Genomic DNA, 54422 nt, shown 5'->3' with positions numbered 1-54422 from the left:
GGAGGGGGAATGGCTCTCCAGTCGTACGACGATGCTCTTGGACGTCGGCGTGTTGGAGGTGTCGGCCACCGAGTCGAGCGGCACGAGCACATTGGCCTCCGGGAAGTACGCCGCGCAGCAGCCGCGGGGTGTGTCGTAGGCGACGGCGCGGAAAGCCTCCGCCCGCCGCTCCGGGCCGTCCGGCCATTCGCTGACGAGGTCCACCAGCCGCCCGTCGGCGATTCCGCGCTCCGCCAGGTCGTCGGGGTGGACGAAGACGATCCGGCGGCCCGTGCGGATGCCGCGGTAGCGGTCGTCGAGGCCGTAGATCGTGGTGTTGTACTGGTCATGGCTGCGCAGCGTCTGCAGCAGCAGCCGGCCGGGCGGGACGCGCAGCACCTCCACCGGGTTGACCGTGAAGTGTGCCTTGCCCGTGCGGGTGGGGAAGCGCCGTTCGTCGCGCGGGGCGTGCGGCAGGGTGAAGCCGCCTGGGCGCCGCACCCGGGCGTTGAAGTCCGCGAAGCCGGGCACGACCCGGGCGATGCTGTCGCGGACGGCGTCGTAGTCGGCCTCGAAGTCCGCCCAGGGCACGTGGACGCCGGCGGCGCCTGAGCTCTCGGCGCCGAAGAGGCTGCGTGCCAGCCGGCAGACGATGGCCGGTTCGGAGAGCAGGTGCGGGGAGGCGGGTGGCAGCCCGCCCCGGGAGGCGTGCACCATCCCCATCGAGTCCTCGACGGTGACGAACCGGTCCACACCGTCCGGTCCTCGGTCCCGCTCGGTGCGGCCGAGGGCGGGGAGGATGAGGGCTTCGCGGCCGCAGACGGCGTGGGAGCGGTTGAGCTTGGTGGAGACCTGGACGGTGAGCCGGCACGTGCGCAGGGCCCGCTCGGTGGCGGCCGTGTCCGGTGCGGCGGAGACGAAGTTGCCGCCCATGGCGAAGAACACCTTCACCTCGCCAGCACCCATCGCCCGGATCGTGTCCACCGCGTCGAATCCGTGATGGCGGGGCGGGTCGAATCCGAATGCGTCGCGCAGCGCGTCGAGGAACTCCGGCGCCGGCTTCTCGTAGATGCCCATGGTCCGGTCGCCCTGCACGTTGGAGTGACCGCGCACGGGGCACACTCCTGCGCCGGGGCGCCCGATGTTGCCGCGCAGCAGCAGGAAGTTGACCACCTCGCGGATGGTGGGCACGGAGTGCTTGTGCTGGGTCAGGCCCATGGCCCAGCAGACGACGACCGACCGGGCGGACATGACATCGCGGGCGGTGGCCTCGATGGCGTCGCGGGCGAGCCCGGTCGCCTCGGCGACGTCGTCCCGGTCGAGTCTGCGCAGCTGGTCGGCGTAGTCTTCGAAGCCGTCGGTGTGCGACGTGATGAAGTCGTGGTCGAGGACCGTGCCGGGCGCGGTGTCCTCGGCGTCGAGCAGCAGCCGGGACAGCGCCTGGAAGAGCGCCAGGTCGCCGCCGAGCCGTATCTGCAGGAACCGGTCCGCGAGAGGCGTGCCGCCGCCTGCGACACCGCGGGCGTTCTGCGGGTTCTTGAAGCGCAGCAGCCCGGCCTCGGGCAGTGGGTTCACCGCGACGATGCGCGCGCCGCGCCGCTTGGCCTTCTCCAGCGCGGACAGCATGCGCGGGTGGTTGGTCCCGGGGTTCTGCCCGACGACGAAGATCAGGTCGGCGCAGTACAGATCGTCGAGGCGGACGCTGCCCTTGCCGATGCCGATCGTCTCGGTGAGCGCCGAACCGCTCGACTCGTGGCACATGTTGGAGCAGTCGGGCAGGTTGTTGGTGCCGAACTGCCGGACGAGGAGCTGGTAGAGATAGGCGGCCTCGTTGGAGGTCCGCCCCGAGGTGTAGAAGGCGGCCTGGTCGGGGCTGCGCAGCGCCTTCAGTGCCCGGGAGACGATGTCGAACGCCGTCGCCCAGGTGACCGGCACATACGTCTGCGAGTCGGCCGGCTTGTACATCGGCTCGGTGAGACGGCCTTGTTGGCCCAGCCAGTAGTCGCTGCGGCCCGCGAGCTCCTCCACCGGGTGCGCGGCGAAGAACGCGGGCGTCACCCGGCGTACGGTGGCCTCCTCGGCGACGGCCTTGGCGCCGTTCTCGCAGAACTCCGCCGTGCTGCGGTGATCGCCCTCCGGCCAGGCGCAGCCGGGGCAGTCGAAGCCGTCCTTCTGGTTGACCTTGAGCAGTGTCAGTGCGGTGCGCCGCACGCCCATCTGGTCGTATCCCATGCGCAGCGCATGGGTCACCGCGGGGATCCCTGCGGCCCAGTTCTTGGGCGGGGTCACCTCCGGTGCGTCCTCGCCGGGGTCCTCGCGCGGGGCCTTGCGTGCCATGGATGCTTTCTCCTGATCGATATGTAGCGATATGTCGACAGGGCTGCTGCTGTGCGCCATGCCGGCCGCGCCCGGCCGCCACCGACCTTCAGTGCAGGGGCGCCTGAGCCGGGGCCGCCGCCTCGGCTGCCCAGCGGGCAGTCACCCGTAGCGCGTCGAACACCGACCTTGATGCATCGATGCGTATTACGAAACAGATTCCATGAAGCGCAACGAAAGTCTGGGGTCGCCTCTGTCCCTTGTCAAGGAGTCGGCCTTGGCCGGCCGGACCACAGGGCGAGTGTGGAGTGGCCACCGCGGATCGAATGGAGGGAGGCTGGAGGGGGCCGGTCCAAGGGCCCCCCTCCAGCGGACTCGATCTGGGAGGAAGCCATGAAGGTCGGAGTGCTGACCGGCGGCGGTGACTGTCCCGGCCTGAATGCGGTGATCCGCAGCGTCGTCCGCAAGGGCGTCCAGCAGTACGGCTTCGAGTTCGTGGGGCTGAGGGACGGCTGGCTCGGCGCGCTCCAGGGCAATGTCGTACCGCTGGACATCTCCAGCGTGCGCGGGATCCTGCCCCGCGGCGGAACCATCCTCGGCTCCTCCCGCACCAACCCGCTCAAGCACGAGGACGGGCTGCGGCGCATCCAGGAGACGCTTGCGGCGCACGAGGTGGACGCGCTCGTCGTGATCGGGGGCGAGGACACGCTCGGTGTGGCCACCGAACTGAGCCGCCAGGGGATCAATCTGGTGGGCGTGCCGAAGACCATCGACAACGACGTGTCCGGCACCGATGTCACCTTCGGTTTCAACACGGCCGTCGGTATCGCGACCGAGGCCATCGATCGCCTCCACACCACGGCCGAGTCACATATGCGCACCCTGGTGGTGGAGGTGATGGGGCGGCACTCCGGCTGGATCGCCCTGCACGCCGGTGTCGCGGGCGGCGCCAACGTGATCCTCATCCCGGAGCGGCCCTTCGACATCGATCAGGTCTGTGAGCAGGTGAAGAGCAGATTCAAGATCAACTATGCGCCGATCGTCGTGGTCGCCGAAGGGGCCGTCCCCCAGGAAGGACAGATGATCCTCAAGGACCAGACGCTGGACGAGTTCGGTCATGTGCGTCTGTCCGGCATCGGCGAGTGGCTGGCCCAGGAGATCGCGCAGCGCACGGGCAAGGACGCCCGCACCACGGTCCTGGGTCACATCCAGCGCGGCGGCACGCCGAGCCCCTTCGACCGCTGGCTGGCCACACGTTTCGGACTGCACGCCGTCGACGCGGTCAAGGACGGTGACTACGGCGTGATGGTCGCCCTGCAGGCCACACAGATCGTCCGCCTCCCCCTCGCCGAGGCCACGGCGACCACCAAGAAGGTCGATCCGTCGCTGTACGACGAGTTCGAGGTGTTCTTCGGCTGATCTGCGAGCGGGTCGGACGTCGGTCATCGGTCGGCGTGCGGTACGACCGCCACCGGGCAGCGGGTGTGGTGCAGTACGGCGTGAGCGACCGGGCCCAGCCGGCCCTCCGCCGCCCGCGGATCGATCCGCCGGCCCACGACGAGCAGTTCCGCTCCCTCCGAGGTGTTCAGGAGCGCTTCCGCGGGATGCAGCAGCCTGACATCGGTGCGGACGGTCACCTGCGGATACTTCTCCTGCCATGCGCGCAGGTCGTCGGAGAGCCGCAGGACCTCCTGGTCCTCCCACGTGGCGCGGTCCTCCTCGGTCACCACGAGGGTGCCGGCAGACACCGACTCGGCGGGAAGCGCCCATGCGCGCACCGCCAGCAGATCCGCTCCGCGTGCCTCAGCGGCCGAGAACGCGACAGCCGCCGCCTCGCCGGACGGGTGAGGCGCCGCGCACCCCACCACCACCGGGGCGGCGCCGCGTGCCCCAAGCGTTCCGTCCCCGAAGGTCCCGGCGGGGCGTTGGGGCACCAGGACCACGGGACACGGGGCTGCCGCCGCCATCCGCAGGGCGACCGAACCGACCGCGAGACCCTCGAAGCCGCCCGTCCCCCGGGCGCCGACGACAAGGACCCCGGCGGACCGTGCCGCGGCGAGAAGTGCCGCGGCCGGGGCCTCGTCGGCCTGCTCGCCCCGCACTTCGAGGTCCGGGTAGCGGTCGCTGAGCTCGGCCACCGCCCGCAGAAGCATCCGCTCCCCCATGTCATGCAGCCTGTCCACGGCCGGAACCGCCCCGGCCGTGCCCGGCAGCAGCGGGGAAGCATGGACCAGGCGCAGCGGAACGCCTCGCAGAACCGCCTCCCGCGCCGCCCAGTCCGCGGCGGCCGCACTGTCCGTGGACCCGTCGACGCCCGCCAGCACAGGGTGATTCATCGCGTGTCCTCCTTCACCCGCGTGCACCCTCCGCAGGCGCCACACGGCCCGTGCCCTCGCCGTCCACTGTTCCACGGCCCGCCTGGCCCGGCCCCCGCAGTGCATGGTCAGCGCGGCCGGCGCAGTCCTGCGACGAGGAGTTCGACCAGTCGGCGTGCGTCGTAGCGGGGATCGCTCTCCTCGCCGATGCAGAGGTTCCCGACCCCGCGCATGAGCTCGTAGGCCTCCAGGTCGGAGCGGATCTCTCCGGCGGCGGCTGCGGCTTCGAGCAACTGGGTGCAGACGGGCACGAGGCGGTCGATGAAGTAGGCGTGCAGGGTGTCGAAGCCGACGTTGTGGGACTGCAGCACGGCGGCGAGTCCGTGCTTGGTGACCAGGAAATCGACGAAGCGGTTGATCCATTGCTCCAGTGCCGCGTACGGGGTCGGGCTCGTCGCCAGCAGGGCCGGACCCGCCTCGGCGCAGGCGTCCACCTGGTGCCGGTAGACGGCGATGATCAGGTCCGCCCGTGTCGGGAAGTGGCGGTAGATCGTGCCCAGCCCGACGCCGGCCGCGGCCGCGATGTCGCGCACCGGCGCTTCCACGCCCGACGCGACGAAGACCGCGGCGGCCGCGTCGAGCAGCGCCTCCTTGTTGCGCCGGGCGTCCTTCCTTTGGGACGGGGCCGCGCGCCCCGCGCCGTCGTCGCCGTCGTTCACCGCGCCACTCCTCCTGCTGTCGTACTTGATAAACGGAACAGGGTTCCGTATCGTTCCGGAACGAGGTTCCGCTTGCTCATGATGGCAGAGCGGGGGCCCGCCAACCACTCGCGCACGCTCACCCCGTTTCACTCGCAATGGAGGAACAGGTCATGCAGTACCGCACCCTGGGCCGCACCGGAGTACAGGTCAGCTCCCTCGCGCTCGGCGCGATGAACTTCGGCAGGATCGGGCGCACCACCCAGGACGAGGCCACCGCCCTCGTCGGCGCCGCCCTCGAGGGCGGGATCAACCTCATCGACACCGCCGACATGTACAGCGACGGCGAGTCGGAAGAGATGGTCGGCAAGGCCATCGCCGGGCGCCGCGAGGACATCGTGCTGGCCACGAAGGCGAACATGCCGATGGGCGACGAGCGCAACCACCGGGGCAGTTCACGCCGCTGGCTGGTCACCGCGCTGGACAACAGCCTGCGCCGCCTCGGTGTCGATCACATCGACCTCTACCAGATCCACCGGTGGGACCCGAGCACCGGCGACGAGGAGACGCTGTCGGCGCTGACCGACCTGCAGCGCGCCGGAAAGATCCGTTACTTCGGCTCGTCGACCTTCCCGGCCCACCGCATCGTGCAGGCACAGTGGGCCGCCCGTGAGCACCGCCTGAGCCGGTACGTCACCGAACAGCCCTGCTACTCGATCCTTCAGCGCGGCATCGAGACCCACGTCCTGCCCGTGACCGAGGAGTACGGGCTCGGGGTGCTGGTGTGGAGCCCGCTGGCCTCGGGCTGGCTGTCGGGGGCGATCCGCGCGGGCCGGGACATCACCACCAGCCGCTCCACGTTCATGCCGGAACGCTTCGACACCGCCCTCCCCGTCAACCGGGCCAGGCTCGATACAGTCGAGCGGCTGGCCGGGGTCGCCGACGGAGCCGGCCTGACGCTGATCCAGCTCGCCCTCGGTTTCGTGACCGCGCATCCCGCCGTGACCAGCGCCCTCATAGGTCCCCGCACGCTGGACCATCTGCACGCGCAGCTCGCCGCCGCCGACACGGTGCTCCCGGGCGACGTGCTCGACGCGATCGACGCGATCGTCGCCCCCGGTGTCGATCTCGCCGCGCACGAGAAGTACGACACTCCGCCCTCGCTGCTCGACCCGTCACTGCGGCGCCGCTGATCACCCTCTTGCGCCCCCGGGCCCGGGGAACGTCACCGTCCGCGCAACGCGCTCGTCGTCTCTCCGGTGCGCTTGCGGAGCAGAACGCGCAGGGTGTTGGCGTGCTCGTAGCCGACCTTGCGGGCGATGACCTCCAAGGGCAAATCGGTGGTCCGCAGCAGATGGGCGGCGCGCTCGACGCGCAGGTCCTGGAGGAAGCCGACCGGTGACGTGCCGAGGGTGCGGCGCACGGCCCGCTGGAGCGTGCGCTCGCTGACGCCGACGGCCCGTGCGCCGTCGGCGATCGAGACCGGCTCGTCCAGATGCACCCGGGCCCAGCGCTCGAAGGCCGCGAGCGTCGGGTCGCTCTGGGCGAGGGCCGCGGAGATGGTGTACGCCGCCTGGGAGGGGCGCTCGTCGACGACCAGATAGCGGGCGACCAGGTCGGCCAGGACGGGACTGCTCATCCGTACGATCGCGAGCGCCAGATCGACATGTCCGAACGCCGCTCCGGCTGTGGTGACACCGTCGGACGTGGTGACCATGCGTGTCTCGTCGACCGTGACCGCCGGGTAGCGCTTGCGGAAGTACGGTGCGAGCCACCAGCTCGTCGTGGCGCTGCGCCCGTCGAGGACGCCCGACTCGGCCAGCAGGAAGGTGCCCGTGCAGGCGGACGCGACGGGCGTCCGCCGTTCACGGGTCGCGGCCACCAGCCGGCGGACGGGCGTGGATTCCGCACCCGAGACATGGGCGATCAGGGCGTCGGGCCGCCGCTCCGCCAGAGCGGGCACCAGCAGCAGATCCGCCTCCCGCGCCGCGCCGACGGGGACGGTGTCGACCAGATGCCCCGCTCCCGTGCGGATCCGCCGGCGAAAGCCGATCTTGGTGATGGTCCAGGCGGGCGGCGGCTCCGGGAGCTCGTCGCGCATCGCGTTCGCCCCGTCGAGCACATCGAGGAGGGCGGCGAGCCCGGAGTCGAAGACACCGTCGTATGCCAGCACAGCCACATGCATGTCGGAAACGATATCGGACACGTCGTTTCCGACGCTGGGTGAGGCGATCGCCGCGGCCTAGATTCGTAGACGTCCGGACGAGATCCGGTGCCCGGTACCGGCACCGCACCTTCCACGACCACCACACATCGGGAGTGCACCATGAACAAGCTCGGACTGCTGGTACGGATCGAGGCCAAGCCCGAGTACGCGGACCGGGTCGAGGCTCTGCTGCGCGACGCGCTCCAGCTCGCGCAGCAGGAGGACCGCACCGTCGCCTGGTTCGCGTTCCGGCAGAGCGCCACCACCTTCGGGATCTTCGACTCCTTCGACGACGAGGAGGGACGCCAGGGACACCTCAAGGGCAGGATCGCCGCCGCGCTGATGGAGGCCGCCCCGACCATGCTCAGCGAGGCGCCGGACATCCGGCCGGTCGACCTCCTGGCGGTCAAGCTTCCCTGACCGTCCCGCACTGCCGGGCGGCAGCGCGCGGACCGTGCCGCCGCCCGGCGTCCCGCACCACCATCGACCGCGGACCCCGGCACCGGGGCCGCCGGAAGGACGGACCGCACCATGGCGCAGCCTGCCACGCACGACCGCACCACCACCGGTACCGCACCGGCCGGCCCGGCCCTCCCCGCCGGGACCCGTTCGCACACACACGTGGGAACCCCCGAAGGGCTACGCGGCCGCCGGTGCCCGTACGGGCCTCCAGCTGGCCCGGACGAGTCTCGACGGAAGCCTGCCGGAAGCCCCCATCTGCGGCACGCTCGGCTTCCGGCTGACCGCGACCGAGGAGGGGCTGGCCGTCTTCGAGGGCGAACCCGGGGAGCACCTCTTCAACCCCATGGGCACGGTCCACGGCGGCTATATGGCCGCGCTTCTCGACTCCGCGCTCGGGACGGCTGTCCTGACGGCCCTGCCGGCCGGTCGCGCGTACACCACTGTCCAGCTCGGCGTGCACCTGGTCAGGCCGGTGTTGGCCGACACACCCACGCTGCGCTGCGAGGGCCGGGCCGTCCATGTCGGCCGGACGACGGCCACCGCGCAGGCCCGGATCGTCGGAGCGACGGACGGCAGGCTGTATGCGCACGGGACGGCCACGTGCGCCGTCTTCGCACTGCCCGGCGCGGCCTGAGAGGCGGCTCAGCCCCGGGTGTCCTGCGGGTAGCCGAAGCGATGCTGCAGCCGGGCCGCCAGTACGGCGACGTCGTCCTCGGCGTGGCGTGCGTCCAGACGCGCGAGCACGGTGTCGAGGACCTCCTGGACGTCCGATCCGGCCTTGAAACCGACGCCGGCCAGCCGGTCCAGGGACTGGTCGATGTCCTCGCTCCGGTGCTCGACGAGCCCGTCGGTGAACAGCAGCAGCGTCTGGGCGGGGTCCAGCCGGAACGTGGCCGGTTCATAGCCGCCCAGCCCGGTGCCCAGCGGGGGGCCGACCGGCACCGGCAGCAGGGAGGTACGGCCCTCCGCGTCGATCACGGCCGGCGGCAGGTGCCCGGCGCTGGCCATCGTCACCTGGCTGCGGTTGGGGTCGATCTGTGCGATGAGACAGGTGGCGGGCCTGCGGTCCGACTCCTCGGAGGCCATGGTGTCCAGCTGGCGCAGCACCCGGTGCGGTGGCAGGTCCGCGGAGGCGATGTACCGCAGGGCCGAGCGGTACGCGCTCATGTCGACGGCGGCTTCCAGGCCGTGCCCCATGACGTCACCGACGACCAGCAGCGTACGGCCGAAGTGCAGCCGGATGGTCTCGCACCAGTCGCCGCCGACCAGAGCGCTGTCCCCGACGGGCAGATAGCGGATGGCGACGTCCAGGTTGGGGTGCGGTCGGCCCGGCTCGGCGAGCAGGGCCCGCTGCAGCTTGCCGATGATGCTGCTCACCGCGTCGTGTTCCCGGGCGTGCCGGATGTGGGAGGCCGCGTGTTCGGCGAGGAACGTCATGAACTCCGCCTCGGCACGGGTGTACGCCGCCTCGGCACGGGCGCACACCAGCACCCCGTAGTGATGCCCGGCGGTGGTCAGGGGCACCCACAGTGCGGTCCGGGGGCCGCCGGACTTCTGGTGGACGGCCTTGTTCTCCCCCAGGTCCGCGGCCTCTCGTGCCGCCGCCGCGACCTGCTGGGCGTCGGGAAGCAGCTCCTGGTTTCCGCTGACGGCCCGGTACTCCGTCTGGGCCTCCCGGCTGACGCTCAGCACCGCCGCCGCACCGCCGGCCTGCGCCACGGCCACCCGGGTCAGCTCGGCGCAGGTGGTGTTCTCGTCGAGCGTCGTGCCGATCCCGCCCACCGCTGAGCGCAGCGCGGCCGACACCGCGGGCGGCCGGGTCTCCCGGGCAGACGCGGCGCCGCCGACGGCATCCACCGTCGGCGGTCTGAACGGCTGTGACCAGTCCACCACACTGCCACCCTAACGGGGAGCCCCATGAAAGCCATGCCATGGCCACGTCAAGCATGCCTGGGCTCGGTGAATGCGCCTTGACCTGCAAGAGAAGCAAACGGGTGCAGCCGCGGTTCACCTCTCTTCGTAGTGGCTCGGCCTGCCGCCCCGTTCGACCAGGTGCCCCATACACCGTGCGGTATGACGGGGCATGAGGGACCAGCTCAGGTCTCTGCGGCGCAGGGCGACCGAATGCCAGGGGGTCGTCCAGGCGTCGGGGGCATTGAGGAGGCGGATGCCGAACTTGGGGGCTCCGACGGGCTGGGGGTGGATGGACAGGCGTACGGCGTGCGGATGCTGCTCGGCGATCAGGTCGCCCCACGCGCGGCTGCGCTGGATGACGCCGTACGCGCGCTGCCGGCATACGCGTTGCAGGGCCGAGCGGGTGCCGGTCCAGTCGGCCGTGTCCTCGACGAGGAAGCGGGTGATGCCGCGGTAGAGGGCGAGGGCCTGGGCGTCGGCACGGATCTCGGCGCGCAGGGCGTTCAGGGCGGGGGCGTGGCGGGCGTGGACGTGGGCGCGTTTGATGGCGTGCGGCAGGTCGCCGAGGACGTCGCGCAGGTCGAAGACCGACAGTCTGGAGAGGCTCAATCGGCCGATCTGGATTCGTAGTTCGTCGGCGTAGGCGTCTATGTGCGCGTCGGACACGTGGATGAGGTCACCGAAGACATGCCCGTCGGAGCAGATGATCACCTGGGCGCCGGGCGGGTAGAGGCGTTCGATGTCGCCGCACAGGGCGTTCAGGAAGCTGAGCGAGAGGCGTTCGCCCCGGTCGGGGAGGTGACCGAGGACCTTGGCGGGGTTGGGTGACTTGCAGGGGAATCCGGGCAGGGTGAAGACCACCGGGGCGCCCTGCCGTACGAAGTCGGCGATGCGGCGCAGCTGGTGGGGGAACTCCTGCGCGGTGGCGGGGGCCCGGTCGGTCGTACGGTGCCACGGCAGGAGCAGGTTCAGGATCGCGGCGCTGATGCTCGTGGTGCGCGTGGGGGACGTGGTCGTCAGCGGCATGGCAGGTCTCCGGCAGGCGGTTGTCAGAGGCGTCGGTCGTAGCCGACGGGCAGATGGTCGGTGCCGCGGCCCAGGACGGCCGGGATCCACTCGATGTCCGCGTCGTCGATGGCGAGGTGCAGGCCGGGCAGGCGGGCGAGCAGGGTGCCCAGGGCGATCCGGAGTTCGGCGCGGGCGAGGGCGGCGCCGGGGCAGAAGTGGATGCCGTGACCGAAGGCGAGGTGCGGGTTGGGGGTGCGGTCGAGGTCGAGGGTGTCGGGGTCGGGAAAGCGGCGTGGGTCGCGGTTGGCGGCGCACAGGGAGACGATCACGGAGTCCCCGGCCGGTACCCCGGTGCCGTGCAGAGCGTTGTCCTGGTCGAAGAAGCGCCAGGTGGTCAGCTCGAAGGCGCTGTCGTAGCGGAGGAGTTCCTCGACCGCGCGGGGCAGGAGGTCCGGGTCGTCGCGCAGGCGGGCGAGCTGGTCGGGGTTGCGGAAGAGAGCGATCAGGGCGGTCGCGATCTGGTTGGTGACCGGTTCCTGGCCCGCCACGAGAAGCTGGAAGATCATCGAGTCCAGCTGTGCCCGGGTCAGTTCGCGGCGGTCGCGGGCGGCCACGAGTCGGCCGAGCAGGTCGTCGCCGCCGTGTTCGCGTTGGTGGGTGACGACGTCCGCGATATAGCTCTGCAGGCCGTGCAGGCGGGCCTCGTACAGCGGACGTCCGGGATCGGTGGGGCCGACCGGCTGGACGACCTTGCCCCAGTCGCGGTCGAAGCGTGCCGACAGCTCCGGCGGAAGGCCGATGACCTCGGCGAGGACCTGGAAGGGGAAGTGGGCGGCGAAGCCGGTGACCAGGTCCGCGGGACCGGCCTCGGGCAGCGCGTCGACCAAGGCGTCGGCCAGCTCCTGGAAGCGGGGGCGGAGCTCCTCGATGCGGCGCGGAGTGAACGCGTCGGTGACGAAGCGCCGCATGCGGGTGTGCACCGGCGGGTCCTGGTGCAGGAGGTGGACCTGGAGCTGGGAGTGCTGCGGCTCGGGCATGATCGAGGCGCGGGCGCGCCAGCGGTCGTTCCCGCGGTCGTGGTTCTTGCCGAGGCGGTCGTCGTTGAGCGCCAAGTGCGCGGCGTCGTAGCCGGTGACGAGCCAGGCCTGGACGCCGCTGGGGAACAGGACGCGGTGGACCGGCCCGGCCTCGCGCATCCGCGCGTACAGGGGGTAGGGGTCGGCCTTGTAGGGGCAGCCCATCAGCGGGACGGGGTCCGGCAGGGGTTCCGCGTCGGTCGCGGGCATCGGTTCGTGGAGGGTCATGGGCGGGCTCCTCACAGAGCGAGTTCGGGTCGGTGGTGGTCCAGCCACAGGGAGAGGTCGACGACGCGTTCGAGGCGCAGGCGGTGGCCCCACTCCAGCCGGTCGGGCGGGGTGTCCAGGCAGGGCTTGATCAGGGTTTCGTCGGCGAGAGCGCGGACCTGTTCCATGGCCAGGGCCTCGCGGGCCATGTCCTGAAGGCCGCGGGTGTAGTCGGGGTGGTGGGTGGCCGGGTAGTGGTTCTTGGGGCGGTACAGCACCGAGTCGGGGGCCAGACCGGCGCCCATGGCGCGCAGCAGGCTCTTCTCCCGGCCGTCGAAGCTCTTCAGCGCCCAGGGGGTGGTGAAGGCGTACTCGACGAGGCGGTGATCGCAGTAGGGGACGCGGACCTCCAGACCCTGCGCCATGCTCAAGCGGTCCTTGCGGTGCAGGAGTTGGCGCAGCCAGCGGGTCAGGGACAGGTGCTGCATCTCGCGTTGGCGGTGCTCGGCGGGGGTCTCGCCGTCCAGGTGCGGTACAGCGGCCAGCGCGGTGCGGTAGGTGTCGTCGCGGAACTCGCCGATGCGCAGGTCGAGTTCGGGGTTGAGTGGCATGGCGGCCTCGTCGCCGGTGACCAGCAGCCACGGGAAGGTCTGTGCGTCGAGCGCCTTCGGACGGTGGAACCATGGGTAGCCGCCGAAGACCTCGTCCGCCGCCTCGCCGGACAGCGCGACGGTCGAGTGCCGTCGTATCTCCCCGAACAGCAGATACAGCGAGGTGTCCATGTCCCCGACACCGATGGGCGAGTCCCGCGCCACGACGACCGCCCTGCGGTGCTCGGGGTCGAGCAGGGTTCGCGGGTCCAGTACGACGGTGCTGTGGTCGGTGCCGATGAAGGTGCCGGCTTCGATGGCGTACGGAGTGTCGTGGCCGGTGCGCAGCACATCGCCGGTGAACTGTCCAGCCTGGTCGCTGTAGTCGACGGCGTAGGAACGGATCCGGGTGTCCGGGCCCTCGCGCAGCCGGAGTTCGTCGGCGAGCAGGGCGGTCAGGACGGTGGAGTCGAGGCCGCCGGACAGCAGGCTGCACAGCGGCACGTCGGCCTCCAACCGGCTGCGGGCCGCCGCCCCGACCAGCTCACCGACCCGCTCGACCGTCGCATCCCGGTCGCCCTCGTGGGCACTGGCCTCCAGTTGCCAGTAGCGGCGTTCACGCATGCCGTCGCGGTCCAGGACGAGCAGATGGCCGGGCTCGACCTCGCGCACTCCGGACCAGATCGTCGGGCCGGTGTTGAACAGCAGGCTGTACGCCTCCCGCAGTCCGTCCGCGTCCACGCGGGGCCGTATCTCCGGGTGGGCGAACAGGGCCTTGGGTTCGGAGGCGAAGGCCAGGCCGCCGTCGACGGCGGCCCAGAAGAGGGGCTTCACACCGAGGCGGTCGCGGACCAGCAGCAGGCGCTGCTCTCGTTCGTCCCAGACGGCGAAGGCGAACATGCCGTCCAAGTGCTCGGCGGCCCTCTCACCCCACTCGATGTAGGCGCGCAGCACCACCTCGGTGTCGCTGCGGGTGCGGAAGTGATGGCCGTGGGCGCGGAGTTGGGAGCGGAGTGCGTGGTGGTTGTAGACCTCGCCGCTGTAGCCGAGCACGACCGTCGGCTCGTCGGGCCGGTCGGTCATCGGCTGGGTGCCGCCTGCGATGTCGATGACGGCCAGGCGGCGGTGACCGATCGCGGCTCGCTCACCGAGCCAGACGCCGCCCGCGTCGGGGCCGCGCCGAGCGAGGGTGGCGGTCATGGCCTCGATGACCGGGGCCTGCGGACGGGCGTCGTGAGGGAAGGACGCCCAGCCGGTGATTCCGCACATGGGGGTGTCTCCTGGGTCAGATGTGGGCGGCGTCGGTGGGCTGCTCGGACACGGGAGCCCGTGACCGGCCGGGCACTGCGATGAGGGGTACGGCGAGACAGGCAGCGGCGGCCGCCAGCGCAATGCCGGCGTGCACGCCGTTGTCAGGACCGGCGAGGCCCCACACGGCGGTGGCGAGGGCGGGGCCGAGGGTGAAGCCGAGGCTGCGGGCGAGCTGCACGGTCGAGCCGACGGTGGCAAGGCGGTCCACCGGGGCCGCGCTCATGACCAGGGCCTGGGTGGGGCCGCCGTTGAGGCCCATGCCGACGCCGGCGAGGGCCAGCCGCCAGGCCACCTCCCCTGGTGCCCAGCCCTCCCCCAGCGGGACGAGCAGCAGCAGGCCGGCCGCGGTGAGGGCGGCGCCGGCGCCGGCCACAGGGCGGGCGCCGTACCGGTCGGCGAGACGTCCGCCCAGTGGCCCGGCAAGGCCCATACCGAGCGGGAAGGCAAGGACGGTCAGCCCGGTCGTCGTGGCACTGACGCCGTGGTCGCGCTGGAGGTGCAGGGCGACGACGTAGTGCAGGGCGGCGAAACCGGCCCCGAGCGACAGCACTGCCCCGTGCGCCCGGAACAGCCCCGAGACGCGCAGCACGCCGGTCACCGGACGCCCACCCGGGCCGCGCAGCCACCACCAAAGCGGTGGGATCGCGGCGAGCACCAGCCCCAGCCACCACGGTTCGTGCGAGGCGAGGGTCAGCGCCAGCAGCAGGGCGGCCACGCCGGCGGCCACCAGCAGGGCGTCCGCCAGTGATCGGCCATCGGGCCGCCGCAGTCGGCCGTCCCCCGGCATCGCGTGCCACGCCACGGCGAGGGCGAGCAGACAGAAGGGGATCTTGACGAGGAAGACCGCGTGCCAGCCGAAGTGGTCCAGCAGCAGCCCGCCCACCGCCGGTCCGGTCACCGCGCCCAGCGGACCCAGGGTCGCGGGCACGCTCATCGCCCGCCCCCGCAGCTCCGGACGCACCGAGCGCATCGCGAGCACCGGCATCAGCACGAACAGGGCGGCCCCGAAGGCGCCCTGCACGAGCCGGGCGGCGATCAGCCAGGCCGCCCAGGGCGCGGCGGCCGCCAGCGCGCTGAACAGGCCGAAGCCGACGATGGACAGCATCACCGCGGAACGCGTGCCGACGCCGTCCAGCCATTGCCCGACGGGCAACAGCAGGGCGACGACGGGAAGTTGATACCCCAGGACCGCCCACTGGGCGGTCGCGGCGGACACCTGCAGTCCGTCGGCGATGTCCGCCAGGGCCACATTGACGATGTTCATGTCGAGCATCGCCACGAAGGCCAGCACGCCCGACACGGCCACCAGCAGCCGGCGGTCCTCACGAACCAGTGGGTGACCGGGCTGTTCCGGGCCGGAATCGTGAGGGGTCACCGATCCGCCCTCGCCTTCGAGGGCGGGCTGCCTCGTTCCACACGTCCGGCTTCTTCGTCGTCGGCCGGGGCACGATGGTCGAAGGCGATCAGCGGGTCCCCTGTCAACGGGTGGTCGACGACGGCCGCCCGTACACCGAACACCTCGGCCATCAACCCTGGTGTGAGGACGTCACGCGGCCGGCCCGAGGCGACCACGGTTCCGGCGTGCAGCACATGCAGCCGGTCGCACACCGAGGCGGCCGCGTTGAGGTCGTGCAGCGACACGAGGGTCGTACGGCGCTGGGTGCGCAGCAGGGCGAGCAGCTCCACCTGGTGGCGGACGTCGAGGTGGTTGGTCGGCTCGTCCAGGACGAGGACGTCCGGGTCCTGGGCGAACGCCCTTGCCAGCAGGACCCGTTGGCGCTCGCCTCCGGACAGGGCCGTGAAGCGGCGTCCGGCGTGCCCGTCCATGCCCACGTCCGCCAGGGCGCGGGCCACGATGTCCCGGTCGGCGGCGTCCTCTGCGGCGAAGGCCCGCTTGTAGGGCGTACGGCCCATGGAGACGACCTCGCGCACGGTCAGCTCGAAGTCGGCGCCGCGTTCCTGCGGGAGCGCGGCCACATGCCGGGCCGAGCGGACCGGGGTCATCTCCCGGATGTCCGCGCCGTCGAGGAGCACCCGGCCCGCCACGGGCTTCAGATGCCGGTAGACCGTGCGCAGGAGGGTGGACTTGCCGCTGCCGTTGGGCCCGACCAGGCCGGTGATCTCGCCCTCGGCCGCCACCAGATGGGCGCCCGTGACGACCGTACGGCCTGCGTAGGCGATCTGAAGGTCCTCGATGTCGATCCTCAACTGCCGCTCCCCGGGCGCCGGTCCAGCAGATACAGCAGGGCCGGAGCCCCCAGCAGCGCCGTCACCACACCCACCGGCAGCTCCTGTGTGTCCATCGCGGTACGGCAGACGATGTCGACCACGACCAGCAGCAGGGCGCCGAACAGCGCGGAGACGGGCAGGAGCCGTCGGTGGTCGCCGCCGACGACCGGACGGCAGGCGTGCGGCACCATCAGCGCGACGAAGCCGATCGCGCCGGAGACGGCCACGAGGACGCCGGTCAGCACACTGGTCACCGCGAACAGCTCGCGGCGCAGCCGCGTCACGTCGATCCCGACGCCGGCCGCCGTCTCGTCGCCCATCAGCAGGGCGTTCAGACCGCGGGCGCGGGCCTGGAGCCACAGCCCGGCGAGGGGAACCGCCACCGCGGGGACCGCCAGCAGCTCCCAGTCGGCTCCGCTGAGGCTGCCCATGAGCCAGAACAGCACGCTGTGCGTCTGCTGTTCGTCCCCGGCCCGGAGCACCAGATAGCTGGTGAAGCCGGACAGGAACTGGCCGATCGCGACCCCGGCCAGCACCAGCCGGAGCGGGGCGAAGCCCCCGCCGCGCCGGGCCACCGCCCACACGAGCGCGAAGGTGGCCAGGGCTCCGGCGAAGGCGGCACCGGACAGGCCCAGGCCCAGGGTCCCGCCCGCCCCTAGGCCGAGCACGATGGCGGCGACCGCCCCGAGGGAGGCGCCGTTGGAGATGCCCAGGAGGTAGGGGTCGGCGAGCGGGTTGCGCACCAGCGCCTGCACCGCCGTACCGACGAGGCCGAGTCCCGCGCCGACGAGAGCGGCCAACAGGGCGCGCGGGACGCGGAGTTGCCACACGATCAGGTCGTTCGTTCCGGGGCGTGCCGGCTCGCCGGACAGCCGCCGCCACACCACGCTCCACACCTCAGCGGGCGGGACGGCCGTCGATCCCCATGCCACGGCGGCCGTCAGCGCGGCCAGTAACGCCACACCCAGGACGGCCGCCGGCGGCCCGGCGGGCAGAGTGCGCGTCTGAGAGGCCTCGGGGTCCGCGGCCTTCCGGCGCACCGGTGTGAAGGCCACGGTCAGCCGACCTTGCCCGGGTAGAGGGTCTTGGCGATGGTCTCGACGGTGTCGGCGTTCCCGACGCCGGCGATGGTGGTCCGCTCGGAGCCGATGCGCAGGAAGTGGCCTTCCTTCACCGCCTTGAGGCCCTTGGTGGCCGCGTTGGACTTCAGCCACTTCTCGGCCTCGTCGTACGCCGTGTCGTTCGCCGCCTCGCTGCCGCGGTTGCGGACCGCGAGCTGGATCCAGTCCGGGTTCTTGGCGATGACGTCCTCCCAGCCGACCTGCTGGTGGTCGCCGTCGCAGCCGGCGAAGACGTTGCGTGCGCCGGCCAGGGTGATCACGGCGTTGGCGATCTGGCGGTTGCAGACGACGGTGGGCTGCTTGGTGCCGGCGTCGTAGTCGAAGAAGAAGTACGTCGGCCGCGCGCTCTGTGCCGTGCCGCGGACCGCCTTCTGGACGGAGTCCACCGTCTGCTGCATCCCGGCGACGAGTTCCTTCGCCTTCGCACCGGTGCCGGTGACCGCGCCGAGGGAGATGATGTCGGCCTCGACGGCGGACAGATCGGTGAGCGCGCCCTTGCCGGTGGCGGCGCAGGCGGTGGACTTCAGAGACATGTGCTTGATCCCGGCGGCCTTGAACTCCTCCTCGGTCGGGGCATCGCCCATGCCGCCGCCCATGGTCATCGAGGCGAAGGTGTCGAGGTACAGATCGGCACCCGAGCCGAGCAGCTTTTCCTTCGGGATGACGGTGTCGCTGAGCACCTTCACCTTCTGCGCCTCGGCGTCGAGTTCGCCGGGCAGGGTGCCCTTGCCGGGCGGGAAGCCGGTGCCGATCACCCGGTCGCCGGCGCCGAGGCGGAGCAGCAGTTCAAGGCTGGAGGCGTTGCTGGTGACGATCCTCTCGGGCGCTTTGGAGAAGGTGGTCCTGACGCCCCTGCAGTCGGTGACGGAGACCGGGTGGGCACCGGAGACGGACTTCCCGGCACTCTCGTCCGTCGCCTCCTTCTCTCCGCCGCCGCAGCCGGCCGCCAGCAGCCCGGTCAGTACGACGGCAGCGGCACCGCCCCATGCACGAGAACGCATCGAACAACTCCCCGATCCCCTAGGTACGCGGGCGAACTTCCGTCACCCGGTCCAGTAGTCGGGACGAACCCCGCCTGAGTTCCCGCCAGTTGGGGACTGCTGCCAGTGCGGGCTCGTCCGCCTCGTCCAGGAGGTCCATCAGGGTCGCCCGGGCCCGCGCCACGCGGGAGCGGACCGTGCCGACCGGGCAGCGGCTGACCTCGGCGGCCTCCGCGTAGGGCAGGCCGATCAGTTGAGTGAGGACGAACGCCTCCCGGCGCTCGTCGGGCAGGGAAGCCAGCAGATCCAGCAGGGCGACGCCGTCGTCGAAGCCGGGGATGTTCTGCGGCTGGGTCCGCTCGACGGCCACCTGCCAGTCCGCCACGTCGGACAGCCGGGGCCGGGTGGCGGCGTAGCGGTAGTTGTCGATGACGGCACGGCGGGCGATGGACAGCAGCCAGGCACGCGCCGAGGAACGGCCCTCGAAGCGGTGCAGGCTGCCGAGTGCCCGCAGGAACGTGTCCTGCGCGAGGTCGTCGACCGCCTGCGGGTCGGCGCACAGATGGGCGACGTAGCGCTGGACGTCGCGGTGCAGGGCCCGTACGAACTGATCCACGGCAGCCGCGTCACCGCCTCGGGCGGCGAGCGCCCATGCGGTGATCGATTCGTCGGCCGATGCCGTCGGGTCGGGTGTGCGGCGCGAGGTGGGCAGGGCAGAGGTGATCACCAGGTGTCCTTCTCGGGATCCGTGATCCGGACGCGGACGCGCGAAGGCGCGGGTGGTCCGGTGAGTGGGGGGGACGGCCCTACGTCGCGGCGCCGCGGCGCGATGGCGCTACGACGCGTGTGTGCGGGCGTACGACCGGGGCCCGAGGCACGCAGGGGCGGCCTCGGGTGACCAGCTGTCGTCAGACGACAGCCGTCCCCGCCGGAGGACCCCGAGAGGTGATGGCGTGGACGAGAAGGAGCAGAGCCGGCGCCCGGTCCGAGCGCGGACGGCGCAGCCGAAGGCGCGGACGGCCCGGTGTGACCGGCAGGCAGAGCAGCACCCGCAGGGGCGCCGCCAGCCGTCCGGCCACCGCCCGCAGGATGCGGAACGCGGCCTTCTCCCCGTATGCCAGCCACAGACCGCACAGCAGCGCGGCCAGCAGGTGCGCGGCGAGCATGCCGAACGACGACGAACCACCGTCGCCCACCGTTTGCCCCGGGTGACCCATGTGGCCGATGCCCGTGTGGCTCATGCCCAGGTGGCCCCCGTCCATGGAGCCCCTCGGCATGGAGTCCATCGGTAGGGAGCCCATGTCCATGAGGTCCGGACCGCCGGACGCCGACTGTGCCGACGAGAACGCCTCGTGCAGCACCGTCTGGGCGGCGACCACGACCGCCACGATCAACGGCAGCCCGCGCTCACGACCCGCCAGACACCAGCCCGCGACAGCGGTCAGGGCCCCGCCGCCGGCCAGTGTCCGGGCCGGCACGTCACTCCCGGACATCAGGACGTGACCCAGGGCGGCGAGCAGCACACACACGGCCGCGAACACCGCGGCCCGTACCGTGCGAGAACACCACCCTGCTGTCATGGCGTCCTCATCCTCGCATCCGGACGCGGCCGTTGTGCGGGGGTACGGAAACACACCGGGGACCACACGCGATCCACCGCGTGTGATCCGCAGGGTGCTCAAGAGGCCCGGTCGCTCGGGCTGACCACGATCGCGAGGGCCTTGACGGGCCCGCTGTGCTCGAAGTGCAGCGTGAACGACACGAGGTCCCCCGCCCGCCACCCCGATGCGGGCCGCAGCGTGACGTCCAGTCCTCGGGGCGACATGGACAGCTCGCCGCCCGCGGGCACGGTGGCCGAGGCCACGCTGTCCCGGTAGGCCGCTCCGCTGCCGATCATGCGATGGCGGCTGAGCCCGATCTCTCCTCCGGTCTCTCCTCCTCCGGTCTCCGAGGACGTCACCGCGACCAACCGGTCGTCCGCGCCACCGGTGTTGGTGATGTCGAAGAAGGCCGCCGTCTGTGTGCTGTCGCCGTACGGCAGGAAGACCCGCCCGGACGTGACAGCGATCCGGGCCGGGCTGCCCGCCTTCCCGGCGTCGGCCCAGATGGTCAGTCCACCGAGGGCGAGGCTGAAGGCGAGGATCGGGGCGAGCGCGGCGAGCAGGGTGTCTTCCAGTCGGCGGCGAATGGGCCGGCGATGCTGTCCGGTCATCGCGTACGCCTCCGGGCGGGCGCGGGCTGCCATCCGCGCAGCCGCAGGCTGTTGGCGACCACCAGCACCGAGCTGGCGGACATCGCGGCGGCGGCGAGCATGGGGTTCAGCAGGCCGACCATGGCGAGCGGGACGGTGACGGCGTTGTATCCGAAGGCCCAGAAAAGGTTGACGCGGATCGTGCCCAGCGTGCGCCGGGCCAGCCGGACGGCGTCCGCCAGCGCCTCGATGTCTCCGCGTACGAGCGTGACGTCCGCGGCTCCGATGGCCACGTCCGTGCCGCTGCCCATGGCGATACCGAGGTCGGCGCGGGCCAGGGCGGCAGCGTCGTTCACGCCGTCGCCGATGACCGCGACCCGGTGGCCCCGCTTCTGAAGGCCCCGTACGAGGTCTGCCTTGTCCTCGGGGGTGCAGCGGGCGTGCGCCTCGTCGATGCCCAGGTCCATGGCCACCGCCTGGGCGGGGGCTTCCCGGTCACCGGTGGCGAGCACCGGGCGTACGCCGAGCCGCCGCAGCCGGTCGACGGCCCGGTAGCTGCCGGGCCGTACGACGTCCCCGACCTCCACGAGGGCCTCCGCCACCCCGTCCACGCGGACCAGGACGGGGGTGTGCGCGGCCGCTTCGGCGACCGCCATCGCGTCCCTGAGCGGGGCGGGCAACTCGTCGTCCGGGGCGAGGACTTCGACCGACCGTCCGTCGACCCGGCCGCGTACACCCCGCCCCGGCAGTGCCCCGAACTCGCCCACCTGGGGCAGCTGTTCACCCAGTTCCCGCCGGGCACACGCGGAGATGGCGCGGCCCAGCGGGTGCTCCGAGCCCTGCTCGACGGCCCCCGCCAGCCGCAGGACCGTGTCACGGCCGAGCCCGTCCGGTACGGCGGTGATCCGGGCGACGCTCATATGGCCGGAGGTGACGGTCCCGGTCTTGTCGAGGACGACCGCGTCGAGGTGCTGGAGTCCCTCCAGTGCCTGCGGACCGGTGACGAGCACGCCCAGCTGGGCCCCGCGCCCGGTCGCGGCCATCAGGGCGGTCGGGGTCGCCAGGCCGAGCGCGCACGGGCAGGCCACGACCAGGACGGCCACGCAGGCGGTGATCGCCGCCTGCGGATCGGCCCCGGCACCGAGCCAGAATCCCAGCGTCGTGACGGCCAGTGCCAGCACGACGGGCACGAAGACACCGGCCACCGAGTCGGCCAGCCGCTGCGCCCGCGCCTTGCCCGCCTGGGCCTCTGTCACCAGCCGGGTGATCCGGGCGAGTTGTGTGTCCGCGCCTACCGCGGTGGCCCGTACGAGCAGCAGCCCGCCCGCGTTGAGGGCACCACCGACCACGGCCGAGCCCGGCCCGACCTCCAGCGGCTCGGTCTCCCCGGTGACGAGGGACAGGTCGACAGCGGAACCGCCCTCGACCACCCGCCCATCGGTGGCGACCCGCTCGCCGGGCCGCACGAGGAAGTCCTGACCTGCGCCCAACTCCTCGATGGAGATGAGCCGTTCGACGCCTCGTTCCCGTACGGAGACTTCCTTGGCGGCGAGTTGGGCGAGCGACCGCAGCGCCGCCCCCGTCCCGCGCCGGGCGCGCGCCTCCAGGAAGCGGCCCGCCAGCACGAACAGAGGTACGCCGACGGCCGCTTCGAGGTAGAGGTGCGCGACGCCGTCCGAGGCGGACGGCACGAGGCTGAACGGCATCCGCATACCGGGATCGCCGGCGCCCCCGAAGAAGAGCGCGTACACGGACCACGAGAAGGACGCCGCCACGCCCAGTGAGACCAGCGTGTCCATGGTGGCCGCCGAGTGCCGCAGCCCGCGCAGCGCCCGTGTGTGGAACGGCCAGGCACCCCATACCGCGACGGGGGCGGCGAGCACGAAGCACAGCCACTGCCAGTTGCGGAACTGCAGGCCGGGGAGCATCGACAGCACGAGCACGGGAAGCGCGAGCAAGGCGGTGATCAGCAGCCGGTCGCGGTCCCGCCGGGCCTCCTGGGGCTCCTGGGCCTTGTCGCTGTCCGCACACCGCGGCTTCCTGGGCGGCTCGGGGAGCGCGGCGCTGTAGCCGGCCTTCTCCACGGCCGCGACAAGATCCTTCGAGCTGATCTCCACCGGATGACTCACCCGGGCGCGCCCGGTGGCGAGATTGACGGTCGCCGTGACGCCGTCCAGCCTGCCGAGCTTCTTCTCGACACGCTTCACGCAGGCAGCGCAGGTCATGCCGCCGACGATCAGATCTGTTGTCGCGAGGGCGGTCACGGATTCCGTGCCCATCAGTGGCCTGCCCCGAGCGGGCCGCCCGTGTCGCCCGCGTCCATGTCGTCCGCGTCCATGGTGCCCATGTCGTCGCTGTCCGCCCCGCCACTCCCGCCGCTGTCGCCAATGTCGCCGTGCATGCCGGGCGCCACCGGACCGGCGGCGGCGCCGACGACGTACGACACCGTGAACATCAGTGCCAGCAGCAGGAGGAAGCCACAGAGCGCAGGCGGAGGCACAAGCCTCCGGAAGCCCGCACCCGCTCCGGGGGAAGATTGCCGGGGCTCGTCCATCAACCGCGTCTCCAGGTCACAGGGCACGACCTCGGCCGATCCGAGCCGTGCTGCTTCAGGAGTCGGGTGAGGCTGGAGGGGAGTTCCAGGGCGGGCATGTGGCGCGCATCACATCACGGCTTCCCCTTGTCCGGCGCCTCGGATCGCTGGGGGTCCTCGCAGGTGATCTCGTCACGCGGCGTGTAGTGGGTACGGAACGGCTCCCGCTTCACTTCCTTCCCGTCGTCGTAGAAGACTCGCTCGACCGTGACGTCGAAGCCCTCCAGCGGGGTCTGCGGTACACACTTCTCGTCGGTGCTGACCTTCTCCTCCGGCTGTTTCACTTGGGTCCGGGGCCCCTTGACCGACTTGATCTCGTCGTACTTCCGGGTGCCGAGGAAGGTGACGGTCACCGATGTGTCGGTGGACTCGGCCTGGATGTAGATCGCGTTGCCGGAGTCGTTGGTGAACCGGAGATCGAGGCTGCCCCAGGCGACCGTGGCCTCACGGCCCTCCGGGTAGCGCTCGATGTAGAAGGAATGGGCGCCGTGCTCAACGGGCTGGACCCCGGCGAAGAACAGCGCGTTGAACACGGTCGTGGCCACGGCCGAGACACCACCGCCGGACGCCTTGGTGAACTGGTCGTCGAGGATCATGATGCCCTCGACGAAGCCATTGGCCTCGGTGCGCTCACCCACGGTCCGGTTGAAGCTCCATGTCTCGTCGGGCCTGACGAGGGAGCCGTTGATGAGCTGCACGGCCCGCCCGATGTTGTGCGTGCGGTACGCGGCCGGTTCGAAGTGGACGGTGAAGGAGGACATCCGCTCCGTCAGCCCCAGTTGCGCCGCGTTCTCGGCGGTCACCTCCGGCAGGATCCGTCGCGCGGCCACTTCCCCGGTGCGGGCGGCGCCCGCTTTGGTGAGCAGCGGCAGTACGGCCCGGCCCAGCGCCTTGTCGGTGATCTGTACGCCGGTCCGGGCGTCGTCGGCGACGACGACCTTCTCGCCGTCCAGTCCCAGTCCGGCGTTCTGCGCCGTGGTGGTGATGCCGGCAAGGGGGCGGGCCACCTCGGGGGCGGTGCGCAGACCCTTGGCGTCCAGCTTCGGTGTCAGCCTGCCGGTGGAGGCGTCCGGCCCCAGCGTCAGGTGCCGGCCCACAACGGCAGGGCTGATCGTGAACCGACTGCCGTCGACGGTGAGCGTGACGGGCGCCGACATGGCCGGCTGCGCGAAGTCGCGCACCGCTCGGCGCACCTCCTCCGCCGTGACCTTCGGCTCGGTCTCGCGGGCGGGCAGGGCCGTGACCTTGTCCGCCGCGCCCCGCAGGAAGGACGTCCGCAGGGTGCCGACCGCGGTGTCCACGTCCAGTGCGTGGCCGGTGCGCGGCGCGACCTGCTCGACCCGGCCGTTGACGAAAGTGACAGCGCCGTCACGGACCGTGTTGTCGAGCGACTTCGCCAGCTTCCCGAGAGCGGTGCGGGCCTTGCCCTCGTCGAGGCGTACGACCGGCTCGATATCACCCCCTGAGCGGAAGACCCCGCCGATCACGCTGAACGGATCGGAGGCGGTGCGCGCCGCCCGGTCGACGGTCTCCTCGGCGTCGAAGGTGAGTCCGGCCTGCCGCGGGTCGACGGTGCCGGTGCGGTCGCCGACCTTCACGGCCAGCTGCCGCGCGCCGGCCGCCGCCAGGTGACGGTCCAGCTTGCGGATGGCCTCCGCACGGCTGAGGCCCCCGATGTCCACCCCGCGCACCGTCGTACCCGCCTCGATGTCACCACCCGTGAGCAGGAGCGCGGCCAGATAGAAGCCGCCGAGGCCGACGGTCAGCGCACCGCCCGTCAGAGCGAGGGGCGGCACGGAGGCTATTCGGGGGCGCATGGGTCTCCCGGACGGGGATCAGTAGGCGATGCATCGAACGGCACAACGCCACGTACAGGGCAAGCACCCCAAGCTACTCAAACCCGATGTTAAGCACGTATGACCCAGATCACGCCCGGGGTCGGCCGCCGGCCAGAGCCCCGTGGACCCGTGGACCCGTGGCCCCGACGGAGGATCCTGGACTCGGGATGCGCATCGTCGTTGTCGTTTTCGTCCTGGTCGCCGCGAACCTGCTCAACAACTGGCTCGCGCGCGGCCCCTACGCGTACGTGCTGACGTGTGCGACCGCGACGGCCGTACTGCTGCTGATCGCCCGCTGGGACGGTCTCACCTCGGCCGATCTGGGGCTGGACGCGGCGGCCGTGCGCCGGGGACTGCGGTGGGCGCCGTTCCTGGCCGGCGCCGTCCTCATCGTCTTCCTGCTCCTTCTCGCCGTTCCGGCCGGCCGAGAGGCGTTCCGGGATGCCCGGGCCGTCGACCTGTCCGCGGGGCAGCTGATGTGGCGGGTGTTCGTGCGGGTCCCGTTCGGCACGGTGCTGCTGGAGGAGGTCGCCTTCCGCGGTGTTCTGTGGGCCATGCTCCGGCGCCGGTACGGAACGGCATGGGCCACCGCGGTGTCGTCACTGCTCTTCGGCCTCTGGCATCTGCTGCCGTCCCGCGGACTCAACCGCTCCAACACCGCCGTCGCAACGGCTTTCGGAAGCGGCTCGGCAGATGCGGCAGCGACCGTCGCGGCGGCCGTCGTGGCGATGGTCGCCGCCGGGGTGATCCTGTGCGAGCTGCGACGCCGCTCCGACAGCCTGCCGGCCCCGGCGGCACTGCACTGGTCGGTCAACGGCTTCGGCTACGCGCTGGCATGGGCGGCCCCCGGGTAGCGGCGTGCGGCGTGAACGCACAGGATCAAGCGCTGCTGCGACGTGCCTCGAACTCCCTCTTCGACGAGGGGCGTTCCGTCTGCCGCCCACCAGACGTTACCGTTCAGTAGACAATCGCTTCCGGAGGTGTCCGCATGACGCTCGACCGTTCCGCAGGCCTGGTGGAAACCGCCCGAGCACTGTCCGACGGGGAGGTGTCGTCCCGGGCTCTGGTGGAGCAGGCCCTGACACGGATCGAGGCCACACAGGCGACGGTGAACGCCTTCCGGGTCGTCCGTGCCGAGGCCGCGCTCGCCGAGGCCGAGGCCGCGGACAGGGAGCTGTCCGCCGGAGTGCGTCGGCCGCTGCTCGGGGTGCCGGTGGCCGTGAAGGACGACATGGACGTGGCCGGTGAGCCGACCGCGTTCGGCTGCCGGGGCGAGTTCCCTCCGGTCTCCGCCGACGGCGAGGCGGTACGTCGGCTGCGCGCGGCCGGAGCCGTGATCGTCGGCAAGACCAACACCTGCGAACTCGGGCAGTGGCCTTTCACCGAGGGACCCGCCTTCGGCGCCACCCGCAATCCATGGAACACGGGGCACACCCCGGGCGGCTCGTCGGGCGGTTCGGCCGCCGCCGTCGCCGCCGGGCTGGTACCGGCCGCGCTCGGTTCGGACGGTGCCGGTTCGGTGCGGATCCCGGCCTCCTGGACCCATCTGATCGGCATCAAGCCGCAGCGCGGCCGCATCTCCACCTGGCCGCGCGGCGAAGCCTTCCAGGGCATCACGGTCAACGGCACGCTCGCCCGTACGGTCGCCGACGCGGCTCTGCTGCTCGACGCGGCCAGCGGAAACCACGACCTCGACCCGCACCGGCCGGCCGCCCTCGACGTGTCCGCTGCCGTCGGCCGCGACCCCGGACGGCTGCGTATCGCGCTCTCCCTGAAGCCGCCGTTCACCGCGCTGCCCGCCCGGCTCCAGCCGGAGGTCTGCGCCCGGATCCTCGAACTCGCCGAGAAACTCACCTCGTTGGGACACACCGTCGAGGAGGCGGACCCACCGTACGGGCAGATCGGCCTCACCTTCATCCCCCGCGCCACGGTCGGCATCGCCGAGTACGTCCACGAGGCCCCCTTCCCCGCGCTCCTCGACCGCCGCACCCGCGACGCCGCCCGGCTGGGCAGGCTGCTGGACGGGGCCCCGCTGCGGGCGGCGCGGCGCGCGGAGGCGGTCCTGCATCGTCGTATCGGCGGATTCTTCACCTCGTACGACGTGATCCTCGCGCCGACGACCGCCGCACCCCCGCCGCGCATCGGCTCGATGCTGGAGCTGACCGGCCTGGCCACCGACCGCGCGATGATCGCGGCCTGCCCCTACGCCTGGCCGTGGAACGTGCTGGGCTGGCCCGGCGTCAATGTCCCCGCCGGTTTCGCCGGCGGCTCCTCCCTGCCGGTCGGCGCGCAGCTGCTGGGACCGGCGAACAGCGAGCTCCTGCTGGTCTCGCTCGCCGCGCAACTGGAGGCGGAGCTGCGCTGGCACGAGGTGTGGCCGCCCGAGCCGGTCGCCTCCGACGCCCCTGCGGCGTAGGTGCGTTCGGCAGGCTGGGGCGGCCGCGGCCCAGGCCAGGGGCCTCGCCGCGGCCGAGGCGAACGGCGCCGACTGCAGGGCCGACATGTTCGCCAAGGCACTCACCATGGGCGGCACGGGGCTGGGGCCGGCCCGTCAGCGCCGCCCTCGATGAACCAGAACGGGCAGGGCACGAAGGGGACTTCACCGCTGAACGGGGTCGTGCCGCCGTCCTCTCAGAAGGTGCCCGTGGAGAAGGACGAGGGGTGAGTCGGGCGGTCCGGGAGCGAGGCTCTACCGTGGCCCCGTGACTGCGTCTACCGAAGAGAACGTGCCCGGCCGCCACGGTGCCTTCGCCACCACCGAGGCCGACCCTCGCAAGGTGGGCCGGGTGCGCACGGAGTACTCGCCCGAACACGACGGGGACCCGGATCCGGGCGAGATCGTCTGGACCTGGGTCCCCTTCGAGGAGAACGACGGACGCGGCAAGGACCGGCCCGTGCTCGTCGTCGCCCGTGAGGCCGGCGGGACCTTCCTCGCCGTGCAGCTGTCCAGCAAGCGGCACGACGCGGACCGGGACTGGGTGCCGATCGGAAGCGGGCCGTGGGACCGGTCGGGGCGGGACTCGTGGGTGGACGTGGACCGGGTGCTGCGGCTGCACGAGGAGGGCATGCGCCGCGAGGCCTGCGCCCTCGACCGGATGCGGTTCAACCTGGTGCGGCACCGGCTGCGGGAGCGCTACGGCTGGAGCTGAGGCTCCACGTCGGGCAGGCGGCTCAGGGTCCGGCCGGCAGCTCACGCCCGGGAAACGCCCGTACGAACGCCTCCCGGGTCACGGCCCCCGGTGTGCGGTCGAGGATCCCGAACACCACCTGCTCGAACGTCCCGGCGAACCGTCCGCCGGGCCCGAGCAGCGCCCGGAAGGCGCCGGCCACCTGCGCCGGGTCGTTCCGGAACACCCCGCAGCCCCAGGCGCCCAGCACCAGGCGCCGGTAGCCGTGGGCCACGGCCGTCTCCAGGACCCGCTCGGCCCGTACGGCGAGGGCCTGCGGCAGCTCGCCCGCGCGTTCCGGAGCCCTCCGCTGGACGACGCCCGCGTTGGGCGCCGCAGCGGTCAGGAATCCGGCGGTGTACGGCTCGTCGAGGAGCCGGCCGCGGTCGTCCCGGAAGACCGGCACGGCGGGTGAATGGATGACACGGTCCGTGTAGAACGGGTCGCGGTGGGCCCGGTGGTGGTCGTAGAACTCCCGGACACCGACCAGGCACGTGTACAGCGCGGAGGCCCGGCACAGGGCCTCCTCCTGGGCCTGGGCGCCGTTGAGGTACCCGCCGCCCGGGTTGCGGGCCGAGGCGAAGTTCAGGACGGCCACCGGACCGGCGGCGACGAGCCGGCGGGCCGCCTCCAGGCTGCTCTCCCCCGTGACCTCGAACAGCGTGTCCACCGGAGGGACCGGTGGGGCCTCCACCGGTCCCGGCCCGTGCATCCGCGTACCGGAGCGGGCCGCCTCGGTCTCCGCCGAGATCGGCACCTCGTGCCCGTCCGGCGCGCGATAGGCCCCCGCCGCGACGATCTGCTCCGTCTGCTGTGCGATATCCCGCAGTCGCGCGCTCATGGCGCCACCCCCGTGTGCGCCATGACCGCGCGCCGCGCGATCTCCCCCGTCGTGCTCATGAACGCATCGTGAGCGATGCTGGTCATGCGGTGCAACAGAGTTTCTTTGTGCTGTGCACGTCCCGAGAACGCCACGGAAACGGAGATCATCGGCCCCGGTTGCGGTGATTTGCCCCCTTGTGCCGAGCGGCACGAGAGGCTTGGGTGGAACGAGTGCCTTGGAACGGGTCCACCCGGACCCGGCCCGGAGGCACGGTGGACCCCTAGGAAGGTTTCCGGCATGTCCGACTCATTGAGCGACTGTACGGAGCCCCGCACCGCCCTCACCGCAGCCGAGGTGGAGGCGCTCGTCCGGGGCATCTGTTTCAAGACCGGCCCGCCCCGCATGGTCGGGGTGGAAGTGGAATGGCTCGTTCATGAGCTGCGCACACCGCAGCTCCCCGTGACACCCGAACGACTCGAAGCGGTCTACACCGCACTGCGGACCGTGCACCTGAGGTCGGCGCTCACCGTCGAACCCGGCGGTCAGCTGGAGCTTAGCTCGCCGCCCGCCGCCTCGCTGATGGAGTGCATCGGTACCGTCTCCGCCGACCTCACCGCCGTCCGAGCGGTCCTCGCCGAGCACGATCTCGGTCTCGTCGGCATCGGCAACGATCCCTGGCACTCGCCCCGCCGGTATCTGCGTGAACCGCGCTACGACGCCATGGAGACCTGCCTCGACCGCACCGGCCCCGCCGGCCGCGCCATGATGTGCACCTCCGCCTCCGTCCAGGTGTGTCTGGACGCCGGGTACGAGGAACCGGGGCCGCTCGGCCACGGGCGACGCTGGTGGCTGGCCCACCAGCTGGGCGCGGTCCTGGTCGCCGCGTTCGCCAACTCGCCCCTCGCCGGGAACGAGCCCACCGGATGGCGCTCCACCCGCCAGCTGCTGTGGACGGAGATCGGCGCCGGCCGGGCGGGCGCTCCCCCGCTCCACGCGGAACCACGCACCGGATGGGCCCGGCATGTGCTGGACGCGCCGGTGATGTGCGTACGGCAGAACGGCGGGCCCTGGGACGTCCCCGACGGGCTGACCTTCCGGGAGTGGACCAGCTCGGGAGGACCGAGACCCCCGACCCGCGAGGATCTCGACTACCACATGACGACCCTGTTCCCGCCGGTCAGGCCGCGCGGCCATCTGGAACTGCGCATGATCGACGCGCAGCCCGGAGACGACGGGTGGATCGTGCCGCTCGCCGTGACCACGGCGCTGTTCGACGATCCGGAGGCCGCCGAGACCGCCTACCGGGCGGTGAAGCCGCTGGCCGAGCGTTCCCTGTCGCTGCCGGCGCCGCACAACCCGCTGTGGCTGGACGCGGCACGGCACGGCATGGCCGACCCCGAGCTCCAGGAGGTGGCCGTCATCTGCTTCACGGCGGCCGTCGAGGCCCTGCCCCGGCTCGGTGCCACCACCGAGGTCACGGACGCCGTCAGGACCTATCTGGACCGCTATGTGAGCCGGGGCCGCTGCCCCGCCGACGATCTGCTGGACGAGCTGCGCGGCGCGAGCCGCGATCCGCACGGGAAGGACATCCGCACATGACCGACCCCGCCCTCGACGTCGAGGCGTTCCGGAAACGGGCGCTGAGCACGCTCGTGACGGCCCGGGACCGTACGACCCTGCTCACCTCCTGCGTGGAGGAGCCCGACCTGACCGCGCAGCACTCGCCGCTGATGTCCCCGCTGGTGTGGGACCTGGCGCACATCGGCAACCAGGAGGAGCTGTGGCTGCTGCGGGCCGTCGCCGGCCAGGAGGCGATACGCCCGGAGATCGACAGTCTCTACGACGCCTTCGAGCACCCGCGCTCCGAACGCCCCACCCTGCCCCTGCTGGCACCGGCCGAGGCGCGCCGGTACGCGGCGGAGGTGCGCGGACGGGCCCTGGACGTGCTGGAGCGCACGGCGTTCCACGGGACGCGGCTGACCGAGGCGGGCTTCGCCTTCGGGATGATCGCGCAGCACGAACAGCAGCACGACGAAACGATGCTGATCACCCATCAGCTCCGCAAGGGCCCCCAGGTCCTGACCGCCCCGGACCCGGAGCCCGCGCCGCTGTTCACCGGTCCGGCGGAAGTCCTCGTTCCGGGCGGCCCGTTCACCATGGGCACCTCGGCCGAGCCGTGGTCCCTGGACAACGAACGCCCGGCGCACCGGCGGGAGGTGGCGCCGTTCCACATCGACACGACTCCGGTGACGAACGCCGCGTACCAGGCGTTCATCGAGGACGGCGGCTACGACGACGAGCGCTGGTGGACCGCGGACGGCTGGGCCCACATCCGCCGCAGCTCCATCGGCGCGCCGCTCTTCTGGCGCCGTGACGGCCGCCAGTGGCTGCGGCGCCGCTTCGGCGTGACCGAGGTGGTGCCGCCCGACGAGCCGGTGCTGCATGTGTGCTGGTACGAGGCCGACGCCTACGCCCGCTGGGCCGGACGCCGGCTGCCCACCGAGGCCGAGTGGGAGAAGGCGGCCCGCCACGACCCGGCGGGCGACCGCTCGATGCGCTACCCGTGGGGCGACGCCGATCCGGCGCCCGAGCACGCCAACCTGGGCCAGCGGCATCTGCGCCCGGCCCCGGCGGGCAGCTACCCGGAGGGCGAATCGCCGCTCGGAGTACGGCAGTTGATCGGCGACGTCTGGGAGTGGACGGCGAGCGACTTCCTGCCGTACCCGGGCTTCCGGGCGTTCCCGTACAAGGAGTACTCGGAGGTGTTCTTCGGACCGGAGTACAAGGTGCTGCGCGGCGGATCGTTCGCCGTGGACCCGGTGGCCTGCCGGGGCACGTTCCGCAACTGGGACTATCCGATCCGGCGGCAGATCTTCTCCGGGTTCCGCACGGCACGCTCGGCGGACGTCTGATGTGCCGTCACCTTGCCTATCTGGGCCCGGAGGAGCCGATCGGGTCGATCCTGGTCCGGCCGCCGCACAGCCTGTACCGGCAGTCGTGGGCACCACGGCGGCAGCGGTACGGGACGGTCAACGCCGACGGATTCGGCGTCGGCTGGTACGCGGAGGGCGACCCGGTTCCGGCGCGGTACCGCCGGGCCGGGCCCATCTGGGCGGACCAGTCCCTGGCCGACCTGGCGCGGGTCGTGCGCTCGGAGGCCGTGCTCGCCGCGGTGCGCGACGCGACCCTCTCGGGCGCCGACGCCGAGGCCGCGGCGGCGCCGTACACCGCCGGGCCCTGGCTGTTCAGCCACAACGGTGCCGTCAAGGGCTGGCCCGGTTCGCTCGGGCCGCTCGTCCAGACGCTGCCGGCGGTGGACCTGCTCTCGCTGGAGGCCCGCAACGACTCGGCCTTCGTGTGGGCGCTGCTCCTCGCCCGGTTGCGGGGCGGCGACCAGGAGGGCCAGGCGCTCGCCGACACCGTCCTGGAGGTCGCCGAGGCGGCTCCCGGCTCCCGGCTCAACCTCCTGCTCACCAACGGCGAGGCCATCGCCGCGACCGCCTGGGGCGACACCCTCTGGTATCTGTCCCGGCCCGGCGGCGGCACCGTCGTGGCCTCCGAGCCCTACGACGACGACCCGCACTGGCAGGAGGTCCCCGACCGCACCCTGCTCGCGGCGAGCCGCACGGACGTGCTGCTCACGCCGCTCAAGGACCCGAGCGACCCCCTGGCACCCGCACCGTCCGCACCCTCGAAGGAGCCCCGTACGTGAGTCTGTTCCTTCTCACCCGCACCCTGCCCGAGGACGCCACGGAGGCCGCCCTGCGCGCCGACGTGCAGCAGGGCCTCGGCCGAAACCCCAAGACACTGCCGCCGAAGTGGTTCTACGACGCTCACGGCAGCGAGCTGTTCGAGCAGATCACCGAGCTGCCCGAGTACTACCCCACCCGCGCCGAACGGGAGATCCTGATCGACCGGGCCGACGAGATCGCCGCCGCGACCGGCGCCCGTACCCTGGTCGAACTGGGCTCCGGTTCCTCGGAGAAGACACGCCATCTGATCGACGCGCTCGCCGGGCTGCACACCTATGTCCCGGTCGACGTCAGCGAGAGCGCGCTCACCCAGGCGGGACACGCGCTCGTCGCCGAGCGGCCCGGACTGAACGTGCATGCGCTGATCGCCGACTTCACCGCCCGGCTCGCACTGCCGGACACGCCGGGGCCCCGGCTGGTGGCGTTCCTCGGCGGCACCATCGGCAACCTGCTGCCGGCCGAACGCGCCGAGTTCCTGGCCTCGGTGCGTGCCCTGCTCTCCCCGGGCGACGCCCTGCTGCTCGGCACGGACCTCGTCAAGGACGAGAAGGTCCTGGTCAGGGCGTACGACGACGCGGCGGGGGTGACGGCAGCGTTCAACAAGAACGTGCTGAGCGTCGTCAACCGTGAGCTGGGCGCCGATTTCGACCCCGGCGCCTTCGACCATGTCGCGCTGTGGGACACCGGGAACGAATGGATCGAGATGCGGCTGCGCTCCCGTACCCAGCAGACCGTGAAGATCCCCGCGCTCGATCTCGCCGTCGACTTCGCCGCCGGCGAGGACCTGCACACGGAGATATCGGCGAAGTTCCGAAAGGGGGGCGTGCGTGCCGAACTGGCCGCGGCGGGGATGGAGTTGACCCACTGGTGGACGGACGGCGAAGGGCGTTTCGCGCTGTCGCTGAGCGTGGCGCGGTGACGGTGGGCGACGGGTCGTCTCGCGCTACGCCGCGGTGTGGGGCACCGTGGAATCACGCGTGACGCTCATGTCTCGGCGGAGAGGAGCACCCTGATGACGGACCACACCTACCGGGTCACGGAGATCGTCGGCAGCTCTCACGAGGGGGTCGACCAGGCCATCCGCAACGGCATCGCCCGTGCCTCGCAGACCCTGCGCAATCTGGACTGGTTCGAGGTGACCCAGGTCAGGGGCCAGATCGAGAACGGGCAGATCGAGCACTTCCAGGTCGGCCTCAAGGTCGGTTTCCGCATCGAGGACACGAGCTGACGGATGTGGATAGCGGGAAAGTCCACATCCCGTCCACAACGCCGCATCCGTCGGTGAATCCTTCGATGGGGTGACGGATCGGCAAAGCCGTTCCGGTGCAGGCCGCACTCATTTAGCGTAGCGATCACCTGGGGAGGTGCTCCGTTCAGGCGGGCCCCTCGATGCACCCCCATCCGTATACCGGTGGGGAACAGGTGAGCAGGGCCTCTGGCCCTGCCGGTGGAGCCTCGACTCCACTGGAGGCGCCCCCTGCCGGAAGATTCGGCAGGGGGCGCTCTGGCGCACACAGTAGACCGCCCCGGGCCGCACATGGCCCGGGGCGGTCATCCTTGACGCCCTCTTTGATGCGAGCGGCGGCCGGCGGATGCACCTACGTCCGGCCGCCGCTCGTGCCCGTCGCGCCGGGGGGTGGCGTGTGTCGCGGCGGACTCATGGTCGACGCCTGAACTGGGTGTCGACCAAGCTCGTCAAGATCATAAAAAGCATGTCTGCGTAGGCTGACTCATGATCACTGGGGCCCGAGCGTTTGTCGAGTGCCACGAGAACCCGACCCCGACTGGATCATTCAGAGACGCAGGGCAATCGGTAACCGGGTCCGAGTAGGGCGGGAGTACGCCAACCTCACCCAGGAGGAGCTCAGCTACCGGACGGGAGTCACCCGGCTAACCGTGCAGCGCATCGAGTCCGGGGCCACCGATGCGCGCATCGGATGGCTGCTGCGGATCGCCCACGAGCTTCGCGTTCCACTGAACGACCTCCTCGGCGGCTGACCCGGCCGCCCTGCGTTCCACCGCGCCTGGCGACCGGGGGCTCAGTTGTTGAATGTCGAGTCAACAGTACGAGTGCCCTGGTAAACACCACTCCTGACGCCTGTCTGCGTGCGGATCGTGTACGTGGGGTGTGAAAATGTAACCGCTCGCTCACGCTCTGGCCAGGGGCGTTCGCTAGTTCGCTTCGCGGGCTATCCGGTCCAGGGCGCCGTGGCTGACGTCGATCCATGCCCGGTGCAGCCGTTCGGATTCCCCGCAGGTTCCTTGGTCGATGTCGCGGCAGGCGTCGCATCGGAGGCGGTGGGTGACGTAGCTGCTCCACGCCTCCTGCACGGGGCTGAGGCGGGCGCCGGCGGAGGCTATGGGCGGGTGCGCGCCTCTGTCGGGTGCTGGCTGCTCGCCTCTACGCTCGTCCACGTCGACGCTCCTGGTGGTGTCGGCCATGCCCCCGGGCCGTGTCCGCGGCTGCGGGGGTCCTGCAATTGCACGGTACCGCTCTACACTGCTTTATGCCGCTGTATGGAGCATGACGCCGCTACCTGCCCCCTTAGGTGGTGGTGGGCCGCTCTAGGTTGACCGCCATGTCTGATCATGAGCCGGTGGTGGATCCGTCGCGGCCGGTGTACGTGTACGTGCAGGTCGCCGACCACATCGCCGGGCTGATCGCCTCCGGGAAACTCGCGCCGGGCGCCAGGCTGGAGGGCGAGCGGGAACTCGCCGAGCAGCTCGGCGTGGCGATCGGGACGGTGCGGCGGGCCGTCGAGGAACTGCGGGAGCGGGGCTTGGTGACCACCCTCCCCGGCAAGGGCACCTACGTAGTCGAGCCGCCCGCCGCGGAGTGACCGCTGTCAGACCGGGGCCATAGACTCGCCTGCATGCCCCCCTCTCCCCCGACCCCGGGTTCCGTGCGGCCTGCTGCCGTGGTGGATGCGGAGATTCGTGCCCTGATGGAGGAGACGGGCGGCTGGCTGTGGGGGCCGACCCGGGTGCGGTACGAGCAACTGCGGGACGAGTGGGTGGCCGCCGTCAGGGCCGAGGTCGTCGAGGCGGCGTGACGAAGCCCCGCACGATGGCGGGGCTCATGGTCAGGCTTCTCGCTTGGCGGCCCATTCGACAACCAGGTTCAGCGGGAGGACGCGGAACATCTCGCGTGAGAACTCTGCCTTCGGGGTGAGTTCGACGAGCAGCTTGTGCAGGTGGTAGGCGCAGGCGTAGTTCGCCTGGATCTCGTCGGCCTCCGGGTCGCCCCAATACACGACCCACAAGGCGGGGTCATTACAGCGGCCCTTGTAGCTGCTTCGGGTGCTGTCGCAGTACGCGCCGTGGGGGCCTGGCTTCCGGGGCATCAGGGGAGCTCCTTGAGGATGTCGCGGATGTCGCCGAGGAGGGTCCGCTGGACGGTCGCGTGCTCGCCCTGCCGGTCTTTGAGGATCCAGTACGAGGGTCGATGCGTGCGCCCACCCAGCGAGGTGCAGGAAGGGGTGTACGCAGGGATGACCTCGTACCGGCCGTCACTCGTCTCGTACCCGTAGCCGATGCTGTCGCGGCGCAGGGTGCGCGGCTTGGCCTTCTTGGGCTCGTCGATCTCCAGGAACCAGCGGACGCCCTTCATGGTGCGGAACTTCGGCCAGCGGCGCCGGTGGATACCGAGCTGCACGTCAAAGGCACGCTTGAAGCGGTCGCCTTCAAAGACGATGGTCATGTCGACGACGCCGTGGCGAGTGACCTTGGAAGCGCTCAGGTACGCCACGCCCGGGAGGCTGCGGTCGATCTGGACGGTACATCCGCCCGCGCGGAGCTGGGTGGCGAACTGATCGGCGGTCATGGCATTCATCGGCCCAGGGCCTCCTTGTTGATGCGGGCAGCCCATTCGAGCTGGGGGCGCTGCTTCCAGACGCCTCGGTAGCCGTGGGAGGTCTCGACCCAGACGGTCTTCCACTCGACGGTGATCAGGCCGAGGCGCTCCAGGACGCGGATGGTGGCGCGGGAGATGCCGTCGTAGGCGTAGTACGTTCCGGCGCGGCGGATGGCCTTGACGGCTCGCACCTGAGCCGCGGTGAGGCTGACGAGCCGGCCGTCGGCCAGCTGAACCTTCGCCTGGCGGAGCGGGTGGTCTTCCTGGTCCATCTCGTGCCCGGTCTCCAGTTGGTGGGCGTCGAGCGCGGCGGTCGTGGTGAACGTGTCGCCGCACTCCATACAGAAGCCGGGTCCGAGTTCTTTGGTCATGGAGTTCTCCTTAACGGCGAGTGGTGCGGGCGGGGTCGGGCTACTTCGCTTCGCGCGCCAGCCGCGCCGCGCGCCGCTGCTGGATGCCCCCGCACTCCCGGCAGGTGAGGGGCCCGGTGATCGCGCGGTACTTGGTCGCCGTGTTGCGCGACCCGGATCCGCAGAGCGGGAAGGGCACCGGGCTCTGACTGTTCGCCAGGTGGACCTTGCCGCCGAGGATGCTCGTGACGTTCTTCTCGTTGGCCAGGACCTCGGCCGTCACGTTCTCCTCGCGGGCGGTGCGCTCCTGGCCGTCGTCGCAGGTGACGGAGACGACGGTGTCGCGCCCGGAGCGGTAGATGTCGGTGACGGTGCCGGTGAAGTCGACGCGGCCCAGGTCGCGGTTCTCGATGTAGCCGGTGACTCGCTGACCCTGGTCCATTTCCGTCTCCCCTGCCGTCGCTCTCTGACTCTCTAAATGTAAGGGCACCCCTTACGTCATGTCAACCCTCCCCCTACACTGAATCCATGACCACACCGCCGAGCCCCTTCGAGAACCTCAAACACCTCGCCGAGCAAGGCGATCCCACCCAGCGCGCCAAGACAGTCGGGGCCGCCCTCCAGGCCATCCCCGAGCTACAGCACTGGCTACGCGAGATCCGGCAAGGCGCCGTACAGGAGATGCGCGACGAGGGCATGAGCCACGCCGACGTCGGCAAGGAACTCGGACTCAGCCGGGCCCGCGCTCAGCAGATCTCGGAAGGGCGCACGACCGGCAAGCGGGCAGCGACTGAATCCGCGGAAGCCTGACAGCAGCACGCCCTGCCCCTGGGTTCCGGTCCAGAGCAGGGCGCACCATTCGAGTAGCTGCACGCACCAAAGCGCGGACAACGATGCGGTCAATGCTACGGGCCGCCACCGACAACACGGGGCCGCCGGCTGACAGCAGAACGCCCGCCACGCCGACGGGGGGCGGCGAGACGGGCGCACAAGCAGTGTGGCACGCTGACACGGCGACGCCCCCGCCACTTGTCCTGGCGGGGGCGTCGTGCTGCTGGCAGCGTCAGACGGTGTCATAGGTACACCAACCGAGGCGATCGGCCTCAGTCCGCAGGGTCTCGCGCCAGTTGGGCGGCGGAACGAACTCGGGGTCCTCGCCGTCGCCCTTGTAGTAGAGCAGCGGCGATCGGCCGTCCCAGAGCCTGAAGTCGATCCCGAGCCGCTCGGCGTCGGTGATGAGGTTGTCGACGGCCACGGTCAGGCCGCTGACGTTCTCGCTGTCGCGGATGTAGTAGCGGGTGCGCAGTGTCCCTTGCGTGGACGCCTCGCCGTGCTCGGCCCTGTCGCTGACGAAGCCGGCGTCGTAGAAGTCGAGCAACGCGCTCCAACCCGAGTGCGGCACTCCGTTGATGGTGTGGGCGCGCGAGCTCCAGGTGACGGTGATGCCGGTGGACCAGTAGCGGCCACCCGTCTTGCTGATCATGCGATCTCCTTCTTCTCCAGGTATCGGTAGATGGTGGTGCGGGCGACGCCGAGTTCGTTGGCGATGCCTTGCACGGTGTGCTTGCGCTTGCCGTCGGCGCCGAGCTCGTCGTACATCTGCTGGGCGAGTTGGACCTGTCGAGGCTTGAGGGCCTGCTTGCGTCCGCCGACACGGCCGCGGGCGCGGGCAGCGGCGAGGCCGTCGTGGGTGCGCTCGACCATCATGGCGTGCTCGAACTCGCCGAACGCGCCGATCATGATGAAGAAGAGGCGCCCTGCCGGGCTGCTGGTGTCGATGCCCTGATCCAGCACGACGAGATCAACGCCGCTGTCTCGCAGGTGCTCTGACAGTTCGATCAGGTTCTTCGTGGAGCGCCCGAGGCGGTCCAGCTTCGTGATGACGAACTGGTCACCCTCACGTGCGGCGATGAGTGCCTTGTCCAGCTCGGGCCTTGACGCCAGCTTGCCGGACGCCTTGTCGACGAAGATGCGGTCGCAGTTGGCGGCCTTGAGTGCATCCTCCTGCGCTTCTGGGTTCTGGTCGCGGGTGGAGACCCGGCCGTATCCGATCCTCATGGATGGAGCGTACCGCAATAGAGGCTTTGTGCGACATAGTTAAGGACACGGGTTTTCGTCAACTTCGACTTGCGAGAACGCCGTTGATCGTTGACTGTCCATCATTCGTTCGTTTGCGGACACGCAAGTTGACTGCGTTTGGCAGTTCGAACCACGCGCCGACGCTAGGCTCGCCCGCCATGACTATGCACCGAGGGACTGCGGTCCTTCTCCTGGAAGACGGCCGCGAGTTGGCGGCACAAGTGGCTCTCAGCAAGGACGGCTCGGGGTCTTGGACCGGCAGGCTCACCGTCCCGCCCGAAGCGCGGACCCCGGAGATCCTGAACCTCCAGGAGGGGCGACTCCGCATCAACAGCCGCGAGGCAACGTTCGTGAAGACCTACGCGCAGATGGACGCCCCCTCTCTGCGCTATTGGATGGAGATCGAGGGCACGGGCGACGCCCCGTTCTGACACAGCGAAACGCCCCCTCCCGCACGAGGCAGGTGGGGGCGCGGTCATTCCGGCTCGTCGGCCGCCGGTGGCAGGTCGGGTTCGAGGAACGGGCGCGGGCTCAGCCAGAACGGCGGCGGGGGCGGGGGCTCGTCCATTCGCACTCCAGTTCTCACACGTCGATGTGGTCGAGATACGGTCTCGCCCGCTCCGGGATCGTGCGCGGTGCGGGGGGCTTCAGCCCGGCGTTGCGGATCGTGCTGACCAAGCTCCGGCGATCAGTGACGAGCCATGCGATCGCCGCGCCCTGCCCGGTGATCTGCTCCTGCTGCACTGCCAGATCCTGCTTCATCCCGTCGATCCGCTCGTTCAACGCATCCTTGATCGCGGCGAAATCGTCCCGGTTCTCCTGCCGCCTCGTCCTGCGCGCAGAACGTGCGCCCCATGCGGCGAACCCACCCGACAGAACGGTCGCACCGACCGTGATGAACGCATCAGGACTCATAGGGAGGCTCCGCTCTCTTCGGCCGCGGAGGCTCCCGCCAGCCAGCCACAACAAGAATCCCTATGGCGAGCGCGCCGTACAGAGCAGCTGCAATCCACCCCCTAGGGAAGACACCGAGCGGCCACCACGCGATCAGATACGCGAAGAACCACGGCATCACCATCAGCGGCAGAGCGAGGAAGCCGGGCCAGTCCCAGCCCTGGCGCATCCACGCCGACACGATCGCCACCAGCCCGGCCGTGAGCCAGCACCAGCCCCAAGCGTCCAACGGCATGATGTCCAGCAGCAGCTTCAGGCCTCGCTGGTCGGGCTGCGGCGCGGTGATCTGCCCGTAGCCGATCAGCGCCCACACCGTGCCGAAGCACAGCAGGAACGCCCCCCGCCGGCCGAGTGCCCGACCCAGCCGCCGGGCTACACGGCGCGGCACTCAGGCCCCAGTCTTCGGCCTGTTGGGGACGGCGTAGACGATGCCCCAGGCGCCGAGGACGGCGAGCGCGATCGTGACGCCCTCGCCCGTAGTGATGACGTTGTCCTGTACCGCGGTCACGGCGGCTGCGGACCCTGCGGCGAGCCCGGACAGGATGGACTTGACTATGCCGCTGATCTTCATGGTGATCTCGTTTCTCAGACGGGCTGCGCCAGTTGGCGGCAGCCGATGACAGTCCCAGCCGAGTTCCGCACCTCGCGGTAAGGGACGAGCAGGTCGTCACGGCCGCGCGTCACGAGCGACAGTGCAACGACGAGGGAGACGACGAGCCGCACGTCCTGGCGCATGGGAGGTAGGTCGTGGGCGTGCCCGTACTCGACGAGCTCGATCCCGTCGGCCTGGGTGCCGAGCTCGATCGTGGCCAGCCGCGCGGGCTTCGGCTCCGGCGGGATGACCTCGCGCAGGTGCAAGTCGAGGTCGTCGATGCCGTCCTCTCGATCGTTCGAGTAAAGACGGATCGGGTGTGGCGTCAAGTTGAGGATCACTCGGCCAGCCTCTCGGCGAGTTTGACGGCGACCTTCTCCGCGATCAGCTCGGCCAGCGCCGGATTTGCGGCGACCGCAGCGGCGAGGGTGGCGATCTGCTGGTCGGTGAGCTCGACGGCCGGGAGTTCGGCAAGCGCCTTCTCGGTACGACGCACGACGATCTCGATGTTCCTGAGGCCCGTCGCGGGGGCGATGTACGGGTTGTCTCCGGCGGTGGCCGGGTTGGGGTTCTTCACGAACCCGTCCGTCAGCCACGTCGCCTGCGGCAGCGTCTTCGCCACTTCGGCGGCGATCTCGGCAGCGGTGGGCATGTCGTCCTCCTGGAGGGGGCCTGCGATGAGGGTGGCCAGGACGTCGGCGCGGACACCGGGCATGGCCATGATCTTGCCGGGGGCGTAGCCGGGATCCCACTTGTCGGACGACCACTCGCCATGCGCGATAACCGACTTCTCCGACCAGCCGTGGAAGTCCAGAATCGCTGCGGACAGGCGACGCGCCGCCGCGTACTGAGCGGCCGTCATCTCGTGACTGCCCGAGTACTGGATTTCCACGCCGTAGAAGCGGGCGTTGCCGTCGACGCCGTCCCGGTTGCCGACCGTGGGATGCAGCTGGCCCGTGTAGTCCTCGTTGATCACGTGCGCCAGGACGGCGGGGTCGCCGCCGCCGGCATGGTTGGCGCGGCCCCAGCCCACCAGATACGTGGTGCCGTCGGCGCCGATGGAGAACTGGCACAGCGGACCCGGCAGTCCGGCGAGCCCGTTGTAGAGGGTGCCCGCCGCGTAACCTGCCGCATCACTGACATCCACGCCGGTGTGATGCCAGACGAAGCCGTGAACCGGCCCCCAGGCGCCGACCGTGTTGCGGTTGTGGGTGGCCCAGCCGGGGATCTCGACGTAGCGGATGCCCCACTTCTTCAGCTGGGTGACGACCTGCGTAGCCGTCATCGGAGTCGCCATGCGGCCCCCTTCTGGTCAGGTCTGGTCGAGGAGGTCGCTGCCGACGATGAGGCGGATCAGCCCCTGCATCTGCCGCGTCAACGCTGGCACTTGGGCGATGTGGTCGGCGTTCGTCGCCGTGCCGGCGTTCACCTTGTCGAGGTATGCGGCGTTGCTGGCGAGCGCGGTCCGGGCGCGCAGCAGCAGCGTCGCCTTGTTGACCGTGCGGGCGCCGTCGGCGAGCGCCTGGTTCGCGGACGCGTTCTCCGCGTCGGTGAACGGCCGCTGAATGACCAGCACACCGGACTCGTAACGGCGGTAAGTGCGCGACGGCACATCCCACTGCTCGGTCACCGACGCGTCGCGGCGCTCCGTGGTGAACGGCGGCGGCGGATTAGCAGGCGGCGGAGGCTGCTCTTCGACGGGGCTGGTCACGGGTCACGCCGTATACGTGACGACAACAACGACGCCATCCGCGCCGGCCCCGCCCGGCTGCGCGGTGCCGGTTCCGGTGCCGCTGACCGCGCCACCGCCACCACCACCGGGCGCATACCCGGCCGTACCGGAGGCCGCCGACGCGGTCACAGCCGGCCCACGCCGCATCGAGCCGAGAACACCGCCCGCACCCCCGGTTCCGGTCATGGCCGGAGCAGCAGAGATGACGACTCCGTTGCCGCCGTCGTGGCCGCGCAGCAGCAGATCGCCGGTCGTGCCGATACCCGGGCTGCCGCCGCCGGTGGCCTGCGTGCTACCGGACTGGAGTCCCGGGCTGCCGCCGTTCCCGCCGCCCGCCACCGCGTGGCTGCCGAAGCTGGTGCTGCCGCCGTTGGAGCCGGCGTTGGCGGTCGCCCCGGACGCTGTGCCGCCCGCACCGCCTGCGCCGATGGTGACCGAGACGGTGGAGCCGACCGATGCGGCGGCGAGGATGCGCCGCGCGTAGCCGCCTCCTCCGCCGCCTGCCGCTGCTGAGGCTTGGCTGGAGGACGTGTCGGGCACTCCGCCCCCGCCTCCTCCGCCGCCCACGACCATGACGTCGACCAGGAGCGCCCCGGCCGGTTTCGTCCACGTGCCGGACGCGTCGAAGCGCTGAACGTTGACGTTGCCGACGATGAGCGCGTCGGCGTCCTGGGCGAGGGCCTGGGTGTGCTCCCAGATTCTGGCATGATCGTTCGACTCGGCGAATCGGATGCCCTTTGTGGTCGTCTGCGTCACCCGTCACTCTCCTTCGGGGCATGCGAAAGGCCCGCCGGGGCGGGCCTTTGAGGGGCGGATGGGTTACGAGCTGCGCCGCCAGTAGATGGTGAGCGTCCAGGCGGCCGACCAGGATCCGCGGCCGGCCAGTCTGATGTAAGGCGAGTCGGCGGAGATCGAGATGGCCAGGCCGCCGCGGGTGCCATCCACGAGAGCTTGTGCCCACGAGTTGGGAATCACGAAGGCATTGGTCGTGGCGTTCACGGCGAGACTCGGGCCCGTCGTGGTTTCGTTCAACGTGGGCGCCCCGGCCGGACGCGTGGACTGGGTGACCAGGCGCAGTGTGGCCGTGCGGGCGGCGAAATCGCCGGCGGTCAGGCGCCGTACCCGGATGGTCGCCTTGGTGACCGTGGCCCCGGACAGGGAGCGGGGCTTGGATCCGTAGAAGGCGCACCCGGTGTTCCGGCCGTAGGCGCTGCCGGCGTAGCGGCCCTGGAAGGTGTCGGCGTCGGACACGGGCCCGATGTCAGTGCGCCATTTGCCGTCCCGGTAGGAGGCGGTGGCGACCGGCGAGCACACCAGGCTGCCGGTCTTCACGGTCGGTTTGGGGGCGGGGGCCGGGTCGCCCGTGTCCGGTCTTCCCTCGGCGACGACCGGTGTGGGCGGCGGCACCGCGGGGGCTGCGGCGGCGACCGAGGTGGCCCAGTAGGTGCTGCCGATCCGTTGGATCAGCAGCTTGTCGCCGACCGCGACCGTAAGCCCGGCGACGGCGCGGACCGTGATCTGAATGCCGGCGACGGTGGCGACGCACGCGCCGCTGGACACGGTGGAATCGGCATAGCCGATCAAGGGCCCGCCGCCGGTGAGGGACCCCTTCAGGTCACGGAAGTCAGGCATTGATCACCCGCAAAGTCAGTTGCATCTCGCCGGGCGAGTACGGCATCGACAGGGCTTCGATCATGGCCGGGGCGCTGGTCAGCCCGGCGCCGGTCACGGACACCACGTCACCGGTCATCAGCCCGGGATGCGGCACCATGGTCACCGCGAGCCGCCTGGACGCGGTCCGCCGCAGCCGCTTCAGCGTGGCGGCGGCCGAGGTACGGCACTGGGTGACTGTGGTGAGCAGCGGACTGTCGTAGGAGTAGGGCACGGCCAGCGGGCTGAACGGTCCGGCGTTGCGCAGCGGCGAGAGGGAGTCGGTGTCGTACACGACGCCCTGGATCGGGTTCCCCGCCGAGTCCTCGCCGCGGGCCACGACCGCGGTGTATGCGCCGTCGCGGCTGTTGCTGCCCTGCCAGCGCACCACTGTGCCGCCCACGCCGTCCGTCAGCGCGAGGACGGGCGTCCCGGTGTCGGTGATCGGCTCGATGAGCAGGTACCCGTCCTCGGTGACCCTGGGGACGGCCGGCCAGGCGTCCAGCACCTCGCTGAGGGCGGCCATCCGGTCCTCGTCCCACTGCATGCCGACCGGAACGTTGCGGTCGGTCAGGGTTCCGTCGAACTGCACCGTGAGAGCCGGCTCCACGAGAGATCGCACGGTCGACGCGAGCGTGCCGCTGGGCTGGAATGGCGCAACAAACTTGGCCTCCTCGATGAGCGTGAGCAGGCCCTCGCACTGCACGTTGACCGTTTCGCCGTCCGTGTCGGACCCGGCGATGGGGAACCAGCCCCGGTTGATCCACTCGGTTTTGCCTGCGCCGACTCCGATGCCGACGTCGATGCGTAGCTGCTGGCCGTAGGCGGCCAGCGGGTGGCCGGGGTCGGTGGGGTCCCAGTCGGTGCCGCGGTCCCGGCTCGGCACGGTCAGGGTGATGCGTTCCGGGACGGTCAGGGAGCGGTCGCGTTCCTCGGTGCCGGTCGCGACGGGGATGCCGTCGGCGAGGAGTTCGCCGTCCAGCCAGGATTCGGCGCGGACCTGTATGGCGTAGGAGCGCTGCACGACAGCCAGCGCCGCAGTGGACAGCTCCAGCACGTCACACCCCGAAGTCGCGTAGGGCCAGGGCGAGAAGCGTGGCGTTGTCGTCGGCGATGTCCTGTAGGGACGTGTAGTTGTCACTGATGTCCTGCAAGGTGAATCCGGCGGCCTCCAGGACGTCCGGCCACGGCTCGGTTTCCACGGTGTCGAGGGACCAGCGGCGCACCGCGTCGTACCAGTTGCGGTCCTCGGAGTCGGACAGCACCACGAGGTAGCTGTCCACGCCCACCATCGTCGTCTGCTTGCGGATCAGTACGACGCCTTCGGTGGCCTCGTCGAGGACGTCCTGAAGGGCGTCCCCTGCCTCTGCGGTTTCCGTGCGCACCAGCACTGTCGCCGTGGGGGAAGAGCGGGGTCGGCTGACGACGACGATCCGGCCGCCGACGTTGAACTGGGTGGCGTCGCGGTCGCGGCGCTTCTCCGGCCAGGACGCGATCCGGACGGACGCGCCAACCCCGCGGATCGCGTCCGAGATGACGTCGGCGGTCACCGTGGACGTGATGCTGCTGGCGGTGGTGACCGTCCACACGACACCGTTGGCGTCCTCAAGTTCGGCCGTGTAGGAGACGGCCGTCCCGAACGGCTGCTCCGCATCCACGCGAAGCAGTGCGTCCTGGCTGGTGACGTTCACCTCGCTGGCCGCCCGCACCGCGGTGCGGGCGGTGCCGACCAGCCGGTAGACGGTGGCCGCGACGATGTTCTCGGCGAGCATCCCGGTCACCGATACGAGGTTCCTCGGCGGGGACACGGTCTGCGCGGTGGCGCTGATCGCGGCCGACGCCTCGCGAAGCCGGAGCACACCGGCCACGCCGATCGAGGAGGCGGCCAGTGTTGCCGTGACAGTGGGCGCCTGTGTACCGGAGCCGGACGACACCGTGCAGGTTGCCGCGCCGAGCCGTCCGGCGTTGCCGCTGGTGATCTGGTCGTCGGCCCGCTCGGTGACCGACCCGAAGGTGATGCCCGTTGCTGTGATGGCCTCGCTGGTGAGGGAGGCCGTCGACACCGGCAGCGCGTAGCCGATCAGCTGAAAGTCGTTCGCCGCCCAGGTCAGGGCCTGCGAGCAGGCGGCGGAGAAGCTGGTGCCGCTGCTGGTGTCCTCGCCGAACGTGGATGCCCACCGCCAGCCGGTGCCGGCCGACCGGGAGAAGGCGAGGATGCGGCCGGCGATGACCGAGCCGGTTCCGGTGGGCAGCGTGGTGGTGGGTGTGGCGTCGGAGCCGAGCAGTACCCGCGTGAAATAGGTCAGCCGTCGCGGACCGGTGCCGGAGCCGAACGTGCCGCCGCCGCCGGAGAAGCTGCCGGCCAGCGTCCAGCCCGACGGTGTCGACGGCACGGAGTCGTCCGGGTGCCCGGAGACGACTTGGAGGGCGGCGAGTTGCCCGGCCGCGGTGCCGCCCGGGTAGGCGGGGGTGATGGACGTGGCCGCCTGCGAGAGGGCGCCCACGCCCACGTAGGAGATCGCCATTCAGCGCCTCCCCACCCTGGCCCGGTACGCCTGCCGCTGCTCGGAGTCACGGATCAGCGGCTCGACGGTGCCCTTCACCGCACCCAGGAACTGGCCCGACTCCAGGTAGAGGTTCCCGCTGAACTGGCCTCCGCCTGCGGCTGCTGCGGCCGGGGCCGCGGGGCGCGTGTAGGCGGCGCTGATGGCTGCTGCGGACATGCGGTGCGCGGCAGCCTGCACGCCGGGCGTGGACAGGGCGACGCCCTGGGCGACACCGCGGCCGAACATTTTGCCGACCTCGTCGCGGGCCCGAGCCGACGGGGAGTGGATTTTCAGGGCCTTCTTGATGGCCTTGATCAGGTCCTGGCCCAGCTTGTCCATCTGCTTCTGGAGGGCCTTCTCCTCAGCCTTCAGGCCGGCGAGGAAGCCTTTGGAGGCGTTCTTGCCTGCGTCGTAGAGGGCATCAGCGGACAGGTTGCCGATGGATTTGGCGAGCTTGGAGCCCTTGCCTGCGAGGGCGTTGAGCTGCTTCATCTCGCCCTGGGTGGCGGACAGCAGGGTGTGGGCGAGCTGCCCCTCCGGCCCTTCGGCGATGACCTGCGCCAGCAGGGTCTTGTTGAGGCCGCGCTTGCGCAGGTTGGCGATGTCCGCCTTGAACTTGCCGGCGGTCTGCTGCTCGTCCTGCATCTGCTTGATGACGGACTTTGCGGAGCCGCCGCCCTCGACGCCGAGGAAATCTTTGACGTCCCCGGTCGTGGAGCGAGCGAACGACTTCGCCTCGGCGATCCTCTCGCTGACCTTGTCGCGCCGGTTGGCGAGATCCTGCAGCTTCCGGCTGGTGGCGTCGACCCGCTTGGCCAGGTGCCAGCCGGCGTTGCCGAGCTTCTTCAGATCCGTGATCAGCGCATTGGATGCGGAGCGGATGTCGGACGCGCTGTCGTTGAGGGCCCGGCCCAGGGCGCCCAGGTCGCCGGGGACCTCGCGTCGGGCGTTGAGGACGGACTGCGGCGTCTTCTTCTTGGCCTTGCCGCCCTTCGCAAGTCCGACCGCGCCACCGGAGGCGAGGCGCATAGCGTTGAGCGCGTCGAACATCGCCAGACCGTACTTGCTGACGGCCGCAGCCTTGATGACGTACTCGCCGTTAGACAGAAGCGTGGGGATGCTGTCCGAGGTGGAGCTTCCGGGCCCGAACACGGCCCCGCCGTCGGGGAAGCCCAGCACCATGCCGCCGGAGGCGTAGCGGCGACGCACCGGCCCGCCCTGAGCGGAGCGTCCGACGGTGGAGCCGTAGTAGCTGCCGGACGGCGGGCCGCCAGGTTTGCCAATGATGCGGTACTCGGTGGTGATGCGGATGCTTCTGTCGCGGAGGGAAGCGATGGCGCCAGCCAGGGCGCGCACGGCGGACTGCTGGGTGCCGGTGGGAACCGTGATCTCGACGCGCTTGCCCTTAGTCCGCTTGATTTTGAAGCCGAGGGCTTCAAGCTGCCGCTGCCCCTCCTTCGTCAGGGCAGAGACCGTGACCGTCTTGCCCTTGGTGTTCTTGACCTTCTTCTGGACCGCTTCGAGGTCCCGCATCGCCCCTTCCGTCTCGGCCTTCACCTCTGTCGCGGTCTTCGGCGGGAGCTGCGCGTAGGTGCCGATCAGCTCCTCGATCTTCTTGTCGGTGAACCCGACCTGCTTCATCGTCCGCTTCAGCGCTGCAATGTTCGTTTCCAGGACCGCGTTGCCGGCCTCGACGGAGCCCTTCTGGTCCGCGACCGACTGGGCGTAGTCCTGCGCCGACTTGGCCGCGTCGAGGAACGCCGACTTGACCGCGCGGCCCTTCTCCGTCGTGACGTCGAGAGTGGTGCCGTTCTCCTTCACCGCCTCGCGGAGATCGTCCAGCGACTGCTCGAAGCCGATCTGGCCCTCGGCGGCAGTGATGGCCGCCCCGTTGAGGACGTCCAGGGCCTCCGACAGCTTCTCCGCAGCGGTGCGCTGGTCGGCCATCTCATCGGCCGTCGTCGCCGTGGCGTCGCCGAGCTGGCCTTCCGCCTCGGCGGTGAGCATGGCGGTCTGGTTCGTGGTCGCGAGAGCCTCGGCGTACCCGGGCAGCAGGGTGAGGAACTTCTCCGTCGACGTCCCGTGTTCCTCGGCAACCTCGGCCAGGGCCTTGAACGTCGACTGCGCTTCCTTCGCGCTGCCGGACGAGACGAGCTGGGCGAGCGCCTGGTCGACGGCCTCGATGTCCTTGCGGGAGCGGTCCAGGTCGGTGTTGCTGAACGGGTCGAACGTGGAGAAGAAGTCCTTAACCCTCTTGAGCACACTCGGGTGCGCGATGCGGGCGACGGACTCGCCCAGCTCGTCGAGATCCTTCCCGAACGCCTCTGTGAGCTCGCCCTTGGTCTGGCCCGTCTGAGCCAGTTCCTTCATGCTCTGGGTCAGCGCGTCGACCTTCGGCGGGGCCTCCGCGAACTGGTCGGCCATCTTGCTCACGCCGTAGCCGATCCCGGCGAGCACGCCAATGGTGAGCCCGAGTTTGCCGAGCAGCATCAGCTGCGTGCGCGCCACCGCAGCAGTGACGCCCATCGCCTGCAGCTCGCGCCGCACCAGCATGATCCGCGGCAGCAGGAGCAGCATCGACGCCCCGGCCAGGCCGATCACGCCGACCAGGCCCGTCATGACACCGACGGTCTGCTGCAGGCCCGGCGGCAGCCCGTTGTAGATGTTGATGAGGCGGGTGACCCACTGCACCATGTCCCGCAGCGCCGAGTTCGCGGCCGAGCCCGTCTCGATCAGCGCGGATTCCAGCGCCGCCCGCAGCAGCTTGAAGTCACCTATCAGGTTGTCCATGCGGGTCATCGCCACGGCCTGGGCATAGCCCTGATCATTGACGGCGTCCGTGTAGGTGCGAACACCCTCCGCGCCGTGCTTGTACAGGATGTTCGCGGCCCGGACGGCGTCGCTGCCAAAGATCACGCCCATGGCCGCGTTGCGGGCCTCGGGGGTGAGGCCGGAGAACGACTCCTTCAGGCGGCGGGACGTCTCCTGCAGGCCAACGAAATTGCCCTGGCTGTCGTAGGCGGTGAAGCCCAGCTTGTCCATCGCGGCCTGAGCCTCTTTGGACTGCGGGGTCAGCCGCTGCAGCATCACCTTGAACGACGTACCGGCGTCCGAGCCCTTCAGGCCCTCCGCCGCGAACAGGGTGAGCGCGCCGACGGTGTCCTCCAGGGACAGCCCGGTCTGCGAGGCGACCTGGCCTGCCATCCGCAGCGACAGGCCCATCGCGTGCACATCCGTCGTGGACTTGTTGGCCGCGGCGGCGAGCACGTCGGCAACGTGTCCGACGTCCTTGCCCTTCAGCCCGAACACCACCATGGCGTTTGCCGCGATCTCCGCGCCCTCCGCGACGTTGATCTCCGCGGCAGCGGCCAGGTTCAGGGCGCCCTTCAGCGCCCCGCCCGCAATGTCCGATACGGACACGCCAGCCTTGGCGAGTTCATGCTGAGCCTCCGCAGCCTGCACCGCGGAGAACGCCGTCGTCCGGCCCGCCTCCAGCGCGGAAGCCCGCAGCTGCCCCATCTGCGTAGCGTTGGCCCGAGTAACCGCCTTCACGTTGCTCATGGCCTTCTCGAACTTCGCGGACGCGGCGACCGCGAACCCGAACGCGGCCACCAGGCCGAGCGACGCGCCCTGCACCATCTTCAGCGCCTGCCGCTGGTTCTGGCCGACGCTGACCATGGTGCGGCCCGCGTTCCGCATGGCGGTGCGGATGTCCGCCGAGGTGCGGTTCGCCGTCCGCGACGCCTCCCCCATACGGGCGCGGAACGCAGCAATGTCCGCGGTGAGCAGGACGGAGACGGTACGGACAGCCACGGCTCACCTCACCCTTTGCTCAGGTTGACGTGCAGGCCGCGCATGTCGCCGCCGCTGGACTCGAACTGGCCCACCGTGCGGGCCGCGGTGTGGCAGGCGTGGCAGCGCACCAGATGCGCGGTCCACGCGCCCTCGTTCGTGGGGTCGGTGGCCTCACCCCACGGCTGGCGGCAGTCCGGGCACACGTCCTGCTCGACGTAGTGGAGAGCGAGCGCCCACTCCCGGTCCTCGTCCGTCCACAGCGGCTCGCCGGGCTGCGGCCACGGCCGCCCCAGGAAGATGCTGCGTGGTACGCTCCACGCCCGTGCGGTCTCTACTTCCCGTCGGTGCGGGAGGCGAGGATCGCGGAGGCGTGCAGCGCGAAAGGGACAGCCGTGGCCTCCCCGTTCACAGTCCACGCCGCGTTGATGAGCTCCTGCCGCTGCCCCATGTTCAGCTGCTCGAACAGGGCAGCCACGTCTTCGGGCGTCATCACTGGATCCTTGGCGGAGGCCGCCACGAGCGCGGGAGCGAGGCTCTCGTCATCCCAAGACTCGCCCTCGTTCTCGCTCGGATGCTGCGCCACCAGATCCGACCACGCCTTCGCACCAAGCGCCTGGAACGTGAACGGCACCTCCGCCTCACGCATCGCCTCCCGCGCCGCGGCAATCTTCTCAGCGACCTCGATCGCCGGGTTCTGATCCGCAATCGACTGCTGCTGCCATCCGGCATAGCTGGCCAGTTCCGCTTCCAGGCGGTCGACCTCGGCCGCCAGGTCCCCGGCAAGGCAGATCCGCACCGTGTGCTCCCGCGGGCGGGCCTTCGCGAGGATCTCCTTGATGTCCGGCATCATGCCACCGTCGCGGCGGTGTTCGGCTCTTCCCGGAGCTTCATCATGCTGGTGAACTTCGCGACCTCGTTCGGCGCGGGCGGGATGCTGTTGCGCTCGCCGCACTCCACCGGGTACACCTCCACCTTCTGGCTCGCCGCCCACGCGGTCGTGTAGGCGAGGACGCGGCGGACGACGAGGTAGCCCATCGTCTGGTAGGTGAGCGTGGTCCACGGCAGGTCGTCGCCTGCGGTGTCGCCGCGCTTGAACGTCACCTCGGGCGAGAACGAGCGGCGGCCGGCCCGGTTGGTGGTGAACGTCGACGCGAGGCTGGAGTTGTCGACGTCGGCGGTCTCCGCCGGGATGTTCAGGCCGTCCGGGGTGATGCGGGTGGTGAAGTCCAAGCCGGCGTTCAGCTCGGCCGTGGTCGGGGCGGCGATGTTGGCGATGGTCGTCACCCAGGCAACCCGGGTCTTGCCGTCGTTGATCACATCAGACACGGCAGTGCCTCCTTCGGGGCATAAAGAAAGCCCCGACGCGGCGGGGCGAGCTGGGTTGAGGGTGGAAGGTCAGATGCGCAGGGCGGCGACGGTCACGCTGGTCACGCCGGAGTAGGTGACGGCCGCAAGGCCGGAGTCGGCCGGGTCACCGAACGGCGTCGCAGGGATCGGGATCATCTTCTCGCCGGAGGCGTCCACCGTGACCGCCAAGTCCGGGTTCGCGACAGCCGCGTAGAAGTTGCCGGGCGCCGCCACCGTGACGGTGACCGGCGAGCCGCCGCCGTTGATGACGTGCAGGAATGTCGTCGAACCGGGGACGACTTTGTCGCCGCCGCCGGCCGCTGCCGCATAGGTCGGGTCGAGCCCGGCGGCAACGATGGTCTGAGTGCTGAGAGTGGCCACGGGGCTCTCCTCCTAGGACGTTGATTGGAGCCGGTACTGCACCGGCACGTAGAACAGCGGCGGGGATACGTCGTCGTCGCGCTGCACCGGGGGCCCGCCGAGCTCCTCAGGCCGCCACACCACCCGCCCGGCCACGGTCAGCGGCCCGTACAGCGCGGTGCGGACCTTGTCAGCCAGCCACAGACAGCGCTCCTCATCCGGGCCCACACACGTGACCTGGAAGAGGCTGTCGAAGTCCGTGCGCGCATCAGCCAGCGACTCCGGCAGGGACTGGCCCGGCGTGAAGTAGAGGACGACATACATCCCCGACGACGGCACCGGATCAGGCGCGCCTCCAAGCCCCACCACAAGCTGCGCAGCCTCCAGAGCCGCACGCACCGCGTCCCGGTGGGGCAGCACCGCCGGCGTCGTCATCCGCGCCCCATCTGCGCGCCGATCGCAGCCACGTGCGCGGTGAACGCCGCCGCCTCGGCCGCGAGCGCCCTGGCGCCGTCCATGTGCGGCGGATTGTGCACGGAGCCGAACTCCAGCAGGTTGCCCAGCGCGCCCTGCGGCCTGCCCTTGTCCGGGCCGATCTCCGCGGACGCCCCGGTCGGATGCGGCTTCATGTCGTAGCTGATGCTGGACGGGTACAGCCGCGCATGTTGGCCGGCGGATGCGGTCGCGTTGGCCCGCCAGCCGTTCTTGACGTTCAGGGCGCCACGGGCCACCACTGCCCGCGCCTGCACCTGTGCCCGCACCGCGTTCACGCGGAACACGTTGGCGAGCTCGTCGAGCTGCCTGGTGTTGGCATTGATCATGACCGGTCCTCCGCGATGATCCGCCACGCCGTGGCCGTGCCCGAGTACTGCACACTCGTCACCCACAGCCGGAGACCCGCAAGCCGCGGATCCGGCGACGCCGTCACATCCACCACATCCCCGGGCCGCGGTCGAACCCCCGAAGACGGCAGAAGCGTCGAGAACGGAACGGTCACCTTGTACTGGCGCAGCGCGACTTCCCGCTCACCGGCCTGCACCTCGGAGTCGGCGAGCTGATCCGGCTTCACCCGCGCCTTGCCGGTGTAGAAGGTGACCTCGGACGCACCGGGAATCGTGCCGCCGGTGGTCCGGTCGAAGATGTCCGGACCCGGCCGGTAGATCGTCACCATGTCCCGCATCAGCGCCTCGGCCTCACGACGGCCAGCCGCCAGCGCTGCCTCCAGGGCGGTCACCGGAGCGTCACCGTGCCGATGCGTCGCCGGTAGGGCGTCAGCATCTCCTTGTGCGCGGTCGACAGCGTCCCGGCGCCAAGGGTCTCCGTGGCGTAGGTACGGGAGTAGTCGTCGATCGCCACGCTTCGCAGCCCGGACGGGTTGGTGACGGTCATGGCCGCGAGGTCCAGACAGACGGCCCGCACATCGCCCGGGATCTCATCCCAGCCGTGGGTGTACGTAACCTCCACCAGGCCCGGGTCCGGATAGGTCGTGGTACCGGGGAGGTGCCGCCAGCCTCCCGTGCGCAAGAGCCGGTCACCGGACAGCACCCAGTCTGAGAGTACGAGACTGTTCACCCTCACCTGCGCAACCGACACCACCGGCCGCTGCGGCAGCACCAGCTCGCACTCATCGATCACTCGCAGCGTCACCACATCATCGGCGACCCGGGTGATGTCCTGCCGCGTCCACCGGCGGATGACCGCCGACGCGGAAGCCAGCGCCAGATCAGCAGTCGCCGCAGGAATCGTGGACTGGGTGGCGGCGTCGAGTTCGGCCGCCGTAGCGAACGGGGGAAGAGCCACGGCAGCCGCCTCCCCTCGTCAGCGCTGGCGCGCGTCGTCGTCGAGCTGCTGCCGGACCTGGCGGGCGTGGTCCAGGTCCGTCTCCGGGGTGGGGGCGCCGGCCAGCACACCCGCCACCGTGTAGTTCTCGTTCGGAGTGGGGTCAACCTCGACGCCGAGGAGACCGCGCTCCTCCGCCCTGTCGATGGTCTTCTGCGCTTCCTGCTGTGCCGCATCCTTGGGGGCGGCGGTCTTTCGCTCTGTCATGGGACTGCTCCTCAGTTCCGAGAGACGGTGATGCGGACCAGACCGCCCGGGTCGGCCAGCCCGGTGCCGTTCGCGATGGACCGCCACTGCAGGGTGTCGCCGGAGGCCAGCACCAGGTTCGCGGCGGTACCCGACAGGGTGATCGTCTTCTCATCGTTGGCGGTTCCGTCGACGCCCGAGTCGAACGTCAGCGTCGCCACCGTGGTACTGCCAGAGCCTGCCTGCCCCTTGTTCACGAGGGTGACAGTCCGATTGTTGGTGGCCGCGCCAGTGATGGCGGCCTCCGGGACGTACTGCACAGCCGTAACCGTGCAGTCGAACGGTGCCTGTGCGATGACCGAG

Annotated in this window: 63 protein-coding genes and 2 pseudogenes (1 of these 65 only partly in view); 18 read left to right on the top strand and 47 right to left on the bottom strand. The window is 70.8% G+C overall.

Features of this window, described 5'->3' with window-relative positions; translation table 11 throughout:
- Positions 1-12: 12 nt before the first annotated feature.
- A pseudogene (locus F7R91_RS15025) lies at positions 13-2316 on the bottom strand (FdhF/YdeP family oxidoreductase); the annotation flags it as partial.
- A gap of 372 nt (positions 2317-2688) precedes the next feature.
- On the opposite strand from F7R91_RS15025, the gene F7R91_RS15020 reads away from it, so the two are divergent.
- Positions 2689-3714, top strand: coding sequence for a 6-phosphofructokinase (locus F7R91_RS15020; protein ID WP_150948738.1), 1026 nt, complete (start codon positions 2689-2691; stop codon positions 3712-3714).
- A 23-nt stretch (positions 3715-3737) separates the two neighbouring features.
- On the opposite strand, the gene F7R91_RS15015 is transcribed toward F7R91_RS15020, so the two are convergent.
- Both F7R91_RS15015 and F7R91_RS15010 read right to left on the bottom strand, forming a co-directional pair.
- Positions 3738-4631, bottom strand: coding sequence for a universal stress protein (locus F7R91_RS15015; RefSeq protein WP_150948736.1), 894 nt, complete (start codon positions 4629-4631; stop codon positions 3738-3740).
- 107 nt (positions 4632-4738) lie between these two features.
- Positions 4739-5329: a TetR/AcrR family transcriptional regulator gene (locus F7R91_RS15010; protein ID WP_150948734.1), complete on the bottom strand. Its 591-nt coding sequence runs from the start codon at positions 5327-5329 to the stop codon at positions 4739-4741.
- Positions 5330-5481: 152 nt separating this feature from the next.
- Here F7R91_RS15010 and F7R91_RS15005 point away from each other — a divergent pair, with 152 nt between their 5' ends.
- A complete protein-coding gene (locus F7R91_RS15005; RefSeq protein WP_150948732.1) occupies positions 5482-6501 on the top strand; it encodes an aldo/keto reductase in 1020 nt (339 codons plus the stop codon).
- 32 nt (positions 6502-6533) lie between these two features.
- Here the strand turns inward: F7R91_RS15005 and F7R91_RS15000 are convergent, their stop codons facing one another.
- A complete protein-coding gene (locus tag F7R91_RS15000; protein ID WP_150948730.1) occupies positions 6534-7493 on the bottom strand; it encodes a GlxA family transcriptional regulator in 960 nt (319 codons plus the stop codon).
- Between the two features lie 141 nt (positions 7494-7634).
- On the opposite strand from F7R91_RS15000, the gene F7R91_RS14995 reads away from it, so the two are divergent.
- Together F7R91_RS14995 and F7R91_RS14990 are read left to right on the top strand one after the other, a co-directional pair.
- Positions 7635-7934 (top strand): putative quinol monooxygenase, encoded by a 300-nt coding sequence (locus F7R91_RS14995; RefSeq protein WP_150948728.1) that lies wholly within the window; start codon positions 7635-7637, stop codon positions 7932-7934.
- 34 nt (positions 7935-7968) lie between these two features.
- A complete protein-coding gene (locus F7R91_RS14990) occupies positions 7969-8610 on the top strand; it encodes a PaaI family thioesterase (protein WP_225320654.1) in 642 nt (213 codons plus the stop codon).
- Positions 8611-8618: 8 nt separating this feature from the next.
- On the opposite strand, the gene F7R91_RS14985 is transcribed toward F7R91_RS14990, so the two are convergent.
- The 14 genes from F7R91_RS14985 to F7R91_RS14920 form a co-directional block, all read right to left on the bottom strand.
- Positions 8619-9866 (bottom strand): PP2C family protein-serine/threonine phosphatase, encoded by a 1248-nt coding sequence (locus tag F7R91_RS14985; RefSeq protein ID WP_225320653.1) that lies wholly within the window; start codon positions 9864-9866, stop codon positions 8619-8621.
- Positions 9867-9983: 117 nt separating this feature from the next.
- The gene (locus tag F7R91_RS14980) at positions 9984-10916 is read right to left on the bottom strand and encodes an L-tyrosine/L-tryptophan isonitrile synthase family protein (protein ID WP_150948720.1); all 933 of its coding nucleotides are present in this window, start codon (positions 10914-10916) and stop codon (positions 9984-9986) included.
- A 23-nt stretch (positions 10917-10939) separates the two neighbouring features.
- Positions 10940-12202 (bottom strand): cytochrome P450 family protein, encoded by a 1263-nt coding sequence (locus tag F7R91_RS14975; protein WP_150948715.1) that lies wholly within the window; start codon positions 12200-12202, stop codon positions 10940-10942.
- Positions 12203-12213: 11 nt separating this feature from the next.
- Positions 12214-14040, bottom strand: coding sequence for an asparagine synthase (glutamine-hydrolyzing) (gene asnB / locus F7R91_RS14970; RefSeq protein WP_150948712.1), 1827 nt, complete (start codon positions 14038-14040; stop codon positions 12214-12216).
- A 16-nt stretch (positions 14041-14056) separates the two neighbouring features.
- Positions 14057-15457, bottom strand: a complete 1401-nt coding sequence (locus F7R91_RS14965; RefSeq protein ID WP_225320652.1) for an MFS transporter — start codon at positions 15455-15457, stop codon at positions 14057-14059.
- Complete coding sequence (locus F7R91_RS14960; protein WP_191971491.1) at positions 15454-16290, bottom strand: ABC transporter ATP-binding protein; 837 nt, start codon at positions 16288-16290, stop codon at positions 15454-15456. Before F7R91_RS14960 ends, F7R91_RS14965 begins: the two co-directional genes overlap by 4 nt.
- Positions 16287-17366 carry a FecCD family ABC transporter permease gene (locus F7R91_RS14955; RefSeq protein ID WP_150948709.1) on the bottom strand — a complete coding sequence of 360 codons (1080 nt, stop codon included), beginning with the start codon at positions 17364-17366 and terminating at the stop codon, positions 16287-16289. Before F7R91_RS14955 ends, F7R91_RS14960 begins: the two co-directional genes overlap by 4 nt.
- A gap of 2 nt (positions 17367-17368) precedes the next feature.
- Positions 17369-18433 (bottom strand): ABC transporter substrate-binding protein, encoded by a 1065-nt coding sequence (locus tag F7R91_RS14950; RefSeq protein ID WP_191971490.1) that lies wholly within the window; start codon positions 18431-18433, stop codon positions 17369-17371.
- 19 nt (positions 18434-18452) lie between these two features.
- Positions 18453-19139: a sigma-70 family RNA polymerase sigma factor gene (locus tag F7R91_RS14945; RefSeq protein ID WP_150948706.1), complete on the bottom strand. Its 687-nt coding sequence runs from the start codon at positions 19137-19139 to the stop codon at positions 18453-18455.
- A gap of 181 nt (positions 19140-19320) precedes the next feature.
- A complete protein-coding gene (locus F7R91_RS14940; RefSeq protein WP_150948704.1) occupies positions 19321-19992 on the bottom strand; it encodes a hypothetical protein in 672 nt (223 codons plus the stop codon).
- Positions 19993-20090: 98 nt separating this feature from the next.
- On the bottom strand, positions 20091-20624 hold the full coding sequence (locus tag F7R91_RS14935; protein ID WP_150948701.1) for a copper chaperone PCu(A)C: 534 nt from the start codon (positions 20622-20624) through the stop codon (positions 20091-20093).
- The gene (locus F7R91_RS14930) at positions 20621-22882 is read right to left on the bottom strand and encodes a heavy metal translocating P-type ATPase (protein WP_150948698.1); all 2262 of its coding nucleotides are present in this window, start codon (positions 22880-22882) and stop codon (positions 20621-20623) included. The genes F7R91_RS14935 and F7R91_RS14930 overlap by 4 nt, the downstream gene beginning before the upstream one ends.
- Positions 22882-23157: a hypothetical protein gene (locus F7R91_RS14925; protein WP_150948696.1), complete on the bottom strand. Its 276-nt coding sequence runs from the start codon at positions 23155-23157 to the stop codon at positions 22882-22884. Before F7R91_RS14925 ends, F7R91_RS14930 begins: the two co-directional genes overlap by 1 nt.
- Positions 23158-23270: 113 nt before the next feature.
- The gene (locus F7R91_RS14920) at positions 23271-25013 is read right to left on the bottom strand and encodes a VanW family protein (RefSeq protein ID WP_150948693.1); all 1743 of its coding nucleotides are present in this window, start codon (positions 25011-25013) and stop codon (positions 23271-23273) included.
- A 188-nt stretch (positions 25014-25201) separates the two neighbouring features.
- On the opposite strand from F7R91_RS14920, the gene F7R91_RS14915 reads away from it, so the two are divergent.
- The 4 genes and pseudogenes from F7R91_RS14915 to F7R91_RS14900 all read left to right on the top strand — a co-directional run bounded on the left by F7R91_RS14915 (position 25202) and on the right by F7R91_RS14900 (position 28183).
- Positions 25202-25888 carry a CPBP family intramembrane glutamic endopeptidase gene (locus F7R91_RS14915; RefSeq protein ID WP_150948687.1) on the top strand — a complete coding sequence of 229 codons (687 nt, stop codon included), beginning with the start codon at positions 25202-25204 and terminating at the stop codon, positions 25886-25888.
- 134 nt (positions 25889-26022) lie between these two features.
- Positions 26023-27450 (top strand): amidase, encoded by a 1428-nt coding sequence (locus F7R91_RS14910; RefSeq protein WP_150948685.1) that lies wholly within the window; start codon positions 26023-26025, stop codon positions 27448-27450.
- A gap of 61 nt (positions 27451-27511) precedes the next feature.
- A pseudogene (locus F7R91_RS42715) lies at positions 27512-27699 on the top strand (flotillin family protein); the annotation flags it as partial.
- A 37-nt stretch (positions 27700-27736) separates the two neighbouring features.
- Positions 27737-28183, top strand: a complete 447-nt coding sequence (locus F7R91_RS14900) for a type II toxin-antitoxin system PemK/MazF family toxin (protein ID WP_150948682.1) — start codon at positions 27737-27739, stop codon at positions 28181-28183.
- Between the two features lie 22 nt (positions 28184-28205).
- On the opposite strand, the gene F7R91_RS14895 is transcribed toward F7R91_RS14900, so the two are convergent.
- A complete protein-coding gene (locus tag F7R91_RS14895; protein WP_191971489.1) occupies positions 28206-29042 on the bottom strand; it encodes a TIGR02452 family protein in 837 nt (278 codons plus the stop codon).
- A 279-nt stretch (positions 29043-29321) separates the two neighbouring features.
- On the opposite strand from F7R91_RS14895, the gene egtA reads away from it, so the two are divergent.
- The 6 genes from egtA (at position 29322) to F7R91_RS14865 (ending at position 34774) form a co-directional block, all read left to right on the top strand.
- A complete protein-coding gene (egtA, locus tag F7R91_RS14890; RefSeq protein ID WP_150948679.1) occupies positions 29322-30623 on the top strand; it encodes an ergothioneine biosynthesis glutamate--cysteine ligase EgtA in 1302 nt (433 codons plus the stop codon).
- On the top strand, positions 30620-31936 hold the full coding sequence (gene egtB, locus F7R91_RS14885) for an ergothioneine biosynthesis protein EgtB (protein ID WP_150948676.1): 1317 nt from the start codon (positions 30620-30622) through the stop codon (positions 31934-31936). Before egtA ends, egtB begins: the two co-directional genes overlap by 4 nt.
- A complete protein-coding gene (egtC, locus tag F7R91_RS14880; protein ID WP_150948673.1) occupies positions 31936-32736 on the top strand; it encodes an ergothioneine biosynthesis protein EgtC in 801 nt (266 codons plus the stop codon). Before egtB ends, egtC begins: the two co-directional genes overlap by 1 nt.
- Positions 32733-33695: an L-histidine N(alpha)-methyltransferase gene (gene egtD, locus F7R91_RS14875; RefSeq protein WP_150948670.1), complete on the top strand. Its 963-nt coding sequence runs from the start codon at positions 32733-32735 to the stop codon at positions 33693-33695. The genes egtC and egtD overlap by 4 nt, the downstream gene beginning before the upstream one ends.
- 93 nt (positions 33696-33788) lie before the next feature.
- Entirely contained in the window at positions 33789-34004 is a 216-nt protein-coding gene (locus F7R91_RS14870; protein ID WP_150948668.1) for a dodecin, read from the top strand.
- 533 nt (positions 34005-34537) lie between these two features.
- Positions 34538-34774, top strand: coding sequence for a helix-turn-helix transcriptional regulator (locus F7R91_RS14865; protein WP_150948665.1), 237 nt, complete (start codon positions 34538-34540; stop codon positions 34772-34774).
- A 174-nt stretch (positions 34775-34948) separates the two neighbouring features.
- Here F7R91_RS14865 and F7R91_RS14860 read toward each other — a convergent pair whose 3' ends face one another.
- Positions 34949-35191 (bottom strand): hypothetical protein, encoded by a 243-nt coding sequence (locus F7R91_RS14860; RefSeq protein WP_150948662.1) that lies wholly within the window; start codon positions 35189-35191, stop codon positions 34949-34951.
- Positions 35192-35355: 164 nt separating this feature from the next.
- Here F7R91_RS14860 and F7R91_RS14855 point away from each other — a divergent pair, with 164 nt between their 5' ends.
- Together F7R91_RS14855 and F7R91_RS14850 are read left to right on the top strand one after the other, a co-directional pair.
- Positions 35356-35616 (top strand): GntR family transcriptional regulator, encoded by a 261-nt coding sequence (locus F7R91_RS14855; protein ID WP_150948659.1) that lies wholly within the window; start codon positions 35356-35358, stop codon positions 35614-35616.
- Positions 35617-35649: 33 nt separating this feature from the next.
- Positions 35650-35829, top strand: a complete 180-nt coding sequence (locus F7R91_RS14850; protein ID WP_150948656.1) for a hypothetical protein — start codon at positions 35650-35652, stop codon at positions 35827-35829.
- A gap of 30 nt (positions 35830-35859) precedes the next feature.
- Here the strand turns inward: F7R91_RS14850 and F7R91_RS14845 are convergent, their stop codons facing one another.
- Genes F7R91_RS14845 through F7R91_RS14830 form a run of 4 tightly spaced genes read right to left on the bottom strand, consistent with a single transcriptional unit; the run spans position 35860 to position 37421 of the window.
- Positions 35860-36120 (bottom strand): hypothetical protein, encoded by a 261-nt coding sequence (locus F7R91_RS14845; protein ID WP_150948653.1) that lies wholly within the window; start codon positions 36118-36120, stop codon positions 35860-35862.
- Positions 36120-36608 carry a hypothetical protein gene (locus F7R91_RS14840; protein WP_150948651.1) on the bottom strand — a complete coding sequence of 163 codons (489 nt, stop codon included), beginning with the start codon at positions 36606-36608 and terminating at the stop codon, positions 36120-36122. The genes F7R91_RS14845 and F7R91_RS14840 overlap by 1 nt, the downstream gene beginning before the upstream one ends.
- On the bottom strand, positions 36605-37000 hold the full coding sequence (locus F7R91_RS14835) for a hypothetical protein (protein WP_150948648.1): 396 nt from the start codon (positions 36998-37000) through the stop codon (positions 36605-36607). The genes F7R91_RS14840 and F7R91_RS14835 overlap by 4 nt, the downstream gene beginning before the upstream one ends.
- Before the next feature lie 40 nt (positions 37001-37040).
- Positions 37041-37421: a hypothetical protein gene (locus F7R91_RS14830; RefSeq protein ID WP_150948645.1), complete on the bottom strand. Its 381-nt coding sequence runs from the start codon at positions 37419-37421 to the stop codon at positions 37041-37043.
- An 86-nt stretch (positions 37422-37507) separates the two neighbouring features.
- Between F7R91_RS14830 and F7R91_RS14825 the strand changes: the two genes are divergently transcribed.
- Positions 37508-37789 carry a sigma-70 family RNA polymerase sigma factor gene (locus F7R91_RS14825; protein ID WP_150948642.1) on the top strand — a complete coding sequence of 94 codons (282 nt, stop codon included), beginning with the start codon at positions 37508-37510 and terminating at the stop codon, positions 37787-37789.
- 253 nt (positions 37790-38042) lie between these two features.
- On the opposite strand, the gene F7R91_RS14820 is transcribed toward F7R91_RS14825, so the two are convergent.
- Both F7R91_RS14820 and F7R91_RS14815 read right to left on the bottom strand, forming a co-directional pair.
- Positions 38043-38462 carry a hypothetical protein gene (locus F7R91_RS14820; RefSeq protein ID WP_150948639.1) on the bottom strand — a complete coding sequence of 140 codons (420 nt, stop codon included), beginning with the start codon at positions 38460-38462 and terminating at the stop codon, positions 38043-38045.
- Positions 38459-39037 carry a recombinase family protein gene (locus F7R91_RS14815; RefSeq protein ID WP_150948636.1) on the bottom strand — a complete coding sequence of 193 codons (579 nt, stop codon included), beginning with the start codon at positions 39035-39037 and terminating at the stop codon, positions 38459-38461. Before F7R91_RS14815 ends, F7R91_RS14820 begins: the two co-directional genes overlap by 4 nt.
- Before the next feature lie 179 nt (positions 39038-39216).
- Here F7R91_RS14815 and F7R91_RS14810 point away from each other — a divergent pair, with 179 nt between their 5' ends.
- Positions 39217-39489, top strand: a complete 273-nt coding sequence (locus F7R91_RS14810; protein ID WP_150948633.1) for a hypothetical protein — start codon at positions 39217-39219, stop codon at positions 39487-39489.
- 151 nt (positions 39490-39640) lie between these two features.
- Here F7R91_RS14810 and F7R91_RS14805 read toward each other — a convergent pair whose 3' ends face one another.
- The 21 genes from F7R91_RS14805 to F7R91_RS14705 all read right to left on the bottom strand — a co-directional run.
- A complete protein-coding gene (locus tag F7R91_RS14805) occupies positions 39641-39973 on the bottom strand; it encodes a hypothetical protein (protein WP_150948631.1) in 333 nt (110 codons plus the stop codon).
- The gene (locus F7R91_RS14800) at positions 39963-40400 is read right to left on the bottom strand and encodes a hypothetical protein (protein WP_150948629.1); all 438 of its coding nucleotides are present in this window, start codon (positions 40398-40400) and stop codon (positions 39963-39965) included. Before F7R91_RS14800 ends, F7R91_RS14805 begins: the two co-directional genes overlap by 11 nt.
- The gene (locus F7R91_RS14795; protein ID WP_150948626.1) at positions 40401-40583 is read right to left on the bottom strand and encodes a hypothetical protein; all 183 of its coding nucleotides are present in this window, start codon (positions 40581-40583) and stop codon (positions 40401-40403) included.
- Positions 40584-40597: 14 nt separating this feature from the next.
- Positions 40598-40945, bottom strand: a complete 348-nt coding sequence (locus F7R91_RS14790; protein WP_150948624.1) for a hypothetical protein — start codon at positions 40943-40945, stop codon at positions 40598-40600.
- Positions 40942-41901, bottom strand: coding sequence for a peptidoglycan recognition protein family protein (locus tag F7R91_RS14785; RefSeq protein WP_150948622.1), 960 nt, complete (start codon positions 41899-41901; stop codon positions 40942-40944). The genes F7R91_RS14790 and F7R91_RS14785 overlap by 4 nt, the downstream gene beginning before the upstream one ends.
- Positions 41902-41916: 15 nt before the next feature.
- Positions 41917-42315, bottom strand: coding sequence for a hypothetical protein (locus tag F7R91_RS14780; protein ID WP_150948619.1), 399 nt, complete (start codon positions 42313-42315; stop codon positions 41917-41919).
- Between the two features lie 3 nt (positions 42316-42318).
- Positions 42319-43092 carry a glycine-rich domain-containing protein gene (locus F7R91_RS14775; RefSeq protein ID WP_150948617.1) on the bottom strand — a complete coding sequence of 258 codons (774 nt, stop codon included), beginning with the start codon at positions 43090-43092 and terminating at the stop codon, positions 42319-42321.
- A gap of 63 nt (positions 43093-43155) precedes the next feature.
- Positions 43156-43968: a hypothetical protein gene (locus F7R91_RS14770; protein ID WP_150948614.1), complete on the bottom strand. Its 813-nt coding sequence runs from the start codon at positions 43966-43968 to the stop codon at positions 43156-43158.
- Positions 43961-45043, bottom strand: a complete 1083-nt coding sequence (locus F7R91_RS14765) for a DUF5047 domain-containing protein (RefSeq protein ID WP_191971488.1) — start codon at positions 45041-45043, stop codon at positions 43961-43963. The genes F7R91_RS14770 and F7R91_RS14765 overlap by 8 nt, the downstream gene beginning before the upstream one ends.
- Position 45044: 1 nt before the next feature.
- Positions 45045-46511, bottom strand: a complete 1467-nt coding sequence (locus F7R91_RS14760) for a hypothetical protein (RefSeq protein ID WP_150948608.1) — start codon at positions 46509-46511, stop codon at positions 45045-45047.
- Positions 46512-50345 (bottom strand): phage tail tape measure protein, encoded by a 3834-nt coding sequence (locus F7R91_RS14755; RefSeq protein WP_150948605.1) that lies wholly within the window; start codon positions 50343-50345, stop codon positions 46512-46514. It lies immediately after the preceding gene.
- 8 nt (positions 50346-50353) lie between these two features.
- Positions 50354-50530, bottom strand: coding sequence for a hypothetical protein (locus F7R91_RS14750; RefSeq protein ID WP_225320651.1), 177 nt, complete (start codon positions 50528-50530; stop codon positions 50354-50356).
- Between the two features lie 128 nt (positions 50531-50658).
- On the bottom strand, positions 50659-51174 hold the full coding sequence (locus F7R91_RS14745; protein WP_150948603.1) for a hypothetical protein: 516 nt from the start codon (positions 51172-51174) through the stop codon (positions 50659-50661).
- Positions 51174-51653: a phage tail tube protein gene (locus tag F7R91_RS14740; RefSeq protein WP_150948600.1), complete on the bottom strand. Its 480-nt coding sequence runs from the start codon at positions 51651-51653 to the stop codon at positions 51174-51176. Before F7R91_RS14740 ends, F7R91_RS14745 begins: the two co-directional genes overlap by 1 nt.
- A gap of 69 nt (positions 51654-51722) precedes the next feature.
- Positions 51723-52055, bottom strand: coding sequence for a hypothetical protein (locus F7R91_RS14735; RefSeq protein WP_150948597.1), 333 nt, complete (start codon positions 52053-52055; stop codon positions 51723-51725).
- 12 nt (positions 52056-52067) lie between these two features.
- Positions 52068-52469 (bottom strand): hypothetical protein, encoded by a 402-nt coding sequence (locus F7R91_RS14730; RefSeq protein ID WP_150948595.1) that lies wholly within the window; start codon positions 52467-52469, stop codon positions 52068-52070.
- Entirely contained in the window at positions 52466-52855 is a 390-nt protein-coding gene (locus F7R91_RS14725) for a hypothetical protein (RefSeq protein WP_150948592.1), read from the bottom strand. The genes F7R91_RS14730 and F7R91_RS14725 overlap by 4 nt, the downstream gene beginning before the upstream one ends.
- The gene (locus F7R91_RS14720; protein ID WP_150948589.1) at positions 52852-53268 is read right to left on the bottom strand and encodes a DUF6093 family protein; all 417 of its coding nucleotides are present in this window, start codon (positions 53266-53268) and stop codon (positions 52852-52854) included. The genes F7R91_RS14725 and F7R91_RS14720 overlap by 4 nt, the downstream gene beginning before the upstream one ends.
- Positions 53265-53834 carry a hypothetical protein gene (locus F7R91_RS14715; protein ID WP_150948586.1) on the bottom strand — a complete coding sequence of 190 codons (570 nt, stop codon included), beginning with the start codon at positions 53832-53834 and terminating at the stop codon, positions 53265-53267. The genes F7R91_RS14720 and F7R91_RS14715 overlap by 4 nt, the downstream gene beginning before the upstream one ends.
- 18 nt (positions 53835-53852) lie before the next feature.
- The gene (locus F7R91_RS14710) at positions 53853-54080 is read right to left on the bottom strand and encodes a hypothetical protein (protein WP_225320650.1); all 228 of its coding nucleotides are present in this window, start codon (positions 54078-54080) and stop codon (positions 53853-53855) included.
- An 11-nt stretch (positions 54081-54091) separates the two neighbouring features.
- Positions 54092-54422, bottom strand: partial view of a hypothetical protein gene (locus F7R91_RS14705; RefSeq protein WP_150948581.1) — the 3' portion only. Its footprint extends 74 nt past the window's final position; 331 of the gene's 405 nt are visible here — the last part of the coding sequence; its start codon lies off the right edge, out of view; it ends in the stop codon at positions 54092-54094.

Origin of the sequence: Streptomyces luteolifulvus (assembly GCF_008806595.1) — a bacterium.
In the GTDB taxonomy this organism is placed as follows: domain Bacteria; phylum Actinomycetota; class Actinomycetes; order Streptomycetales; family Streptomycetaceae; genus Streptomyces; species Streptomyces luteolifulvus.
The sequence above is the reverse complement of the archived record's forward strand: the minus strand, read 5'-3'. Positions and strand labels throughout refer to the sequence as shown.

Bases quoted from the DNA above. Each gene is read 5' to 3' on its own strand.
- F7R91_RS14980 (WP_150948720.1), bottom strand. From the start codon at position 10,916: ATGCCGCTGACGACCACGTCCCCCACGCGCACCACGAGCATCAGCGCC.
- F7R91_RS14815 (WP_150948636.1), bottom strand. From the start codon at position 39,037: ATGAGGATCGGATACGGCCGGGTCTCCACCCGCGACCAGAACCCAGAA.
- F7R91_RS14770 (WP_150948614.1), bottom strand. From the start codon at position 43,968: ATGCCTGACTTCCGTGACCTGAAGGGGTCCCTCACCGGCGGCGGGCCC.
- F7R91_RS14810 (WP_150948633.1), top strand. From the start codon at position 39,217: ATGACTATGCACCGAGGGACTGCGGTCCTTCTCCTGGAAGACGGCCGC.
- F7R91_RS14745 (WP_150948603.1), bottom strand. From the start codon at position 51,174: ATGCCGGACATCAAGGAGATCCTCGCGAAGGCCCGCCCGCGGGAGCAC.
- F7R91_RS14975 (WP_150948715.1), bottom strand. From the start codon at position 12,202: ATGACCCTCCACGAACCGATGCCCGCGACCGACGCGGAACCCCTGCCG.
- F7R91_RS14820 (WP_150948639.1), bottom strand. From the start codon at position 38,462: ATGATCAGCAAGACGGGTGGCCGCTACTGGTCCACCGGCATCACCGTC.
- asnB (WP_150948712.1), bottom strand. From the start codon at position 14,040: ATGTGCGGAATCACCGGCTGGGCGTCCTTCCCTCACGACGCCCGTCCG.
- F7R91_RS14710 (WP_225320650.1), bottom strand. From the start codon at position 54,080: ATGACAGAGCGAAAGACCGCCGCCCCCAAGGATGCGGCACAGCAGGAA.
- F7R91_RS14920 (WP_150948693.1), bottom strand. From the start codon at position 25,013: ATGCGCCCCCGAATAGCCTCCGTGCCGCCCCTCGCTCTGACGGGCGGT.
- F7R91_RS14870 (WP_150948668.1), top strand. From the start codon at position 33,789: ATGACGGACCACACCTACCGGGTCACGGAGATCGTCGGCAGCTCTCAC.
- F7R91_RS15020 (WP_150948738.1), top strand. From the start codon at position 2,689: ATGAAGGTCGGAGTGCTGACCGGCGGCGGTGACTGTCCCGGCCTGAAT.
- F7R91_RS14730 (WP_150948595.1), bottom strand. From the start codon at position 52,469: ATGACGACGCCGGCGGTGCTGCCCCACCGGGACGCGGTGCGTGCGGCT.
- F7R91_RS15005 (WP_150948732.1), top strand. From the start codon at position 5,482: ATGCAGTACCGCACCCTGGGCCGCACCGGAGTACAGGTCAGCTCCCTC.
- F7R91_RS15015 (WP_150948736.1), bottom strand. From the start codon at position 4,631: ATGAATCACCCTGTGCTGGCGGGCGTCGACGGGTCCACGGACAGTGCG.
- F7R91_RS14825 (WP_150948642.1), top strand. From the start codon at position 37,508: ATGACCACACCGCCGAGCCCCTTCGAGAACCTCAAACACCTCGCCGAG.
- F7R91_RS14950 (WP_191971490.1), bottom strand. From the start codon at position 18,433: ATGCGTTCTCGTGCATGGGGCGGTGCCGCTGCCGTCGTACTGACCGGG.
- F7R91_RS14855 (WP_150948659.1), top strand. From the start codon at position 35,356: ATGTCTGATCATGAGCCGGTGGTGGATCCGTCGCGGCCGGTGTACGTG.
- egtB (WP_150948676.1), top strand. From the start codon at position 30,620: ATGACCGACCCCGCCCTCGACGTCGAGGCGTTCCGGAAACGGGCGCTG.
- F7R91_RS14935 (WP_150948701.1), bottom strand. From the start codon at position 20,624: ATGACCGGACAGCATCGCCGGCCCATTCGCCGCCGACTGGAAGACACC.
- F7R91_RS14835 (WP_150948648.1), bottom strand. From the start codon at position 37,000: ATGACCAAAGAACTCGGACCCGGCTTCTGTATGGAGTGCGGCGACACG.
- F7R91_RS14940 (WP_150948704.1), bottom strand. From the start codon at position 19,992: ATGACAGCAGGGTGGTGTTCTCGCACGGTACGGGCCGCGGTGTTCGCG.
- egtA (WP_150948679.1), top strand. From the start codon at position 29,322: ATGTCCGACTCATTGAGCGACTGTACGGAGCCCCGCACCGCCCTCACC.
- F7R91_RS14840 (WP_150948651.1), bottom strand. From the start codon at position 36,608: ATGAATGCCATGACCGCCGATCAGTTCGCCACCCAGCTCCGCGCGGGC.
- F7R91_RS14925 (WP_150948696.1), bottom strand. From the start codon at position 23,157: ATGGACGAGCCCCGGCAATCTTCCCCCGGAGCGGGTGCGGGCTTCCGG.
- egtC (WP_150948673.1), top strand. From the start codon at position 31,936: ATGTGCCGTCACCTTGCCTATCTGGGCCCGGAGGAGCCGATCGGGTCG.
- F7R91_RS14915 (WP_150948687.1), top strand. From the start codon at position 25,202: ATGCGCATCGTCGTTGTCGTTTTCGTCCTGGTCGCCGCGAACCTGCTC.
- F7R91_RS14760 (WP_150948608.1), bottom strand. From the start codon at position 46,511: ATGGCGATCTCCTACGTGGGCGTGGGCGCCCTCTCGCAGGCGGCCACG.
- F7R91_RS14785 (WP_150948622.1), bottom strand. From the start codon at position 41,901: ATGGCGACTCCGATGACGGCTACGCAGGTCGTCACCCAGCTGAAGAAG.
- F7R91_RS14725 (WP_150948592.1), bottom strand. From the start codon at position 52,855: ATGATCAATGCCAACACCAGGCAGCTCGACGAGCTCGCCAACGTGTTC.
- F7R91_RS14830 (WP_150948645.1), bottom strand. From the start codon at position 37,421: ATGGACCAGGGTCAGCGAGTCACCGGCTACATCGAGAACCGCGACCTG.
- F7R91_RS14850 (WP_150948656.1), top strand. From the start codon at position 35,650: ATGCCCCCCTCTCCCCCGACCCCGGGTTCCGTGCGGCCTGCTGCCGTG.
- F7R91_RS15000 (WP_150948730.1), bottom strand. From the start codon at position 7,493: ATGCATGTGGCTGTGCTGGCATACGACGGTGTCTTCGACTCCGGGCTC.
- F7R91_RS14845 (WP_150948653.1), bottom strand. From the start codon at position 36,120: ATGCCCCGGAAGCCAGGCCCCCACGGCGCGTACTGCGACAGCACCCGA.
- F7R91_RS14895 (WP_191971489.1), bottom strand. From the start codon at position 29,042: ATGAGCGCGCGACTGCGGGATATCGCACAGCAGACGGAGCAGATCGTC.
- F7R91_RS14995 (WP_150948728.1), top strand. From the start codon at position 7,635: ATGAACAAGCTCGGACTGCTGGTACGGATCGAGGCCAAGCCCGAGTAC.
- F7R91_RS14930 (WP_150948698.1), bottom strand. From the start codon at position 22,882: ATGGGCACGGAATCCGTGACCGCCCTCGCGACAACAGATCTGATCGTC.
- F7R91_RS14910 (WP_150948685.1), top strand. From the start codon at position 26,023: ATGACGCTCGACCGTTCCGCAGGCCTGGTGGAAACCGCCCGAGCACTG.
- F7R91_RS14795 (WP_150948626.1), bottom strand. From the start codon at position 40,583: ATGAAGATCAGCGGCATAGTCAAGTCCATCCTGTCCGGGCTCGCCGCA.
- F7R91_RS14805 (WP_150948631.1), bottom strand. From the start codon at position 39,973: ATGAGTCCTGATGCGTTCATCACGGTCGGTGCGACCGTTCTGTCGGGT.